The 57,671-nt window shown below is 40.7% G+C and carries 49 protein-coding genes (1 of these 49 running past the window's edge); 17 read left to right on the top strand and 32 right to left on the bottom strand.

Annotated elements, in window-relative coordinates:
• Window positions 1-943: 943 nt before the first annotated feature.
• On the top strand, window positions 944-1,684 hold the full coding sequence (locus BM130_RS09905) for a DUF4469 domain-containing protein (protein WP_010526032.1): 741 nt from the start codon (window positions 944-946) through the stop codon (window positions 1,682-1,684).
• 476 nt (window positions 1,685-2,160) lie between these two features.
• On the opposite strand, the gene BM130_RS09915 is transcribed toward BM130_RS09905, so the two are convergent.
• Window positions 2,161-4,635 (bottom strand): alpha-ketoacid dehydrogenase subunit alpha/beta, encoded by a 2,475-nt coding sequence (locus BM130_RS09915; protein ID WP_044138290.1) that lies wholly within the window; start codon window positions 4,633-4,635, stop codon window positions 2,161-2,163.
• A gap of 991 nt (window positions 4,636-5,626) precedes the next feature.
• Between BM130_RS09915 and BM130_RS15440 the strand changes: the two genes are divergently transcribed.
• On the top strand, window positions 5,627-5,797 hold the full coding sequence (locus BM130_RS15440; protein ID WP_169313092.1) for a hypothetical protein: 171 nt from the start codon (window positions 5,627-5,629) through the stop codon (window positions 5,795-5,797).
• A 59-nt stretch (window positions 5,798-5,856) separates the two neighbouring features.
• On the opposite strand, the gene BM130_RS09925 is transcribed toward BM130_RS15440, so the two are convergent.
• From BM130_RS09925 to BM130_RS09955, 7 genes are all read right to left on the bottom strand, one after another.
• The gene (locus tag BM130_RS09925; protein WP_010526035.1) at window positions 5,857-6,888 is read right to left on the bottom strand and encodes an FAD:protein FMN transferase; all 1,032 of its coding nucleotides are present in this window, start codon (window positions 6,886-6,888) and stop codon (window positions 5,857-5,859) included.
• A gap of 270 nt (window positions 6,889-7,158) precedes the next feature.
• The gene (nqrF, locus tag BM130_RS09930) at window positions 7,159-8,418 is read right to left on the bottom strand and encodes an NADH:ubiquinone reductase (Na(+)-transporting) subunit F (protein WP_010526036.1); all 1,260 of its coding nucleotides are present in this window, start codon (window positions 8,416-8,418) and stop codon (window positions 7,159-7,161) included.
• A 17-nt stretch (window positions 8,419-8,435) separates the two neighbouring features.
• A complete protein-coding gene (gene nqrE / locus BM130_RS09935; RefSeq protein WP_010526037.1) occupies window positions 8,436-9,053 on the bottom strand; it encodes an NADH:ubiquinone reductase (Na(+)-transporting) subunit E in 618 nt (205 codons plus the stop codon).
• Between the two features lie 76 nt (window positions 9,054-9,129).
• Complete coding sequence (locus BM130_RS09940; protein ID WP_010526038.1) at window positions 9,130-9,792, bottom strand: NADH:ubiquinone reductase (Na(+)-transporting) subunit D; 663 nt, start codon at window positions 9,790-9,792, stop codon at window positions 9,130-9,132.
• Between the two features lie 12 nt (window positions 9,793-9,804).
• A complete protein-coding gene (gene nqrC / locus BM130_RS09945; RefSeq protein WP_010526039.1) occupies window positions 9,805-10,509 on the bottom strand; it encodes an NADH:ubiquinone reductase (Na(+)-transporting) subunit C in 705 nt (234 codons plus the stop codon).
• Between the two features lie 11 nt (window positions 10,510-10,520).
• Window positions 10,521-11,681 (bottom strand): NADH:ubiquinone reductase (Na(+)-transporting) subunit B, encoded by a 1,161-nt coding sequence (locus BM130_RS09950; protein ID WP_010526040.1) that lies wholly within the window; start codon window positions 11,679-11,681, stop codon window positions 10,521-10,523.
• A 71-nt stretch (window positions 11,682-11,752) separates the two neighbouring features.
• Window positions 11,753-13,102 (bottom strand): Na(+)-translocating NADH-quinone reductase subunit A, encoded by a 1,350-nt coding sequence (locus tag BM130_RS09955; protein ID WP_010526041.1) that lies wholly within the window; start codon window positions 13,100-13,102, stop codon window positions 11,753-11,755.
• 87 nt (window positions 13,103-13,189) lie between these two features.
• Here BM130_RS09955 and BM130_RS09960 point away from each other — a divergent pair, with 87 nt between their 5' ends.
• Window positions 13,190-14,542, top strand: a complete 1,353-nt coding sequence (locus BM130_RS09960) for a type IX secretion system plug protein (protein WP_010526042.1) — start codon at window positions 13,190-13,192, stop codon at window positions 14,540-14,542.
• Here the strand turns inward: BM130_RS09960 and BM130_RS09965 are convergent.
• Window positions 14,539-16,962 (bottom strand): GumC family protein, encoded by a 2,424-nt coding sequence (locus BM130_RS09965; protein ID WP_010526043.1) that lies wholly within the window; start codon window positions 16,960-16,962, stop codon window positions 14,539-14,541. The two genes, BM130_RS09960 and BM130_RS09965, sit on opposite strands and share 4 nt — an antisense overlap.
• A gap of 32 nt (window positions 16,963-16,994) precedes the next feature.
• Complete coding sequence (locus BM130_RS09970; protein ID WP_010526044.1) at window positions 16,995-17,699, bottom strand: polysaccharide biosynthesis/export family protein; 705 nt, start codon at window positions 17,697-17,699, stop codon at window positions 16,995-16,997.
• Window positions 17,700-18,239: 540 nt separating this feature from the next.
• On the opposite strand from BM130_RS09970, the gene BM130_RS09975 reads away from it, so the two are divergent.
• A complete protein-coding gene (locus BM130_RS09975) occupies window positions 18,240-18,833 on the top strand; it encodes a YqgE/AlgH family protein (protein ID WP_029626430.1) in 594 nt (197 codons plus the stop codon).
• 87 nt (window positions 18,834-18,920) lie between these two features.
• Here the strand turns inward: BM130_RS09975 and BM130_RS09980 are convergent, their stop codons facing one another.
• The 4 genes from BM130_RS09980 to BM130_RS09995 form a co-directional block, all read right to left on the bottom strand.
• On the bottom strand, window positions 18,921-19,790 hold the full coding sequence (locus BM130_RS09980) for an aminotransferase class IV (protein ID WP_010526046.1): 870 nt from the start codon (window positions 19,788-19,790) through the stop codon (window positions 18,921-18,923).
• Window positions 19,791-19,794: 4 nt separating this feature from the next.
• Complete coding sequence (locus BM130_RS09985) at window positions 19,795-20,424, bottom strand: rhomboid family intramembrane serine protease (protein ID WP_010526047.1); 630 nt, start codon at window positions 20,422-20,424, stop codon at window positions 19,795-19,797.
• A gap of 187 nt (window positions 20,425-20,611) precedes the next feature.
• Window positions 20,612-21,640: a DNA polymerase III subunit delta gene (holA, locus tag BM130_RS09990; protein WP_010526048.1), complete on the bottom strand. Its 1,029-nt coding sequence runs from the start codon at window positions 21,638-21,640 to the stop codon at window positions 20,612-20,614.
• A gap of 40 nt (window positions 21,641-21,680) precedes the next feature.
• On the bottom strand, window positions 21,681-22,451 hold the full coding sequence (locus BM130_RS09995; RefSeq protein ID WP_010526049.1) for an AMP nucleosidase: 771 nt from the start codon (window positions 22,449-22,451) through the stop codon (window positions 21,681-21,683).
• Window positions 22,452-22,522: 71 nt separating this feature from the next.
• Between BM130_RS09995 and BM130_RS10000 the strand changes: the two genes are divergently transcribed.
• Window positions 22,523-22,975: a type I restriction enzyme HsdR N-terminal domain-containing protein gene (locus BM130_RS10000; RefSeq protein WP_010526050.1), complete on the top strand. Its 453-nt coding sequence runs from the start codon at window positions 22,523-22,525 to the stop codon at window positions 22,973-22,975.
• 3 nt (window positions 22,976-22,978) lie between these two features.
• On the opposite strand, the gene BM130_RS10005 is transcribed toward BM130_RS10000, so the two are convergent.
• The 5 genes from BM130_RS10005 to recR form a co-directional block, all read right to left on the bottom strand.
• Window positions 22,979-23,506, bottom strand: a complete 528-nt coding sequence (locus BM130_RS10005; protein WP_010526051.1) for a GNAT family N-acetyltransferase — start codon at window positions 23,504-23,506, stop codon at window positions 22,979-22,981.
• 102 nt (window positions 23,507-23,608) lie between these two features.
• Entirely contained in the window at window positions 23,609-25,225 is a 1,617-nt protein-coding gene (locus BM130_RS10010) for a tetratricopeptide repeat protein (protein WP_074964369.1), read from the bottom strand.
• Window positions 25,226-25,827: 602 nt separating this feature from the next.
• Window positions 25,828-26,271 (bottom strand): BT0820 family HAD-type phosphatase, encoded by a 444-nt coding sequence (locus tag BM130_RS10015; RefSeq protein WP_010526053.1) that lies wholly within the window; start codon window positions 26,269-26,271, stop codon window positions 25,828-25,830.
• The gene (locus tag BM130_RS10020) at window positions 26,255-26,755 is read right to left on the bottom strand and encodes a hypothetical protein (protein WP_010526054.1); all 501 of its coding nucleotides are present in this window, start codon (window positions 26,753-26,755) and stop codon (window positions 26,255-26,257) included. Before BM130_RS10020 ends, BM130_RS10015 begins: the two co-directional genes overlap by 17 nt.
• 10 nt (window positions 26,756-26,765) lie before the next feature.
• The gene (recR, locus tag BM130_RS10025) at window positions 26,766-27,389 is read right to left on the bottom strand and encodes a recombination mediator RecR (protein ID WP_010526055.1); all 624 of its coding nucleotides are present in this window, start codon (window positions 27,387-27,389) and stop codon (window positions 26,766-26,768) included.
• Window positions 27,390-27,643: 254 nt separating this feature from the next.
• On the opposite strand from recR, the gene BM130_RS10030 reads away from it, so the two are divergent.
• The 4 genes from BM130_RS10030 to BM130_RS10045 all read left to right on the top strand — a co-directional run bounded on the left by BM130_RS10030 (window position 27,644) and on the right by BM130_RS10045 (window position 31,242).
• Window positions 27,644-29,089 carry a sodium:solute symporter gene (locus BM130_RS10030; RefSeq protein WP_010526056.1) on the top strand — a complete coding sequence of 482 codons (1,446 nt, stop codon included), beginning with the start codon at window positions 27,644-27,646 and terminating at the stop codon, window positions 29,087-29,089.
• Window positions 29,090-29,294: 205 nt separating this feature from the next.
• Entirely contained in the window at window positions 29,295-29,873 is a 579-nt protein-coding gene (locus BM130_RS10035; RefSeq protein WP_010526057.1) for a LemA family protein, read from the top strand.
• Window positions 29,874-29,886: 13 nt separating this feature from the next.
• The gene (locus BM130_RS10040; protein WP_010526058.1) at window positions 29,887-30,318 is read left to right on the top strand and encodes a TPM domain-containing protein; all 432 of its coding nucleotides are present in this window, start codon (window positions 29,887-29,889) and stop codon (window positions 30,316-30,318) included.
• Between the two features lie 117 nt (window positions 30,319-30,435).
• Window positions 30,436-31,242, top strand: coding sequence for a TPM domain-containing protein (locus BM130_RS10045; protein ID WP_010526059.1), 807 nt, complete (start codon window positions 30,436-30,438; stop codon window positions 31,240-31,242).
• Window positions 31,243-31,375: 133 nt separating this feature from the next.
• Here BM130_RS10045 and BM130_RS10050 read toward each other — a convergent pair whose 3' ends face one another.
• From BM130_RS10050 to BM130_RS10065, 4 genes are all read right to left on the bottom strand, one after another.
• Window positions 31,376-32,128 (bottom strand): zinc ribbon domain-containing protein, encoded by a 753-nt coding sequence (locus BM130_RS10050; protein ID WP_010526060.1) that lies wholly within the window; start codon window positions 32,126-32,128, stop codon window positions 31,376-31,378.
• 4 nt (window positions 32,129-32,132) lie between these two features.
• Window positions 32,133-33,230: a Nif3-like dinuclear metal center hexameric protein gene (locus BM130_RS10055; protein ID WP_010526061.1), complete on the bottom strand. Its 1,098-nt coding sequence runs from the start codon at window positions 33,228-33,230 to the stop codon at window positions 32,133-32,135.
• A 13-nt stretch (window positions 33,231-33,243) separates the two neighbouring features.
• Complete coding sequence (locus tag BM130_RS10060) at window positions 33,244-33,579, bottom strand: MerR family transcriptional regulator (RefSeq protein ID WP_010526062.1); 336 nt, start codon at window positions 33,577-33,579, stop codon at window positions 33,244-33,246.
• Between the two features lie 136 nt (window positions 33,580-33,715).
• Entirely contained in the window at window positions 33,716-34,687 is a 972-nt protein-coding gene (locus BM130_RS10065; protein ID WP_010526063.1) for a M23 family metallopeptidase, read from the bottom strand.
• Between the two features lie 283 nt (window positions 34,688-34,970).
• Between BM130_RS10065 and alaS the strand changes: the two genes are divergently transcribed.
• The 3 genes from alaS to BM130_RS10080 all read left to right on the top strand — a co-directional run bounded on the left by alaS (window position 34,971) and on the right by BM130_RS10080 (window position 40,058).
• Entirely contained in the window at window positions 34,971-37,607 is a 2,637-nt protein-coding gene (alaS, locus tag BM130_RS10070; RefSeq protein WP_010526064.1) for an alanine--tRNA ligase, read from the top strand.
• 175 nt (window positions 37,608-37,782) lie between these two features.
• The gene (locus BM130_RS10075) at window positions 37,783-39,603 is read left to right on the top strand and encodes an AMP-dependent synthetase/ligase (RefSeq protein ID WP_010526065.1); all 1,821 of its coding nucleotides are present in this window, start codon (window positions 37,783-37,785) and stop codon (window positions 39,601-39,603) included.
• Between the two features lie 77 nt (window positions 39,604-39,680).
• Window positions 39,681-40,058, top strand: coding sequence for a putative signal transducing protein (locus BM130_RS10080; protein ID WP_010526066.1), 378 nt, complete (start codon window positions 39,681-39,683; stop codon window positions 40,056-40,058).
• 1 nt (window position 40,059) lies between these two features.
• Here the strand turns inward: BM130_RS10080 and BM130_RS10085 are convergent, their stop codons facing one another.
• Window positions 40,060-40,794 (bottom strand): hypothetical protein, encoded by a 735-nt coding sequence (locus BM130_RS10085; protein WP_074964371.1) that lies wholly within the window; start codon window positions 40,792-40,794, stop codon window positions 40,060-40,062.
• A gap of 255 nt (window positions 40,795-41,049) precedes the next feature.
• Here BM130_RS10085 and BM130_RS10090 point away from each other — a divergent pair, with 255 nt between their 5' ends.
• The 3 genes from BM130_RS10090 to BM130_RS10100 all read left to right on the top strand — a co-directional run bounded on the left by BM130_RS10090 (window position 41,050) and on the right by BM130_RS10100 (window position 44,300).
• Entirely contained in the window at window positions 41,050-41,661 is a 612-nt protein-coding gene (locus BM130_RS10090) for a transposase (RefSeq protein WP_010527020.1), read from the top strand.
• 12 nt (window positions 41,662-41,673) lie between these two features.
• Entirely contained in the window at window positions 41,674-41,937 is a 264-nt protein-coding gene (locus tag BM130_RS10095) for a hypothetical protein (RefSeq protein WP_074964373.1), read from the top strand.
• A gap of 221 nt (window positions 41,938-42,158) precedes the next feature.
• Window positions 42,159-44,300 carry an FUSC family membrane protein gene (locus BM130_RS10100; protein WP_010527018.1) on the top strand — a complete coding sequence of 714 codons (2,142 nt, stop codon included), beginning with the start codon at window positions 42,159-42,161 and terminating at the stop codon, window positions 44,298-44,300.
• Here BM130_RS10100 and BM130_RS10105 read toward each other — a convergent pair.
• From BM130_RS10105 to porU, 4 genes are all read right to left on the bottom strand, one after another.
• Window positions 44,273-44,608, bottom strand: coding sequence for a thioredoxin family protein (locus BM130_RS10105; protein ID WP_010527017.1), 336 nt, complete (start codon window positions 44,606-44,608; stop codon window positions 44,273-44,275). The genes BM130_RS10100 and BM130_RS10105 overlap by 28 nt on opposite strands.
• 82 nt (window positions 44,609-44,690) lie before the next feature.
• On the bottom strand, window positions 44,691-45,170 hold the full coding sequence (gene ispF / locus BM130_RS10110) for a 2-C-methyl-D-erythritol 2,4-cyclodiphosphate synthase (protein WP_010527016.1): 480 nt from the start codon (window positions 45,168-45,170) through the stop codon (window positions 44,691-44,693).
• A 142-nt stretch (window positions 45,171-45,312) separates the two neighbouring features.
• The gene (gene porV, locus BM130_RS10115) at window positions 45,313-46,473 is read right to left on the bottom strand and encodes a type IX secretion system outer membrane channel protein PorV (RefSeq protein WP_010527015.1); all 1,161 of its coding nucleotides are present in this window, start codon (window positions 46,471-46,473) and stop codon (window positions 45,313-45,315) included.
• A 161-nt stretch (window positions 46,474-46,634) separates the two neighbouring features.
• Window positions 46,635-50,435: a type IX secretion system sortase PorU gene (gene porU, locus BM130_RS10120; protein WP_010527014.1), complete on the bottom strand. Its 3,801-nt coding sequence runs from the start codon at window positions 50,433-50,435 to the stop codon at window positions 46,635-46,637.
• Window positions 50,436-50,942: 507 nt separating this feature from the next.
• On the opposite strand from porU, the gene BM130_RS10125 reads away from it, so the two are divergent.
• Window positions 50,943-52,433 carry an SUMF1/EgtB/PvdO family nonheme iron enzyme gene (locus BM130_RS10125; RefSeq protein WP_010527013.1) on the top strand — a complete coding sequence of 497 codons (1,491 nt, stop codon included), beginning with the start codon at window positions 50,943-50,945 and terminating at the stop codon, window positions 52,431-52,433.
• 344 nt (window positions 52,434-52,777) lie between these two features.
• On the top strand, window positions 52,778-54,076 hold the full coding sequence (locus BM130_RS10130; protein ID WP_010527012.1) for a UDP-N-acetylmuramoyl-tripeptide--D-alanyl-D-alanine ligase: 1,299 nt from the start codon (window positions 52,778-52,780) through the stop codon (window positions 54,074-54,076).
• Window positions 54,077-54,087: 11 nt separating this feature from the next.
• Here BM130_RS10130 and BM130_RS10135 read toward each other — a convergent pair whose 3' ends face one another.
• The 4 genes from BM130_RS10135 to mtaB all read right to left on the bottom strand — a co-directional run.
• Entirely contained in the window at window positions 54,088-55,116 is a 1,029-nt protein-coding gene (locus BM130_RS10135) for a glycosyltransferase family 2 protein (protein WP_010527011.1), read from the bottom strand.
• A gap of 9 nt (window positions 55,117-55,125) precedes the next feature.
• Window positions 55,126-56,016 carry a lysophospholipid acyltransferase family protein gene (locus BM130_RS10140; RefSeq protein ID WP_010527010.1) on the bottom strand — a complete coding sequence of 297 codons (891 nt, stop codon included), beginning with the start codon at window positions 56,014-56,016 and terminating at the stop codon, window positions 55,126-55,128.
• Window positions 56,017-56,457: 441 nt separating this feature from the next.
• Window positions 56,458-57,261 (bottom strand): inositol monophosphatase family protein, encoded by an 804-nt coding sequence (locus BM130_RS10145; protein ID WP_029626527.1) that lies wholly within the window; start codon window positions 57,259-57,261, stop codon window positions 56,458-56,460.
• 17 nt (window positions 57,262-57,278) lie between these two features.
• Window positions 57,279-57,671, bottom strand: the 3' end of a protein-coding gene (mtaB, locus tag BM130_RS10150) for a tRNA (N(6)-L-threonylcarbamoyladenosine(37)-C(2))-methylthiotransferase MtaB (RefSeq protein ID WP_010527008.1). The gene runs 978 nt beyond the window's last position; the window shows 393 of its 1,371 coding nt (coding positions 979-1,371); its start codon lies off the right edge, out of view — the gene reads right to left on this strand; its stop codon occupies window positions 57,279-57,281.

Genomic DNA, 57,671 nt, shown 5'->3' on the forward strand with positions numbered 1-57,671 from the left:
CTAAAGGGGAAATTTCCCAACCCGCAATCATAAAATCGATAAATCTCACTTCTGCCTTCTGCCTGTGCACTTCTGCCTATATCATTTTATACATGCTCTTTTGTGGCAAAAGCCGCCATGCTCGTTTCATTCGTATATAATTTACTTATATAATTAGTTTAAAGTCCATTATGGCCATCCCTCACCCCTTAATCCCCTAAAGGGGAAATTTCCCAACCCGCAATCATAAAATCGATAAATCTCACTTCTGCCTTCTGCCTGTGCACTTCTGCCTATATCATTTTATACATGTTCTTTTGTGACAAATCTTTTTAGTCATGCTCGTTTTATTTGTATTTAATTTACTTATTTAATTGAATTATTGGTTCTTAAAGTTAGTCATTAGTTCTTTGTGTAACCGGCACTAATGACTATTGACTAATGACTAATCACTAACCACTAATGACTAATCACTAACCACTAAAAACTTCTTCTCCCGGGGCACTTCTGCCTCAACATTACTTTACCATCTCATACAAATCTATTGAATTGTATGACTTTTTGTTATGAAAAATGTCAGGTATTCATATCTCTTTGAATATTTGTTGTTCAAATGTTTTGGCTGCAGGTATGTGGATGAATGGGTGATGGTTTAAATACAATAGTCCGAAGGGGTAATAACTGGCTCATTCTGATGTCTTGTCAATAACTTTTCACTCCTGAAATGGGTGCTTAAGGACTCGATTTGGCACTAAAAATTTTTTGTGTATTTTTTTTGAAAAATATTTGTAAAAATATTAAATTAGGACTCGTAATTAAAGCTCTCCGACAATGGTCCGGAGTCAATCTTTATCTTATGAAATAATGGGTTCTTTTGGTACTAAGTGACGTGTAAGCTGATTGTTTTTTGCTCTTTTTGTTGGGTTAAAAATTAAGTTTTTTAAACCTTTAAAAGAGTTCAGTTATGGCAGATTCTAAAAACAGGGTAATTGTTGAGTTGTATGACTTGGCAATTACCGGGAGAAAAGACGATCGGTTTGGCAGAGTCGTTGTTACCAGGAGACTCAACGAAACCGATCTGGCAAGAATCGCCGAAGAGCGTGGCTCTCCCCTGAGCTCTAATATTTTGCTGACCTCGATGGATATCATGAGGGATGTCGCCAAGGAGCAGATAGGGTATGGTGCCAACGTTACTTTCGGCCTGGGTACTTTCGGACTAAAAGTTAATGGTGTTTTTATTGGCGATAATGCCGGTTGGGATTCTTCCAAGCACTCTCTTTCCGTTGTTGTTTATCCTTCACCCGAATTAAGGGCTTTTGTTAATGATATTGCAGTAGAAGTAAGAGGTATGGCTCCTGCCGCCATGGTAATTAATGCTGTGGTAAATGTCTCTACCAATGAGGAGAATACATCTCTTACTCCGGGTGGAGGTGCTAATGTTTTTGGTAGTGGTATTAAGATTGTCGGCGATGGCGAAGGCGTGGGACTGTCGCTCACCAATGTGCAAACCGGTGATGTGGTTACTATTCCTATGAATTCCATTCTGGTTAATGAACCGTCGCGGGTTTCTTTCATTGTTCCTGCCGATTTGCCATCAGGTGAGTATCAACTGACTATTACTACGCAGTATTCTCCCAGTACTTTATTGAAGGAACCACGTTCCTATACGCTGGAATATGTGCTCACCGTTCAGAATAATGCTTGATGACTAAGTGTTTTAATTGACTTCGGACTATAAAGAGGGCTTAAATATATGGGTTGTCCCGTTTGTTAGCGGGGCAACCTTTTTATTTGTCCTTGTTTTCCGGAACTTTTCTTATCGGGGTGCAAAAAATTTTCTTATCAAGGGAGGGAAAGTTTCCCTCCGAGAGGAGGGAGAGTCTCGCTCCGGGGGGAGGGAATGTCTCACTCCGGGGGGAGGGAAAGTCTCACTCCGAGGGGAGGGAATGTCTCACTCCGAAGGGAGGGAAAGTCTCACTCCGAGGGGAGGGAAAGTCTCACTCCGAGAGGAGGGAATGTCTCACTCCGAAGGGAGGGAAAGTCTCACTCCCTAGCTAGTGAACGTAGCCCTGTAAAAAACAAGGCCTCATTCCCGCCCTTCGGCGGGAATGAGGCCTGTTAATGTTTATATCCGTCCTCTAAATTCCCTGTTTTTTATTTTATATGTTTTGAAAGGTTCTCTTAATATATTGGCAGGAACTTTTGAGGGAAATCCTCGGCCATGAGGTCGTAGATGGTTTCATAGACATCTTCGGCATTGGGGTTGCTGAAGTAGTCTCCATCAGTACCGTAAGCGGGCCGGTGGTCTTTGGCGGTGATGGTCACCGGTCTGTTGGCCAGGTGATAAAATCCTCCTTGTTCTTCTATGACCTTTTGCATCATAAAAGCTGTGGCACCACCGGGAACATCTTCATCGAAGAATACGATACGGTTGGTTTTTTTCAGTGAGTTGAGAATTATTCCCCTAATGTCAAAAGGCAGTAGGGTTTGAACATCAATCAGCTCAACGGAAATACCTGCTTTTTCCAGTTGCTCAACGGCCTCTATGGCTATACGGACACACGATCCGTAGGTAACGAGCGTTACATCGCTACCTTCGCGGATAACTTCGGGTACGCCTAAAGGAATTTTGTACTCACCGAAATTGGCAGGTTGTTTTTCCCGAATACGATATCCGTTAAGAGGTTCGATAACCAGTGCAGGGTCGTCGCCTTCAAGAATGGTATTGTACATTCCTGCTGCACGGGTCATGTCGCGTGGCACACATACATGTACACCACGTATGCTGTTAATGACCATACTCAGAGGTGAGCCGGAGTGCCAGATTCCTTCGAGGCGATGGCCACGTGTACGGACGATGAGCGGCACTTTTTGTCCGCCTTTTGTACGGTAATGGGTTGTGGCCAAATCATCGCTAATCACATGAAGTGCGTAAAGAATGTAGTCGAAATATTGAATTTCGGCGATGGGTCGAAGTCCCCGCAAAGCCAGCCCGATACCTTGCCCTATAATGGTGGCTTCATGAATGCCTGTGTCGCGGACCCGCCACTGTCCGTATTTTTCTTGGAGGCCTTCGAGGGTTCGGTTAACGTCGCCCAGCTTACCGGTATCTTCGCCCAGCGTCAGGATTCGCGGGTTTTTGGCAAACAGGGCATCAAAATTGTCGCGGATAATTTCTCTTCCGGGAACCATTGGCGCATCGTCGGCATACCGGGGCGGTACCGGTTCTACCTTTAGGGGCGAATGGTCTGACTCATCGTACAGGTATTGGTTATATTTTTCTTTCCCCATTCGGAAATAGTCGGCAACCCATTGTTTGAGCCGGTCTTTGAAAGGATCTTGTGAGCTGCACGAAGCACAGGAGTGCCGAAGTATTTTCCTGGCGGCACTGAGAATTTCTTTTCGGTTGAGGGTTACAGCTTTATTCAGGTTATCAATGATAGCCTTTATTTCTTGTTCGCCTTTGGTTCCGCAGTCGCATTTTTTGTTTTGAACCAGTTCTACCAGTTGTCGTCGTTCCTGACGCATGGGGGCCATGTATTCCTTGAAAGCTTCCTTTTGAGCAGAATGAGCTTCGGTGGTAGCCTCTTTTTCGAGCGTGTTGAGGGTTTGGTCATCGGCCAGGTTAGTTTCCAGCAGCCATTGGCGCATTTTAACGATGCAGTCGTTTTCTTTTTCCCATTCCAGCCGCTCTTTGGATTTATATCGCTCATGCGAGCCGGAAGTAGAGTGACCCGTGGGTTGAGTCAATTCTTTAACATGGAACAATACGGGCACATGATTTTGACGACATTGGCTGATACCTTCTTCATACATTTGACAGAGGCCGGCATAATCCCATCCATATCCTTCGAATATGAGGATGCCGTTTTTGTCTTTTTTTTGTTTTTCAAAGCCTCGAAGTGCTTTAGAGATACTGGCCTTAACGGTTTGAAGGTCCACCGGTACCGATATGCCAAATCCGTCATCCCATACCGATACGGCCATGGGAATTTGCAGAACGGCGGCAGCATTCATGGTTTCAAAAAATAAGCCTTCGGAGGTGCTGGAATCACCAATGGTACCAAAAGCCACCTCGTTGCCATTGTTAGAGAATTGCGTAAGATGACTCAGCTCCGGTTGTTGGCGGTAAAGCTTAGAAGCCAGCGCCAACCCCACCAGCCGAGGCATTTGTCCGGCGGTAGGACTGATGTCTGAAGCGGTATTGCCCATGGTTGTTTGTGGGAGCCAGTTACCGTTATCATCAATCAGTCTGGTGCCAAAGTGATTGTTCATGGAACGCCCGCCATTATCGGGGTTAAGGTGTGTCCGGGTTTCGCCATAGAGCATGGCAAAGAACTTTTTAGGGGTAGTCATGCCTGTGGCCAACATAAAGGTTTGATCGCGGTAGTAGCCCGATCGCCAATCTCCTTTTCTGAATTGTTTGGCCATGGCTATTTGAGCAATTTCTTTGCCATCACCAAAGATGCCAAATTTGGCTTTTCCGGTAAGTACTTCCCGTCGAGCGATGAAGCTCATTTGTCGACTGAGAAAAGCCAGTTTGTAGTCGTTAAGCACTTCCTGCCTGAACTCTTCAAACTTAAGAGCTTTGTTTTCTTGGTTGTTGTGGGCAGGATGTTTGATCGGTTTTCTTTCCTTTGATTTTGTTGTGATCATTTCTTTTTTGTTGTGTTGGTTTGGCTCTCCATAAGCAATCCAACATGGCAAAGGTAATTGTTTGATTCGATAATTTAATGGTTTTAACACGGATACTGCTCCCTTTTTGGCAGGCCAAAACAGCATTTGGTTTATTAACAAGGAAGTAAGTGCCAATTCTAAATTTTTGGTGCCTGGTGTTTCGTTCTTAGCGCTTAGTTTTCGCAGGCCTCTGTAAGCATTGCATGGGTGTGAATGTGTCTACAACTAAGGGCTAAGGGTTAATTTGTCTCTTTTGCTTATATCGCTATATGTGTTCTTTTTAAGGCAAACATTTTGGATTGAGCTTCTACTTATTTTTCTTCCAAATGCTGATTCCGAAGTGTTATTTCGGACGTTTTGGGTCTATTCCGTAAAGGTGTAACAGCTGTTTGTTGCGAAACAACCTTTTTATTCGGTTTATGGCAATTTAAAAACAATGTTAATGGGTCTTTGTTGCGTTTTCGAGTTATTACTCAAACAGTATTTGGGTGAAAAATGTTTAATCCCTATCTTTTTTTGTAGCTTTGTCATTAAAATAAGTGATTGCAGATGGTTTCGAAAATTTTTCTTTTAGTGCTGCTAAGCGTGATCTTGCTTGGTGTTATTTTTATTCTTTTTGCGGTACGCATACTATTAAAAAAGAACGGGAAGTTTCCGCATACACATATCGGAGGGAATAAGGAGATGGCTCGTCGTGGCATATACTGTGCCTCCACCGTTGATAAGATGGAGCAGAAGGACCGCCGTCATTTGTTAAAGGAGATTAGGTAGATCAGAGGAAAATTTTCCGGGGTAATGCATTAACGACAAGGTAAGGGTGAGGCAGGGGCCAGGCTTCCCAATCTCATCAATCCCCTCAATCTCATTAATCCTAAAAGAGACATTTGTGTCCGGAATAAAAAATGATTACCTTTGTTGTATAGTAACCAGGTAGCTATTAATCATTAAAAAAGGAAAGAGGAGGATGGTTATGAGTACCATATTAATAATGCTAGTAATAAGTATAGTGTTGGTAGGATTGGCAGTAGCTGGTCTGGCCATCAAAAGTTTTTTTAAGAAAGATGCAACTTTGACCACCTGTAGCGGTGGTTCCTGCAGTTGTGCTTCCGGCGTTGAAAGTTGTGAATTAGAAAGCAAATAAAAACATTTATTGCCGGAAGCCCTTTTCGCCACAAATCATATTCATCGGTTGGTGCCGGATTAATTATCTGCCAGGTATTTTTCAAATCCCGGCGTGTGGATGGTTTTCATACCTTGGGGAGTGTCATAGATAAAATAACCTTCCAATTCGGGGTGTTGAGAAAATAGTTCCATGCTTTTTTCCAATCCCATGACCATACAAGCGGTGGCATAGGCGTCGGCCGTCATGCAGTCGTTGGCGATGACCGATGCACTCAGGAGAGAATGATTAACCGGATTACCGGTTCTCGGGTCGATGGTATGGGCATATTTGATACCTGTATTTTCGTCGATATAGAACTGCCGGTAATTACCACTAGTAGCCAAGGCTTTTCCGGAAAGATTGACGACGGTTTGAATTTGGCGGTTTGAGGCTGCCGGGTCGTCAATGGGCTTGTCGATACCTACTCTCCAAGGCTTGCTTTGAGGATTGTGGCCTTTAGAATAAACCTCACCTCCAATTTCCACCAGATAATTGGCACATCCATTTATTTCCAGAACTTTAGCGGCAATGTCGACACCGTATCCTTTTGCGATGGCCGATGCATCGATCATTAAACCGGGTTTTAGCTTAATCAGCGAGTCGCCCCGTAACAGAACCTTTTGCATTCCTACCAAAGAGGTTAAGGAATCGAGAAGGTGGGGCGTAATGGTTTGTTTTTTTGAGAAACCAAATCCCCAGGCATTTACCAGTGGGGCAACAGTCATGTCGAAAGCGCCATCGGTGGCTTTGGTAATGGCCTGAGCTGCTTCAACCACGGTTTTAAAATGGTGGTTGGTAACAGCGATGCCCTTATCCGATTGATTAAAACGGGAGATTACAGATGCAGAATCATAGGTTGAAAGGGCGTGGTTGACAGAATCCAATGCCTGGAGGACGGCTGCCTGCAGGTCTTTACCGCCGGGGCTTTCATACACCAGGTGGTAGTAGGTGCCGAATACGGCTCCCTGGTTTTTTATCCATTTTTCTTTTGGAGCACATGATACAACCATCAAAAGTATGAAGGTGGAGGAAACAATAACCCGGGTGAGTGAAAAAGGATGCTTTTTCATTTTGTAGGAAATTAAGAGGTTTTAATGGGTCTATGACCTTTGGATTGTATTGCCCTGATGAGTCAGGTTAAAAGGCCGCAAAAGGCTAAAAAAGATGTCGCTTCATGGAAATATTAATGGCTGCATCAGCTATCCTGTATGACAAAAATAAGAGACAGGATAGGGGAAGATTGGCTTAATAAGCGCCTTAAAGCTTCTATGAAGCGACGAGAAAAAAACCCACGAACCATTTAATAAATGAAGCAGGTTCATGGGTTTATCAGTGCTGTTTTAGGATCCAAAGTCGTCAAACATAATCATTTCATCGGGAACCCCTAAATCGTAAAGCATTTTCTGAACGGCAGCAATCATCATTGGCGGCCCGCAAAGATAATATTCTATTTCTTCGGGTTCTTCATGTTTGCTGAGGTACTCCTCGAAGATAACCGAGTGAATGAATCCTGTGGGTCCGTCCCAGTTATCTTCGGGCAGTGGTTCAGAAAGGGCAATGGTGAACTTAAAGTTGTCGAAATTCTTTTCGATGTTGTGGAAATCATCATAGTAGAAGATTTCTCTTTTAGAGCGTGCACCATACCAGAAAGAGACCTTACGGTCGGTTTTAAGGGTATGGAACAGGTGGAATATGTGTGAGCGCATGGGTGCCATACCTGCACCACCGCCAATAAACATCATTTCACGGTTGGTGTCTTTCAGGAAGAATTCGCCGTAAGGTCCGGAAATGGTTACCTTGTCACCGGGTTTGCGGGAGAAGATATAAGAAGAGCAAACACCCGGGTTAACCTTTTGGAATCCACCGTTAACGCGGTCGAAGGGCGGGGTAGCTATCCGCACATTGAGCATGATGATGTTATTCTCGGCGGGATGGTTGGCCATAGAATAAGCCCTAAAAGTGGGTTCCGGATTATGCATCTTGAGGTCAAACATTTTGTATTTTTCCCAGTCGCCACGGAACTCTTCTTCCACTTCGATATCTTTGAAATCAACATCGATTTTAGGAACATCAATCTGGATATAACCTCCCGATTTGAAATCGAGCGTTTCGTTTTCGGGGAGCTGTACCACAAACTCTTTAATAAAGGTTGCCACATTTTTATTGGAGAGAACAGTACATTCCCATTTCTTGATACCCAGTATTTCCTGCGGGATTTCCATTTTAATGTTGTCTCTCACCTTAACCTGACAGGCCAGGCGCCAGTCCTGCATCTGTTCTTTGCGGGTAAAGTGTCCTGTTTCGGTAGGCAGTATAGAGCCGGCCCCTTCGTGGACCTGACAACGACACATGGCGCATGTACCCCCACCGCCGCAGGCTGAGGGCAAGAAAATTTTATTATTACCTAAAGCAGTAAGCAAGGTTTGTCCACTATCTACTTCCAGCGTCTTTTCTCCATTGTTAATGTCGATGGTTACTTTCCCCTGCGGGGTAAGTTTTTTCTTGGCAAACAGAAGAATCGAAACCAACAATATGATCACCGTCAGAAAGACAACAGCACTGGTTACGATTACTTGTGTGGAAATAACTAATATATTCATTTTAGAGTGCTCTTTTTTTAAAGTTGAATACCCATGAAACTCATAAATGCTATACCCATCAATCCGGTAATGATGAAGGTAATGCCGAGGCCGCGCAACGGAGCCGGTACATCGGAATACCTGATTTTTTCACGTATGGCGGCAATACCAACGATGGCCAAAAGCCAGCCTACACCCGAACCGAATCCAAAGACGGCAGCTTCGCCAATGTTGGCATAAGCCCGCTCTTGCATGAAGAGTGATCCACCAAGGATGGCGCAGTTAACGGCTATCAATGGGAGGAAAATTCCCAATGAAGTATAAAGGGCCGGCGCAAACTTTTCAACAATCATTTCCACCAGCTGCACCATAGAGGCGATGACGGCAATAAACATGATAAAGCTTAAGAAGCTGAGGTTGATATCTTCAAACCCTTCGCCCAGCCAGCTCAACGCTCCTTCTTTCAAGATGTAATTCTCTAACAGGTAGTTGACGGGTACGGTGATGCTTAATACAAATACAACGGCAATACCAAGACCAAATGAGGTCTTCACGGTTTTGGATACTGCCAGATAGGAACACATGCCTAAGAAGTAGGCAAAAATCATGTTCTCTATGAAAATGGACTTTACAAATATATTTAGCAGATTTTCCATTGCTCTTATTAATTATACATGATTTTACTATTTTTTTAACGATATATTATCCTATGGGATAGAGGTCTTAAGCAGGTTAACTGGCATCAATTAAATCCTTATTTCGACTTCTTTGCACCCAGATGATAATACCTACCGTTATCAATGCCATTGGCGGCAGGATCATTAATCCGTTATTAACATATCCGGCGTTATAGAGCGCATCGGGAATAATCTGTATTTCACCAATGCCGGGGAGGGTAAGATTACCTGTTCCCAGTAATTCGCGGAAGAAAGCAACAATCACCAGAATAAGTCCATAGCCGGCACCGTTACCTAAACCATCGAGAACCGAAGGCCAGGGTTTGTTGCCCAATGCAAAAGCTTCGAGCCTACCCATGATGATACAGTTGGTAATTATCAATCCCACGAAAACCGATAACTGTTTGCTTACTTCATAGGCAAAAGCTTTCAGTACCTGGTCGACTAATATAACCAATGAAGCAACAATGGTCAGCTGAACAATGATACGAATACGCGACGGGATGGTATTTCGTAACAGAGATATAATAAGGTTTGAAAAGATCAGGACAAAGATCACTGAAAGCGACATGACGATAGCCGGTTCCAGTTTGGCTGTGACCGCCAGAGCCGAACAGATTCCCAACACCTGAACGGTAATGGGGTTTTGGCTTCCCAGCGGATTGGTTAACAATTTAAGGTTCTTCGATGAGAACAAAGGTTCTTTTTCACTACTCATAGTTCTCCTGTTTTATTTTTTTAAAAATGCTTCGTAACCTTTAAAATAATCTTTCAGCATGTTTTCCACACCACGGCTGGTAATGGTACCTCCCGAGATAGCATCGACCTGGTGTGGTGCCTCATCGGGTGCTCCCCCTTTGACCACAGCCACAGAAACCAGATTTCCGCTTTCATCGAAAATGGTTTTTCCTTTGAACTGTTGCTGAAACGCTTCGGTAGCAATTTCGGCACCCAATCCGGGTGTTTCACCTTTGTGAGAAAAGGTTGTACCGAAAATGGTGTTTTTATCGGCATTAAGGGCAATATACCCCCAAATGGGTCCCCAGAGACCGGTACCTCTGACGGGCAGGATGTATTTGACATCGCCGTTGTCGAGGTGGCATTCGTAAACCGGGTATTGACGTTCGGTCAGTGGTTTTCGGATTTCTACACTAAGGTCTACATCGAAAGCCGTTTTAGCATCGGCTTCTTGTCGTTGACCGTCGTACGAAACGATAAAAACATTGTCACCTATATATTTCTGATATTTTTCGGCCACATCGGCTGTTGTGGTTTGGATGTTTACCGATCTGAGAATATCAGCCATTTTAGACTCTTCTTCATTTTTTTTCTGGATGGGTCGTAGTGCTTCCGATACAAAAGCCAGCAATGTAGCCACCACTATTACCATCACTGAAGCATAGAGAAAAGTATATTTATTTCCTTGTCTGTCCATTGTTTCAAATGTTATGCGGTTATACTTGCTCTTTTCAGACGACGTCTGATGTTGCTTTCAACAATAAAATGGTCAATCAGTGGTGCAAAAGTGTTCATCAGGAGGATGGCCAACATCACCCCTTCGGGATAAGCAGGGTTGAACACCCTGATCATGATACTTAACACACCGATAAGAAAGCCATAAATGTATTTCCCTTTATTGGTTCGGGTAGCCGAAACGGGATCGGTAGCCATGAAAACGGCACCAAAGGCGAAACCGCCGAGTACCAGATGATGCCATGCGGGGATTTGCATCAGCGGTGTAGAACCTATGGCATTAAAGCCTAAGGCCATCAGGAAACCTCCCACAAAGACCGAGAGCATAATGCGCCAGCTACCAACACCTGTATAAATAAGGATAGCAGCACCAATGAGTATTGCCAACGTTGAGGTTTCACCAATAGAACCGGGAATGAAACCCAGGAAACTATCGATGAACGAGTATTTGTCGATATCACCGGTAGTAACGGCAGCACCTAAAGCGGTGGCACCGGAAAACCCGTCGACAATACCTTCACCTTGGGATAGTCCGCTAATCCAGATGGTATCTCCCGACATATAGGCGGGATAAGCAAAAAATAAAAAAGCCCTGGCTAATAGGGCGGGATTCCAGATATTCATACCGGTACCACCGAATACTTCTTTGCCAATAATAACGGCAAAAGCGGTAGCTACGAAAACCATCCACAGCGGGATATCTACCGGCAGTACCAGAGGTATAAGCATCCCGGTAACCAGAAAACCTTCGTTAACTTCGTGACCGCGAATTTGTGCGAAGATAAATTCAATGGTCAGTCCGGTGACGTAGGATACAACTAAAATCGGGAAGACTTTCAAAAAGCCGTGGCCAACCATGGGCCAGAAGTCGGGTTGCTGTCCTGTGGCCAGAAAGTGCTGGTATCCGGCGTTCCAGATGCCGAAAAGTAAGGCCGGTATCAGGGCAATAACAACCGTAGCCATGGTACGTTTCATGTCCATGGCATCACGCACATGCACTCCGTTCTTATTGGTTGTATTCGGGACAAATAGGAGCGTCTCGAATGCTTCGAATGTGGATTGCAGTTTTTCATATTTCCCCCCTTTTTCGAAGTGGGGTTTAATCTTATCGATATAATTTCGTAATGCCTTCATTCGAAAGTATTTGTTTGTTTTTTTATCGAGCTAATATTAAAAATTAAAACCTATAAAAAAGATTAAACAACTTACCCCAGCTCTTTAATCATTAAGTCAATGCCTTTGCGAAGTATCTTTTGCAAGTTCATTTTCGAGGGGCAAACAAATTCGCAAAGGGCAACATCTTCTTCCGCAAGCTCATAAATGCCCAGTTGTTCCATTTTGTCAATATCCTCGACCAGAATGGATTTAAACAACTGTTCGGGCAGAATGTCCATGGGGAGTACTTTTTCGTAGACACCAGATACCACGAAAGGTCGTACACCACCCATCATATTGGCATTAAGTCGGTACTCTTTATTAGGCGCGAGCCAGCTGAAGTAGGACCGTGAAATACTAAATTTACCGAATCCGGGTTTAGCCCACCCCATGAATTCGAACTCATCACCTTCGGGGATGGCTGTAATTTGGGAATGGTAAAATCCGAGAAAACCGTCGTCGTTGATTTGGGTTCCTGTGAGTACATTACCGCTGATTATGCGTACATGCTCTTCAGTATTAAGGTTGTCGTTAAGATAGGGCTTAACGCATGCACCAAGAATGGTTTTGTAATAAGCGGGTTTTTTGATTTCGGAACCGGCAACCACAATAGTACGAGAGAAATCATGCTTACCGGTGGTAAAAAGTTTACCAATGGTAGCCACCTCCTGTGGTTGAATGGTCCATACCACCTCTCCTTTGTTGATAGGCATAACATGATGAATTTGTACACCCACATTACCGGCGGGATGGGGTCCGTTGAACCGGTGGATCTTAACCCCTTTTGTATTGACAAAAAGCTTTGAAGCAGCCTGGGCATTGATACCGATGTGTATGTTATCACAAAGCGTTTTAAGCACATCAATACCAGCCTGAAATTCTTTTTCCTTACCGGTCATTATGAAATCATAATCCGGTGCAAGAGGAGCACTGTCGAAAGCGGAGATGAAAATAGCTTTGGGCGCATCATCTTTTTTAGCCAGGATATTATATGGTCTTCTCAGTAAATAAGGCCATGCACCTGCTTCCTGTAACTTTGCCACCACCGCATCCCTGCTCAAAGTAGATAAGTCTTCTGCCCCGAAGTCGATAGTGTCGTTTGTTCCGTCCGATTGAATGACCACTTCCAGAATTTTTCTGCGTTCACCGCGGATCACACTCTTGAGTTGGCCGCTAACGGGCGAAACAAATTTCACATCGGGCTGGTTCTTGTCGAAAAACAATACCGAGCCAGCTTTTACTTTCTCCCCTTCTTTGACCACCATCTTAGGCACCACGCCGTGAAAATCGGTGGGCTTAATGGCAAACAAATCGGGTAATTGGGCCTGTCCAAAGACTTTGTCAGACTTGCCTTTGAGCGGGATATCCAATCCTTTTTTTATTTTGATTACCTCAGACATGTTTTATAAACGGTTTTGAATTTGCCTGCAAAAATAGTTAAATTTATCACTTTAGAGTATTAAATGGGAAAATGAAACCACTTAAAAATGAGCATTTATAACTTTTTCACATTGCCCAAACAAATTGTAGGGGACTTTGGTTCTCTATATTTGCGTAAAAATTTCTTTAATTTTTGGGTGGTTATTTTTTTGTTGGGACCTACATTGGTGACAGCTCGTACATTAAAGGATATTTCCGACCCTGAAAAAACTGATGAAAATATAAAAACGGTACTATTCCACCGGACAGGTTGGCCCATGTCATATCCATTTATTGAGTTAAATTCTGGTCAATCTTTAACGCTTTCTTTTGATGAGTTGGGTACGGAGATAAAAAATTACTATTATACCGTTGAACTTTGCGATGCCGACTGGCAGCCATCTGTATTGATGCGGACGGAATATTTCCGGGGGAATGATATGGTTCCTGTAGAAATATTTCGACGTTCGTTTAATACAACCTTTGATTATGTGCATTATGAACTGGAATTTCCCAATGAAGAAATCCGGCTGCTTGTGTCAGGCAATTATTTAGTAAAAGTATTCGAAAACGGGAATCGAGAAGAACCGGTGATTATTCGGCGCTTTTGGGTTACTGAACAAGCTGTTAGTATTAATGCCGAAGTTAAATATACCATGTTTTCATCGGACCGTTCCAATTATCAGGAAATAGATTTTGAGGTACAACATCCTGGCATAAATATCATGGATCCGGCCAACGAAGTAAATGTAACGATAATTCAAAACGGTAGAGTTGATAATGCCATACGCGGTTTACGGCCTCTGTTTTATGGTAACGGCGTGATGGATTTTAATTATAACCGGGAAGTGGTGTTTGAAGGTGGAAATGAGTTCCGATGGGTAGACTTAAGGAGTTTTCGTTTTCAGTCGGACCATGTGAAAGATATTGTTTATTCTGACCCTTTTTATCATATTCAGGTCTTTCCAGACCAACCACGCAGTAAGAAGCCGTATTATTACCATGAAGATTTTAATGGTCGATATTATATTGATGTGCAAGAGGAAGAAGATGCAGAGGTATCGGCCGATTATGCCTTCGTTCATTTTTCGTTTAAGTGGGAGCCCCCCTTAAACCAAACCGAAGTATATATGACCGGTGGCTTGACCAACTGGAAACTCGACCAGCGGGCAAAAATGATATATGACTATGATGACCATTTGTATCATTTAACATTGTTGTTGAAACAAGGTTATTATAACTATCAGTATGTAGTTAAAAAAGGAATGTCTGAGGGAAAGACAACGGTAATACCTTCGGAAGGTAGTTTTGGTCGTGCCGAAAATGATTATTTGATATTGGTCTATTATCGTCCTGTTGGTCAGAGATATGATCGTTTGATAGGTTTGCAGATAGTTAATTCGGTCAATAAATCCGGTTAGCCATAGTATCCACTTTTTTTGAAGCGACTATAGCCGTAACCATAACCATATTGAGAAAGAGAGTTGTAACCCTTCGGCGTTGTTATATCATTCATTAAAATACCTGTTTTATTGAGCCGTCCTGCTTCAACCAGATGATTGAGGAAATTAATGGCATGTTTTCGTGAAAATTTTTGTCGGACCACAAAAATGGTCAGTTCAGCCATTCTTGTGATAAGCAAGGTATCGGACACGAGAGCCAGCGGCGGCGTGTCGAGAATAATTACATCGAATTGTTCTTTAGCGGTTTTTATGAAATTGTCCATCTTATCGGACTGTATAAGTTCTGCCGGGTTTGGCGGGATAGGCCCGGAAGGGACAACACTAAGGCCTTTAATGTCCGACTCTTTAACCACCTGTTCGAAGGAAGAGGTGCCCAGTAAATAGTTGCTAAGGCCGTTAATGTTTTCAATCATAAATTCTTTGTGGGTACGCGGTTTTCTGAGGTCCAGTCCCACGACAAGCACTTTTTTGCCGGTAATGGCTATAATAGCCCCCAGGTTAGCCGCGCAAAAAGACTTTCCTTCGCCCGATACGGAAGAGGTGACGGCAATAACGGGGGAGGGGATGTTTTTCCCTATCATAAAATCAATATTGGTTCTAAGCGCTCTGAACGATTCGGCCAAAGGCGAAGAAGGATGTTGTATAACGGGGATTTTTTCGTCGTATCGATTGTGTTCAATATATCCCAATAAGGGAATTGAAGTATGCTCTTCAACAACATAGTTACTGTTGATACGGGTATTAAGATTGTCGCCAATAATTAAACCTAAAGCGGGAATGATAAGCCCCAGGAATGCGGCGATAATAAGGTTGGCCGTTGGCTTTGGCGTTGTTTGATAGGTATTGCGCACAAAGGCGGGATCAATAATTTTGTGGTCCGGAATATTGGATGCCAGGGCAATTCCGGCTTCGGCACGTTTTTGTAATAAGAAAGTGTAAATGTTATCGTTGAGTTGGAAGTCCCGCTGAATATTAATGTATTTTCTTTCGGTTCCCGGAAGTTTTTGAATTTGTTGGTTTACCTCTTCAATTTGTTGATTGATTTGTTCCATTTCAATTTCAGAGGTGTTAATAATATTGCGGACATTTTCGATAAGCGAATGGCGAATGGATTCAATTTCGCTGTTGATTTGGCGTACCTGCGGACTGGTTTCGCGGGTGGTCATTAACAGTCGGTTACGTGTGGCGTATGCTTCGGCCAGGTTAGTTACCAGACGATTAAGCGACTGGTCTGAGATGCCCATTGTAGAAGGAACTATGATATCGTTAAATTCGGTTTTGGTTTGGATATAATCGTAGAGATACTCAAAATATTTGAGCATTCGCTGCAAGTTACTTTTTTCGGTAACGAGAGCTTCGAGTTTTTCCATGGCAAAATTGCCTTCGGTGCTGATGTTGATGAGTTTGTTTTGGGAGCGGAATTTCTGAAAGTCCGACTCAGCTGCTTGCAAAGAATCGGAAATGCCACTGATTTGGTTATCGATAAATTGTATAGTGGCGTTGGCAATGCGGTTTTTTTCTTCCAACCCACTTTCGATGAATGAACGTGTATGTTGATTAAGGAAGTCGGCAACCAATTTGGGGTGGGTGTCCTCTAAGCTTAATTCCAGAATTGAGGCATCATCAAAGTAAAAGTTCACTTTCAGTTTTTGAGCGTATTGAGCGGCTAACTTTTCGATGTCAAGAAAAATAAAACTGAAATCATTCTTAATTAAACTTGATTTGTTTGCCTGAAATTGCCGGTTTGCTTCATCCCGCCAATGAATCGAAAAAGAGAAATAAGGGTTGTTAATGATTTGTCCAAATTGTAATGTGTCGATTTCTGAAAATTCTATATCGTTAATGGTGGTTTTGACTTCGAGAACATATTTGTCTTGAGAAAGAATATGGACAAAAAAAGGAATATCTTTAAGTATTCGGTTTCCGGAGAAGTTTTTTACCACGATAGGTGAATCTTGATAAATATTACGCGCCAGGGCATTTATGCGCCATTTGCCCAGCATGCGTGGCATTTTAAAGTAACTGACTTTTAAGTCGAGGGTTTCTAATGTACGTTTAGCCAGGGAGTATGATTTTAGGATGCCAATTTGATTCCGGATATTATCGCGAGTGTCGAAGGATAGGTCTTGAATTAAGGCTTGCGCACCAATGGGTTTGGTTTGTTCAGAACGAATCAGGAGTGTAGTACTGCCTTTGTAAAGCGGGTGAGAAAAATGGTTAATAACGACTGCAATGGCGATAAAGAAAAGCAAATTAAAGAGAAATAAATACCACTTTCCGGAAAATCGGGCAATCAGTTTGGAAAAGTCCTGAGAATGTTTTCCGGAAAAGGAATCGGTTTCCGTGCTGACAGTTTTTATAGATTGGTTTTGTTTCATAACTATCATGTGGTTTTAAGGGCTTCTGTAGGTTATTGATTTTCGAAATATTGTAACAAAACAATAACGGTTGTAAGTGAAGAGAGGAAAATACTCATTATTGGCAGGTTGATGCGGAACGCTTTACTGCCGGATGGCTTCACATATATTACGTCATTGGGTTTAACGAAAAAGGCGGGAGAAGTGAGGAGTTCTTTTTTAGTTAAATCCACCTGATAAGTAACTTGGCCTTCGGGTACGGACCGTATGACCATAACATTTCGTTTATCACCCAGGTCGGTAATATCTCCGGCTTTACCAATGGCCTGTAGGATGGTCATTTGGTCGTTATAGTGGCTGTACACCCCGGGTTGAGCCACTTCACCCAAAACGGTAACTTTGTAATTCAACAATCTGACAATAACAGTTGCATCTATAAGATATTGGTCGGCAAGTTGCTGAATTCTTTTTTCGGCATCAAACAGGGTGAGACCTTCCACCGAAACCGTTCCTAAAACGGGTAGTCTGATTTTTCCTTCTTTATCTACCGTAAAACCATTAATGTATTGGTCGGCTTCTGAACTCATGGAAATACTGAACCCCGATGCAGGGACGTTGTTATAAAGAGCAGATATTTCAGGATTTCCGGTAAGGATGCGTACATAAAGCACATCATTGACGGCGATGTTGTAATCTTTATGAGGCTGTTGAAAAATCTGCGTTGAGTCTTTTTTTGCGGCCTTTCTCAGGTAAACCATTTTTCTTGGGCTTTGACATCCTGACATAAGCATCAATACGATGAGAAAGGATAGCCCTGATTTAATAAATGAAGATTTGAATATCATGGTATTGTTGAAAATTTGACAGGTTAATAGCATCAGAGTTGCATAAAATAACGACCCCCGTTGAATGCAAATCTATGTAATTTAACATCGATTATCTACCTTTTGGTTTTGAGTGCGGTCCCATTTTTGATAAATGAATGTTTTTAGGCGGCAAACTTTTGGCTTGGGAATGTTTTTTCCTTAATTTAGATAACGGAAGGAAGAATTGGTTCGTTAAAAATTAGGTGGGAAATAATATAATTTGTTGTTTTACACAGTTCCCCCGAGAAAATAAATAGAGTAAAAAGAGACCAGTTCTGATAGCTTCAACATGAATGGCAGCAATTATTTTGAAATTATTGCATGACCATTGCTCTTAATAATAGATTAAAGTTCCTTTGCGATGATAAAAAACCACAATTATTGGTTAAGGTTTGATACAAAAGGAAAAAGAAGTCAAAAAAATGTATGACCATGAAGAATTTAGATTTCAATATTTTCCAGCCGACCCGAACCAATTTAGAACCGGCAGTTGGGCGCGTACTTATTGCCGAACCTTTTTTACCCGGGCCTTACTTTGGGCGTTCCATTGTGTTGCTTACCGAGCATAATGAACACGGAACGGTAGGGTTTGTGCTCAATAAACCCACCGAACTTTACCCGGATGAGATAGTGGATGATATATTGAGCTTTGAAGGTGAGTTGTTTGTGGGCGGCCCTGTTTCATCCAATACATTAAGCTTTTTGCATACCTTGGGGGAGCAATTACCCGGCGCCACAAAGATTACTTCCACCGTTTATTGGGGCGGAGATTTTGAATGTCTAAAGAAAATGATAAATCGAGGCGAGGCTTCCAGCCAATCGGTCAAGTTTTTTATGGGCTATTCGGGGTGGGCACCCGGTCAGCTGGATGATGAGATTGCTGAAAATAGTTGGGTGGTATCCACTTTGCGCGATGAGCTTATTATGACACGGGATGTTAAAAATATTTGGGAGACAGCCATGCATGAGCTGGGGGATATATATAAGACGTGGACTAATTTTCCGCGAAATCCTTCATTTAATTAGTGAAAGAGAGTATGTAAAGCACTTTGGTTAAAAGCAAATTTGTGTAGTGTTGGGGATGAGGTGTATGTTTAGTGGCTAAAAAAGATTTTAGCTGGTAATTTTTGATATTTCTTCATTAAGCCATTGGGTAATAACCTTAGGTAACCGGTTATAATAACGTTTGTTTTCAAAAGCTACTACCCATTGTATTCCTTGAATAGCATTACTTAGAAATAATTCATCAGCATTTAGCAATTCTTCTTTTGTCGCCCCGGTGGTTTCTTTAGCAGGGATGTTGTTTAAGGCAGCAAATCTCAATACCTGTTTGCGCATGATACCGTCGACACACCCTGCAGCAACAGAGGGGGTATAGAGAACCTGGTCTTTTGTCCAAAAGAGATTGGAACTGATGGTTTCAATCCATTTTTTGTTTTGGTTCAGAATAAGGCAGTCGTCAAGGTGGTTTTCCTTTTTGTAAATTCCTGCGAGGATGTAGGGCGTAGCCGAGAGTGTTTTGAAAGGGGCTGTTAGGCTCCAGGCTTTAGGGAAGCCATCGAAAGTTCCAATTTTAAGTCCTCTATCGTTTAAAAGAAAACCTTTATTTGGGAGCGGGGTTGCTTCAATAAGCCATGCAGGGCGGTTATTTTCGGGGGTATACAATCCACCACTGCGACGAAACACCGAAATGCGAACTCTGGCATCGTAAAAAATGCGATTGCGGACAATTAGTCGTTCGATGTATGATTTAAACATATCCGGACCGGGTAAATCGGCTACGGATAATTTTAAGATAGCCATTCCTCGTATCAATCGGTCGTAGTGTTGGTCGAAAAACAAAGGAATGGTTTTATGGCACCGTATGGTTTCAAACAAACCATCGCCGTACCTGAAAGCCCTGTTTTCGTGCGTGAAGAGAGCTTTGCCACATTCATACTGATGCCCGTTAAGAATCAGGTGTTTCTTATTGGAAGGTGGCATAGTGTCAGAAATTAAAGCTTAATAATTGGTTAATAAAATGAATGGCAAGCTTGGGTTCATAGAGAATAGGGAAAATAAGACCATAAAGAGCACCGTAATAATGAGCATCATGTCCGATGTTGTCAATGTTTTTCCCTGCCATGTACTTGGAATAGACCAGATACAGTATTCCAAAAATAATTCCCGGAACAGGAATGATTCCAAAAAATAGTATGGGGTTGTATGGTGCAAAGAGGATGGAAGCAAACACTACTGCCGATACAGCACCCGAAGCACCAACGGCATTGTAGTTTGGATTATCTTTTTCTTTTTTTAGAGTTACAAGGGTGGATACTACCAGGGCACTAACGAAAAGAATCAGGTAACGAATGGCAGAGCCGGTAATATAAGCCGCTTTGAAGTAATAAAGAACTGCCTCACCAAACGAGTATAATACAAACATGTTGATTAATAGGTGCATCCAGTTGCCATGAACAAACCCATACGAAAGAATCCGGTAATATTCTTTGCGGTGAATAATTTGCCAGGCATTGAACTGTAGGCGATAGACGATTATGGGCCGGCCAAATCCTATGATGCTGACAACTGATATGGCAATTATAATAATCAGGTTAATGCTTAAGCTTAAGTTCATGTTATGTCCTTTTTTATTGTCGCTATTTTTTACTGGTGGTCATCGTATCAACTTTGCCGTTATTAGGGGATGATTACTGTTATCGCATCTAAAATACAAACTGCTTAAAACGAGCCTTTAATCCTCATATTTAAAATCTAAATATCTTAAATCTAAAAATCTATATTTCTGATTGTCTTGTATTAAATTAATGCATGATTTTAAAAATCATTTCCTGTAACAGTTCGCCATCAGAGGCAGAATTGTTGTTAACCCCTTTTGATCGCAAATCATATTCCCGTAAAAGAGAAATAACACGCCGAGTTTTTGCCCAGTTGAATCGCCGAGCGGCATTATGGTAGTCTTTAACAAAAAAGGGATTGACCTTCAGAACCGATGCAAGGTTATGTTGGCTTTTGTCTTTTGTGACGTGAAAAGTCAGTAATTTCCGGAAAAATGCAAATAAGGTGGCGATTGTGAAGGTCAAAGGATATTTTTGCGGGTTTTTACCAAATATCCGGGCAATTTGGTAGGCCTTAACCACATTGCCGTTTATGATGGCTTTTTGGAGCTCAAAGTTGTTAAAGTCTTTGCTTATGCCAATATATTTGTCGACATGTTCAGGGGTAATATTTTTAATTTGGGGGCCAATGGCAATTTTAAGTTTATCTAAGGCATTAACAATTTTGCTGAGATCGGTTCCCAGGTGGTCAACCAGAATTTGTGTGGCACTTGCCTCAATGGTTAACCCCATGCTTTTTAGATAGTCGTTAATCCAATCGCCTATCTGGCTGTCATATAGTTTTTTAGTTTCAAGGGTGACGAAGTTTTCGTTTTTCTTCTGAGTTAATTCTTTGTAAAAAGCCTTCTTGTCTTTTGGTCGTTTATCGAAATTATCGCGATAATTTATTACCAGAATTGTAGCAGGGGCAGGGGCCTTTAAATAAGACACTAAAGGCTCAAAATTTTTCAAATGCTGAGCTTCTTTAATGATTACCACTTGCCGTGGGGCCATCATAGGATAGCGTCGGGCGGCATGAACAATATCCATGGGGTTGGTGTCACGGCCATATAAAATGGTTTGGTTAAAAGCTTTTTCTTCTTCTTTTAACGCATGTGTGGCAATGTAATCGGTTATGAAATCGGCAAACCAGGGCTCTTCGCCTGATAAAAAATAGACCTGGGCAAAGACCTTCTTTTTTAGGTTATCAACTATTTTTTTAAAGTTGTTGGACATAATCGGTAATTCATTAAAGAGGCAAAGTTAGCACTAACGGTTAAAATTTAAGGTGTTTTACCGATTTTCCGTTGTTAATGATTTCTTTAAGCGAGTCGATACCGATTTTAAGGTGCTCATGAACAAATTCCCGGGTCACGCGTTGGTCGCTTTTTTCGGTTTTAATACCGGTAGAAATCATGGGTTGGTCAGATACGAGCAAAAGTGCGCCGGAAGGAATTGAGTTGGCGAACCCGACGGTGAAGATGGTTGCCGATTCCATGTCGATAGCCATGGCTCTTGTTTTGGCCAGATATTTTTTAAACCGGTCATCATATTCCCACACTCGTTTATTGGTAGTGAATACTGTGCCGGTATAATAGTCTCTTCCGTAATCCCGGATAGTTGTGGAAACGGCTCTTTGAAGGCTAAAAGCGGGTAGGGCCGGCACTTCTGGTGGCAGATAATCATTGGAGGTACCATCGCTACGAATGGCTGCAATAGGAAGGATTAAGTCGCCGAGGGTGTTTTTTTTCTTTAAACCACCGCATTTACCCAGAAATAATACGGCCTTGGGTTTTATGGCACTGAGCAGGTCCATTATAGTTGCCGCATTGGGACTTCCCATTCCAAAATTGATAATGGTAATCCCATCGGCACTACAATTGGGCATGTTATGATTTTCGCCAACGATGGGGACATTATTCCATTTAGAAAATAAATCAATATAATATTGGAAATTGGTTAGCAGAATGTACTGCGTGAAATCACTTAAAGGACGGCCGGTATAGCGCGGCAACCAGTTCTCTACGATTTCTTGTTTGGTTTTCATAAATGTTTTGTTTTTTACGAATATAATTGAATTTTTTATTGCACACGAAGTATTGTTCTTAATTTTACCACATGGAACCACTGAATTTACCCCATTATAATTTTCGATATAAGGAAATAGGCGGCAAAATGTTCATCTTTGATGAGGTACGCCAAAAGTTTGTAAGTCTGACACCTGAGGAGTGGGTTCGCCAGCATTTTTTGCAATTTATGAAAAGGAACTTAAACTACCCTTCCAATCTAACGGGAGTAGAAAGAAAGGTAAATGTCAACGGCCTGACTCAACGATGCGACATTATTTTATACAACCGAAAGGGGCAGCCGGTTATGATTGTTGAATGTAAAGCCCCTTCGGTAAATATTGATGAAACTACGTTGGCCCAGGCTGCCAGGTATAATACGACCTTGGGTGTTCCATATTTAGTATTGACCAATGGTTTAAAGCATTACTGCATTCGTATCGAGAATGATAAGGGGAGATATTCTCTTGAGCGTCAATTTCCTACATTTGATTCGTTGCAATAAGGTTTAGTTCCCTGCAATTTTTTGGTACATAAGTTCATCTTTGTAACCATCGGGTGTTTTGCGCCAATCTTTTTTTCGGCCGACGAATTTAAACCCCAAACTTTCGAATAGTTTTATGCTGGGCAGATTATCTTCGGAAATATCACAGAAAACCTGATGAAGGCCCAAATGAGAAAATGCATAGTCGGTAAAGAGCGCAATAGCTTCTTTGGCATATCCTTTCCCTCGTTCCGGTTTGTAAATCATAATACCAATACCTCCACGACTATGGTAGGGGTCGAAGTCGAAGAGGTCAATCATACCGATGGTTTTGTGTTTTTCTTTTCCGGGGATATCAATCATCAGTCGCAATTGCTTGGTTTGGTATATGTCAAGGGAAGTTTGGTTGATGTAAGTAATAATTTTATGTCGGCTAAAGGGGGTTAAGGTATTACTCACCGGCCAGAGGTCCATCTGGTTTTCCCAATGATAAAGTAAATCGGCATCAGATGGTTCAAGGGCCCGTAGGATGATTTTGTCGTTTTTTATCATATCCTGCTTTTTAGCCGGCAAAAATAGTTGATGCCGGATATAAGAACAAAAGATTGGTTCGGGTAATTTTAGGTAAAAAGTAATTTGCTTTATGACCGGATATTAGTTGTTTATATTATTGTTGTCTTGTGTGTTGTCTAATTTCGGTTTAAGAGTAATTGCCGGAAGATAGATGGCTCTGTTTTTCGATTTATAATCGTCTTTCATTCCCAGTTTAAAATTTTGTGAATAGGGTTGGTGACCTTCGCACTCGATAAGCAATTTATATTCTTGGAAAGAAGGGATTATGGTTACAAGTTTACCGGTTGTAGGATTTACTTTGTATGCCCCGAGTCGTTCATTGGTTTTGCTGTTTATGATGTAAATGACAGCCTTTTCGGCAGGTTGATTTTGGCTGTTAAAGATGTGAGTTGAAACCACTGCCATTGAGCGTTCGTTGTCTTCAGGGAAATGAAGCAAAAAGAGGTCGGATTGACCGATAGTTCCTTCTTTTCTGGAAGAGAAGTAAACACGTTGCCCATTAGGAGTAGGGACGTAAAAAACATCATCAGACGGGGAGTTTATGGGATAACCGATATTTTCTGCTTTAGACCATCCCTTTTCGGTTTTGGTGCTCTTAAAGATATCGTATCCACCCATAGAATTGTGACCGGTAGAGGAGAAATAAAGGGTTTTATTGTCAGGATGGATGAAGGGTCCCTCTTCATCCATTTCGGTATTGATATTTTCACCGGCATTGATAGGTTTACCCCATGTACCATCGGGCAGGCGATGAGAATAGTAAATATCTTTTCCACCAAATCCACCAGGTCGTTCGCTGGAAAAATAAATGGTATTACCATCCGGGGAGAAGGATGCATGCGTTTCATTATATCCAGAGTTTACCGGTTGGGGCAGAGGTTCTGGTTCTCCCCATCCGTCAAATGTTTTTCTGGAGATAAAGAGCGCACCGTTTAACCCGTCGTTTTGAAAAAAGATGAGCCCTTGTCCGTCAGGAGTTAAGCCTACAGTGGCCCGGTTAACATTTTTATAGCCTGGTATTTTCAGAACTTTTGGTTTGGTCCAACCATTATTACGCCAATGACTGACAAAAATGTTCTCGAAATAAGCTCCTTCGTTGTCATCTTCATTTATAGGTCTGGTAGAAGTAAAATAAATAGTAGATTCATCGTACAAGGTAATTGGACTATGGTCTTCGTATTTGCTATTGAGCACTTCTCCCAGATGTTCAATCCTAATAGAAACGGGATGAGCCATAAGCTCTTTCATGTTAAGACAGTATTGAATTTCCTGTTCAATGTCTGCTTTTAATTGTTTATCAACAACAACTTGCTTAAGTTTTTCAAACTCTTTTAATGCTTTATCGGGGTTTTCATTGAGGCGATATGCTTGTCCAAGATAAAAATGGGCTTCAATCGCGGCAACGTTTTTCCCATTTTCTAAAGGATAATTAGGCATTGTTTTTTCCAGTACCGAAATAGCCTGGTCCATTTTTTCCTGGGCCATTAGAGCAAAACCTTTAAGCAGTAAAGCTTCCGGATGTTCTTTTTGAATAAGAGGAGTAAGCTTTTCTATGGCTTCGTCATATAATTCCAGATTTATAAGTTCGTTAGCCTCGCGAATTAATTTACGAGGTGACTGTGCATTAACCATGGGCAAAAACAATAGGAAACACCCTAAAAGTATTGTTGAAACTACTGTTTTTTTTATTAGTATCATCATAGAAAATTTTATCTAATTAATAGATTAAAGCTTTGTTATGATTGGCGAATAAACCAATATAATCCTTTAGGGAAATGACTTGCCTTCCGGCAATTAACAAATTAATTATATGCCTGTCCGTTTTAACTTTTTAAGCATGTTTTTGCGATTGATAAAGCCGCTATGTTTGGCTTTTCACGGTTATAGTACACGTATAACACAAAAAGTATGTGTTTTTGGATGTACCAATTGTAAAGGGTTTAGTTAAGATGTAACAGTAAAAAACTAAAATATACCACCTTAATAATGTAACTGGTTGTAGGATACAAAGTACAAAAAAATAGTTGGAGGGTTGTATGAAAGTAGTACGGAGTTTTTTTAACGGCTGTTTTTTTGTGATGAATAGAGGTTTTTCCTTGATTTCTGAATCAAATTGGCTGTATTCAATCGTGGGGAAAAGAATAGTATAAGATTATAAAGATATATTTATGGAGTGAATAAGAGGAGCAAAATGAGTTAACTATCTCAAGGATAATTTCAATTCTATATTTCAGTAATAACCTATTATTAAATTTCAGAGATTTGAGAATCAGAAGAATCAATTAAAGAATAAAGCGTAATTAGGGATAATTTTTACAAAATAGAGATTTAATAAATCCACAGAAAGTTTTTCTTTCAGCTTTTCTAAACCGAGAAAGGAATATTTCACGTTCATTTTGAGGTACATCCTGACAGAGCATATGGTAAATTTCGCCCCATCCCGGGAAACCCCCAATATTTTTATCATCTATGAAAACATCGGCATTGATTTTTCGGCTAACGGTTGCTTCATCAAATTTTTCTTCAGGAAAGTTTTTGTTAACGGCATAAAATTCAACTCCGTGTTTTGCGCAAAATTCAACGGCCTCTTCTAATTTCTTCCCGGTTCTGAAAGTCCACAAAATCAAAAGGTGCCCTTGCTTTTGCAGAGCTTTTAAAGTTTCAAACGCAAACAACTTTTCTTTTCCTATTTCCGGATATCGATGCTCTACTATGGTACCATCAAAATCAACGGCTATAATCATCGGAGTCGTTTTTATCAGGTTTTTCGCCATATTTTTCATTCAATGTTTCAGGCCTAATTTCTTTTTCTATACTATAGCGAGTTGGCCGATTAATAAGATAAGCCAAAAATAATAAGCCAAAAACATAAATAAAAGTGAAGTCGGCGGTAAGCATGTATCCAATTAACCCCAAGAGGGCTAAAGCTTCGAGGGTAACTATTTTAATAAAAAAACTGCGTTTAAATTGTTGCAGTTGATTAACGAAAGGTAGGTCCTGGTCTATATGTTTAACTTTTTTTGAATGAAAGATATAGCTGGCAGGGATTCCACCCAATGAGAGAAGAAGGATAACAGCTTTAAAGTTTTCCTTAAATGTTAAGTTCCATTCTACTACCGGGCCTATTTTATTTACTACAACTAAGGCTACCAGAAGCATTATCAGTAAGGCTACCAAAATGCTCCAGAAAAGAAACTTGATTTGTTTAAATACGGTATTGGCTTCCATCTATGTTTTTTTATTGTACATTTTTTTCAAAGGGTTGTCTGTCGACAAGAGAGCGCCCAAGAGTGACTTCATCAGCATATTCCAATTCATCACCTATGGCTACACCTCTGGCAATGGTGGTGAATTTTACCGGGTAATTTTGAAATTTTCTATAAAGATAAAAATTGGTGGTATCTCCTTCCATCGTTGTGCTCAGTGCAAAAATAATTTCTTTGATTTCCCCTTTTTTAAGTTTCTCTTCCAATGGGGCAATGGTTAAATCATCAGGCCCGGTACCATCCATGGGCGATATTAATCCACCTAATACATGATAAATACCATTATATTGATGCGTGTTTTCAATAGCCATTACATCTCTGACATTTTCGACCACGCACACCAGGCTATGGTCTCGCCGGGGGTTGGAACAAATAGAGCAAATGTCGCTGTCGGAAATATTAAAACAGTTTTGGCAATATTTAATTTCATCGATAAGGGTGGTAATGGCTTCTGCAAAACGATAAACCGATTCCTTATCCTGTTTCAGGATATGTAAAGAAAGTCTTAAGGCACTTTTTTTCCCTATTCCCGGTAGCCTTGAGAATTCGTTAACGGCATTTTCCAGTATTTTGGAAGGAAATTCTATGTCGGACATTGGTTATGCTTTTGGGTTTCAAAGTTAATAAAAAAATGGAGGGATAAATGAGCTTGTTTTCGGTACTCGATTAATCGCCTTAAAATATGGTTATGATTGATTTAAATTGTTTTTTTGTAGAGCAAAAAGAGGGGGGGATGAAAATTCTGGAGTCTGTTGAAAATATTAAGTGGGGCCCTTTTGTTAACAGTGTTTTAACGAGTAAAAGTGAACTTTTATCAGGGCATCTTCAGAAGTAATTTAAATTAATATTCATGAATTCTGTATTAGTTTTATCTCTGTTAGGGGTTTATTTTGTGGTGCTTATATCCATATCTGTAATTACCGGACGGCGTGCGGATAACGAGAGTTTTTTTCTAGGGAACCGGCGTTCACCGTGGGCAGTTGTTGCTATTGGAATGGTTGGCGCTTCCTTGTCGGGTGTTACTTTTGTTTCGGTGCCGGGCTATGTTACTTCGGTAGGATTTACGTATATGCAAATGGTAGCCGGATTTTTTGTGGGCTACATTGTTATTGCACATGTTTTACTGCCGCTTTATTACAAGATGCGGTTAACATCCATTTATACGTATTTGGAAGAGCGTTTCGGCCAGAGCTCTTATCGTTCGGGAGCCATACTATTTCAGGCCAGTAAGGTTGTTGGTGCTTCTGCACGTTTGTATTTGATGACGGTGGTTTTGCAAATAGCGCTTTTTAATGAGTTGAGAGTCTCTTTTGAGGTTACTGCCATGGTTCTTGTGTTACTGATTTGGCTTTATACATTTCGGGGAGGAATTAAAACCATTATATGGACCGATGCGTTGCAAACCATTCTGTTTTTAGTTGCTGTGGTTGTAACCATTTATCATATAGGCCATCAATTAGGTGCTGATGGTAAGACGCTGGTTCGCTACGTTACGGAAAGTGAGTTTTTTAAAATTTTTGAGTTTAAAGATTGGCGGTCGCCGCAGCATTTTGTTAAACAGTTTTTGTCGGGGATATTTATCACAATTGTAATGACCGGTCTGGACCAGGATATGATGCAGAAAAATCTGAGCTGCCGGTCACTTAAAGAAGCCAAAAGAAATATGTTGTCATATGGTTTTGCTTTTATTCCTGTAAATCTTTTGTTTTTAACCCTTGGAACGCTTTTGGTGATATTTATGCGTCATCAGGGAATAGCCATGCCTGACAGGGCCGATGATATTTATCCTGTTATTGCGACGGGAGGATATTTACCCTTGTCGGTTGGGGTATTATTTATTCTGGGATTGATGAGTGCTGCCATGTCGAGTGCCGATTCTGCACTAACGTCGCTTACCACTTCTTTTACGGTAGATATATTAAGGATTGATGGATTTAATACGTCTCGCGCGAAAAAGATAAGAATGATTATTCATTTGGGTTTTGCCTTACTTGTAGGTTTGGTCATTATTATTTTTGGGGCAATAGGTCAGGACAGTATTATTGATACGGTTTATACTTTAGCGGGCTATACTTATGGCCCATTATTGGGCTTATATGCCTTTGGATTGTTTACTCGTCGAAAAGTACGGGATGGTATAGTACCCTGGCTGGCTATATTAGCCCCGGTAATAACAGGGATAATTGATTTTAATTCACAGGAATGGCTGGGATTTGTGTTGGGATATGAGAAATTGATGCTTAACGGGGCAATTGTTTTTGCCGGTCTGTGGATGTTTTCTACCGCCGAATCGTGACAGGATGGCATCAATGCCTGTGTTGGTGTTATTTTTGATATTAACGGAATTGTCCATAAATTAGAGACTGATTATAAATGAATGGAGTTTGAAATTATCTGGTACGACAGGCTCATAACTTTTGGATTATATCTATTAAAACAACCTATTGCGAAACATATTCTCAAATAGTGAAATTTAGTGTAAACAAATAGAAGAAAAGCGTATGCGGTATTTAAAGTTAATTGTTTTAGCGGTTATAACATTTCCTCTGCTTACGAGTTGCGGATATAACCGTATGGTGGAATTAGAAGAAAGTATTGATGCCCAGTGGTCTCAGGTAGAAAATGTATATCAAAGGCGGGCTGATCTAATACCTAATCTGGTAAATACTGTTAAGGGGTATGCCAGTCATGAACAGGAAACACTACAAGCTGTCATAGAGGCTCGTTCGAAAGCTACAAGCATCAATTTATCTGCCGGTGAGTTGAATGAACAGACCTTAAAAAACTTTCAACAGGCACAGGAAGGATTATCGTCAGCTATTTCGCGGTTAATGGTGGTTGTAGAGCGCTATCCTGACCTGAAGGCGAATCAGAACTTTTTGGATTTACAGGCACAGCTGGAAGGGACTGAAAACCGGATAGCCGTGGAGCGAAGAAAGTTTAACGAAGCCACGCGAGCCTATAATACCTATATTCGCAAGTTTCCCAAAAATATAATTGCTGGGATATTCAATTTTGAGCCACGACCTTATTTCGAAGCCGATGAAGGAGCCAGTAAAGCACCTGAGGTCCAGTTTTAAAAAAAAGGAATTTATGGCTGTAAATATTTTTACTGAAGCGGAGAAGCAAGAGATTACCAATGCCATTAAAGAGGCGGAGTTAAATACTTCAGGAGAGATACGCGTTCATATCGAAAAAAGCTGTCCCGGCGATGTATTGGACCGGGCAGCCTTTATCTTTGAAAAACTGAAGATGCATAAAACGAAGCTTCGAAATGGTGTTTTGTTTTATTTGGCGGTAAAAGACCGTAAGTTTGCCATTTTGGGTGATGCCGGAATTAATGCCAGGGTACCTGAAGGATTTTGGGATGAGGTAAAAGAGCTCATGGTTGCTCATTTTAAAAACGGAGAACTTGCCAAAGGACTGGAAGAAGGTATTAAAATGGCAGGGGAACAGTTAAAAACTTATTTCCCCTGGCAAAAGGATGATGTTAATGAACTTTCGGATGAGATTTCATTCGAGTAAAATTTTATTAGTTATTGGCCGAATATAACTATCTGGTTTAAGGTTTAGTATAACTTCTATATAAACCGAAAAATCTTACCATTTAACCTTAAAATAAACAATATAATTTGCTGATAGATGATACGACTATACTCTATATTATTGGTTGTGTTGTTTCTGGGGCCTGTTGCATCATCAGGACAGGATTTTCCGGAGCGACCTCAGCCGCCAAGACTCATAAATGATTTTGCCGATGTTCTGGATAGCAGAGCAGAAAATTTGTTGGAACAGGAGTTGGTAGCATTTGCCCGTCAAACCAGCACTCAAATAGCAGTGGTTACTATTTCTGACCTGGAAGGATATGATAAAGCAGACTATGCTTTTCAATTGGCGGAAAAATGGGGTATAGGACAAAAAGGTAAGGACAACGGCGTTCTAATATTGGTTCAACCTAAAATTGGGAATAAACGGGGACAAGCCTTTATTGCTACAGGATATGGATTGGAAGGTGTCGTACCTGATGCGGTAGCCCGTAGGATTGTGGATAATGAAATGATACCACGATTTAAGAGGAATGATTATGCGGGAGGTATTGCTGCAGGGGTGTCGGTATTAATGGAGTTAACCAGAGGGGAATATACTGCTGAGGGATATTTGAAAAAAACAGGTAGTTCGGGTTCAATGTTAGGGGGGATTGGAATAATAGTTTTCTTTTTTATAATTCTGCTAACATCTTTGGGCCGACAGCGAGCCCGTCATAGTTCTATTGGTCACGACTTGCCATTTTGGGTATTATTGTCCATGTTAGGTTCCGGCAGTAGAAGTCAAACCGGTAGTTGGGGCAGTTTTTCTTCAGGGAGTGGTCCATTTGGCGGTTCCGGTGGCGGCTTTGGCGGTTTTGGGGGTGGTAGTTTTGGCGGTGGTGGTGCCGGTGGTAGCTGGTAAACATTAATGCCAGTCTTATTTGAAATACTGTTATGAAATTAGATACAAAAAAACGGGTTTTAAACCCGTTTTTTTGTATATCAAAATTATCCTGGTTCCAGTCCAACAATCAATTGTATATTAAAAATCAATATTATAATTCACTATCGACCAGAATTCTTCCGCAATATTCACAGACAATAATTTTTTTACGAGATTGAATGTCGAGATGTCGCTGGGGCGGAATTTTATTAAAGCAACCGCCGCATGCATCTCTTTCAATGGTTACAACAGCGAGTCCGTTACGGGCATTTTTTCTGATTCTTTTGAAAGCAGAGAGTAAACGCTCGTCGATGTCTTTTTCTATTTCTTTTGCTTTTTTTCTTAATTTATCTTCGTCCTCTTTGGTGTCGTTAACGATGCTATCCAGTTCGTTTTTTTTGTTTTCGAGGTCAATTTTTCGTTCCTCGAGGAGCGTTTCGGATTTGGCCAAAGTTTCCTGTTTGGCTTTCATCTCTGCCTCGAATTCTCGAATCCTTTTTTTACAGAGTTCTTTTTCGAGATTTTGATATTCAATTTCCTTATTAAGAGATTCAAATTCTCTGTTGTTGCGCACACCTGCCTGCTGCGATTCATATTTTTTGATTAACAGGTCTGCTTCTTTAATACCATTTTTCTTTTCTTGAATAGCGGTATTGAGATTTTTAATCTCTGTATTAAGGTTACTGATACGGGTTTCCAGTCCTTCTATTTCATCTTCCAGGTCCTGAACTTCCAGAGGCAATTCACCCCGCAGGGTTTTTATTTTATCAATCTCGCTCATCACCTTCTGAAGGTTGAACAGAGCGCGAAGTTTATCTTCAACGCTTTTCTCACTGCTAGTTTTCTTTGTTCCAGTTTTTGCCATGCTGCTAAAAATATTTTACGGGATTGGTAGTAACGTTCGTCAAACGGACTGCAAAATTAGGGAATTTTTTTGTAAGTAACTCAAAAAAAACTTCTTTAGTCAACTGTTCACTTTCGTAATGCCCAATATCGGCGATTACGATTTTATTGTCTGCTTCTTGAAACTGGTGATATTTGAAGTCTGAACTAACAAAAACATCCGCACCTTCCTGAATGGCCTTATTCAAGAGGAAACTGCCTGAACCACCACATACAGCCACTTTTTTTACCGGTTTATTTAAAAGGTTTGTATGCCGAATACATTCAGCACCTGTCACCTCTTTGATTCTTTTTAAAACTTCATTTTCGGAAAGGGGATTTTTCAATTCTCCAATTGCACCGAAGCCAACTTTATTCCAAACATTCTCCAAAGGGTACAGGTCGTATGCCACTTCTTCGTAAGGATGAACGTCAAAAAGTGCTTTCAGAACCTGCTTAGTTAAATGCTTGGGTATTACTGTTTCGATGCGCTCTTCCTTTTCGAAATGGATGTTGCCTTGCTCGCCAACAAAAGGATTAGTTCCTTCACCTGCCCGAAAAGTGCCTATTCCTTCGAGGTTATAACTGCAGCAGTCGTAATTTCCTATTACGCCTGCACCTGCCTCGAAGATTGCAGTGCGCACCTTCTCAGCATATCGGGTTGGGACAAAAGTGACCAGTTTCAGTAATAAATTGGAACGTGGTGATAAAACTCTGATGTTGTTAAGTTCTAATTTTTTCGCCAGAATACCACTAACGCCATTTTCAACACTGTCAATACTGGTGTGTGAAGAATAAATGGCGATATTTTTTTTTATGGCTTTAATTAAAATCCGTTCCGGCGGTGTTTGTCCAGTTAATTTTTTTACTCCTTTAAGTGTTATTGGATGGTGAGAAACAATCAGATTTTCACCATTTTTTGATGCGTCGTCAATAACTTCTTCTGTTACGTCCAATGTAATCAAAACACCCTTGATTTCCATATCGGGAGTGCCGGTTTGCAGTCCGGTGTTATCGTAATCTTCCTGAAAGGCCGGCGGGGCAAATTTTTCAATTTCTGCAATAATATGCTTTAGCAATACCATAAATGCAAGCAATCTAGATATTCTCTTTTATTTCTATCAGTGTTTGTCGGATTTCCTGTAGGCGTTTTACTACTTCAAAATTGTTTTCAGTTTCTTCTTTATTCTCTTTGAGTTTTTTTTTGGCCCCTTTAAGGGTCATTCCACGTTCTTTTACCAGGTGGTAGATTAGATGAAAGTTGTCAATGTCTTTTTGGGTAAATAATCGGTTTCCTTTTTTGTTTTTGTGAGGTTTTATAATGTCAAATTCCTTTTCCCAAAAGCGAATAAGAGAAGTGTTAACATTAAAAATTTTGGCCACTTCTCCGATAGAGTAATATAATTTTTCGATTTTAGGTTCTTTGTACGGCATTATTAATCAAAGCGTTTTAATAAGAGGTTCCCGGAAACAATAATTGCTGCCTGAAAGAAAACAGGCAGCTAATGCAATAATAATTCTTTTTTTTGTGGAGTGCAAATTTAGGTTAATATGCAGTGAGGATGTGAAATTAATCAAAGGTTTGGTGACTGTTACTGGCTATTTGTATCATTTTTTCAAATTGATCTGGTGTTAGATCCTGGAAATAATAATGAGCGGGATTAACCGGTCTGCCTTTAACCCTTACCTCGTAATGGAGATGGGGTCCGGTAGATTTTCCCGTGTTTCCAACAAAACCAATGACATCACCACGTTTAACTTTCTGGCCTTTTTTTACATTAAAACGGTCGAGGTGGGCATACAAAGTAGTATATCCAAACCCATGATCTATTTCAATGTGGTTACCATATCCTCCAAAAGATTTGACGACTCTTTTAACGACTCCTTCCCCGGTGGCATAAACTTCGGTCCCTATTGGTGCCGAGAAATCCATACCTTCATGAAACTTTTTGACTTTATAAATGGGGTCAATTCTCCATCCGTAACCAGAGGCGGTTCTGCGCAAATCTTTATTGGACACCGGCTGAATAGCAGGAATGCATCGTAACATTTCTTCTTTGCGTAACGTAAGATCGATGATCTCATCGAAAGATTTACTCTGAACGTAGAGCTGTTTCATGATGATGTCCAATTTCCTGGCGGTATTGATAACCAAATCTGCATTGTCGAGATTTTCCAAATGCTTGTAACGGTTCATACCTCCAAAACCTGCCCGCCTGATAGAATTAGGGATTGAATCGGCCTGATAAATAACCCGGTAAATTTTTTCATCCCGCTGTTGTATGTCATCTAGAGCAATTTGAATTTGCTGAAGTTTTTTATCCATTATTTCGTATTGCGAAAGAAGGCGGGAATTTTCTCTGGCAAGTCGTTTTTCTTTAGGACTGTCAAAAATATAAGAGAAGCCCAAAAAGTAAAAAATACCTAAAATAGCAGAAGAAGAGGCAAACTGAAAGAATCGTTTTACTTTGTAACGAATTCCTTGTTCTATTGGTTCATATGTTAATGTTTCAGTATTGTATCGGTATTTTACTTTTGACATACGGAAATGTTTTGCTGTCCAAAAATAGAAAAAAATGTTTTCAATAACTATTTGTTAGATGTTTAACCTATTTTTGTGGCTCAGGGAAACAAATTTTTATTATTGTTACCCCTTATTGTGTTGATGGTTTAGTGGTTGATTGATAAAAGTTTATATTTGTTTTGCCTGACGAAAAGCAGATCATAATGCCAGAGTTGTTTTACGGGATAATGGGAAAAAGGTTATCATTTTTTGGCAAAAAGTAATTTATGTAGGAGTTAACAATTAGAGGATTATATAGACTATGAGAGCGAAAGAAGTTCGACAAAAATTTTTTGATTTTTTTAGAGCCAATCAACATGTAATAGTACCCTCCGCCCCGATGGTTTTAAAAAACGATCCTACGCTAATGTTCACCAATGCCGGGATGAATCAGTTTAAGGATATCTTCCTTGGGAATCATAAGCCGGAACATCTCAGAGTTGCAAATGCACAAAAGTGTTTGAGGGTTTCAGGTAAACATAATGACCTGGAAGAAGTTGGGCGTGACAGTTATCACCATACCATGTTTGAAATGCTCGGGAACTGGTCGTTTGGTGATTACTTTAAAGAGAAGGCTATTGATTTGGCCTGGACTTTTTTAACCCGGGAATTGGGGATTGATAAAAGCAGACTTTATGCCACCATTTTTGAGGGAGATGACACCGATAAGCTTGCTCGGGATGATGAGGCGGCGACCGCCTGGGCGAAATATCTTCCTGAAAAACATATTATTAATGGCAGTAAGAAGGATAATTTTTGGGAAATGGGAGATACCGGTCCTTGCGGTCCTTGTTCCGAAATACATATAGATTTAAGAGATGAGTATCAACGAAAAAGTCAACCCGGATATGAATTGGTAAACAAAGACCATCCCGAAGTTATTGAAATTTGGAATTTGGTATTTATCCAATACAATCGTAAAGCAGATGGTACTCTAATACCATTGCCTCAAAAGCATATCGATACCGGCATGGGTTTTGAACGCTTGTGTCGTGTGCTTCAGGGGAAAAAATCCAATTACGATACCGATATCTTTCAGCCCGTCATCAGGCAAATATCTTCAATTTCGGGTGTTGAGTACGGAGCTTCCGATGAAACGGATATTGCCATGCGGGTTATTGCTGACCATATTCGAACCATAGCCTTTTCAATTACCGATGGTCAGCTGCCTTCCAATAATAAAGCCGGATATGTCATTCGTCGTATTCTTCGGAGAGCTGTTCGGTATGGGTATACTTTTTTAAATATGAACCGCCCATTTATGAGTGGTTTGTTGCCGGCTTTAATCGAGACCATGGGCGAGGCTTATCCGGAGCTTAAGGCTCAGCAAGAGCTCATAGATAAGGTGATTTATGAGGAGGAGGAGTCTTTTCTGAAAACTCTGGAAACAGGGATTACTCTTCTGAACCGGATTATCGAGGATATGCTCGGTAAGAATTATAAAGTGGTAAGTGGGAAGGTTGCCTTTGAGCTATATGATACCTATGGTTTCCCGTTGGATTTAACTGAATTAATCCTTTCAGAAAAAGGTTTGGTGGTAAACCGTCAGGAATTTGAAAAGGAGATGAATGCACAGAAAGCACGTGCCCGAAACGCAGCTTCTGTTGAGACGGGTGACTGGATTCAGCTAAAGGAAGATGACCAGGAAGAATTTGTGGGGTATGACTATTTTGAAACCGATGTGTATATTACCCGCTATCGCCAAATACAAGCCAAAAATAAAACTCAATATCAATTAGTTTTTAATATCACACCATTTTATGCCGAGAGTGGAGGACAAGTTGGTGACACCGGTGTCCTGAAAAATGAAAAAGAAACTATTCCTATTCTGGATACCAAAAAGGAAAATGACCTTATTGTTCATATCACCAATAAATTGCCTTCTGATTTGGGTAGTACATTTCGGGCTGTGGTAGATGTAAGTAAACGGAAAAATGCTGCCCGTAATCATACTGCCACCCACCTTTTGCATAAAGCTTTGAGAAAAGTGTTGGGACCTCATGTGGAACAGCGTGGTTCTTTGGTTCATCCAGATTATTTGAGGTTTGATTTTTCACATTTCCAAAAGGTTTCGCCTGATGAGCTGCGGCAAATTGAAAAACTCGTTAATGCCGATATTCGTGCAAATATTAAAAGGGAAGAACATCGGGAAGTGCCGATAGATAAAGCTCGTGAAATGGGCGCCATAGCTCTTTTTGGTGAAAAATATGGTGATGTGGTACGTACCATAGGTTTTGGCGATTCCATTGAATTGTGCGGGGGGACGCATGTAGATGCTACCGGAGAAATAGGTTTTTTCAGAATTGTTGGTGAAACAGCTGTCTCGGCAGGTGTCCGGCGAATAGAAGCGGTTTCGGGCGAGAAAGCTGAAGAGTTGTCATATATTCAATCCGACCTTATAAACGAATTAGGAACATTGGTTAAGAGTAAAGGACAACTTCGCAAAAGCATCGAAAATTTGTTGCAACAAAATGCCCAACTGTCCAAACAGCTGGATGGCATGATGCAAAATTTCCTGAAAATTGAAAAACAATCACTTATTGATTCGGCAAGTGATGAAAAAGGGGTTAAAATTATTGCCTCTATTGTAAAACCTCAACTGAGTGGGAATCTGAAGGATTTGGCTTTTCAATTAAGAAATGAATTATCTGGTGATATGATTGCTGTGTTGGGTGGCGAAGTAAAAGGAAAACCTCAAATAGCTGTTATCCTGTCTGACTCATTAGTAAAATCCGGTAAGCTGAATGCCGTAAATCTGGTTCGTGAAATAGCAGTTGATATTCAAGGAGGAGGTGGCGGCCAACCATTTTTTGCCAGTGCCGGCGGAAAAAATCTTCAGGGTTTAGCTTCTGCTGTTGATAAAGCCCGAAAAATTATTGTAGAGAAATTAGAGGCCTAACCTATAATTTGTAAACAAATTTTGGGAAGGTGTTAATCCTAAGCATGCATTTAGGGGAGATAATTTTACTTTTTAATTATTAAACCTTCATAGCTTTAAAATATTCATCTTTCCGCTATGGCCTATACCCTGTCCTCTTTTTGTTTTAAGAAGATTTACAATCGACTAAGTGAACATGAGAATAACCAGAACATTTGATTTACTGGAGAATCTCAGGCAAAATCACAACAAGTCTGATATTCTGGCAACCAAACGTGACGGCAACTGGATTAAATTCAGTGCCGATGATTATTCCCGAAATGCCAAAAACTTTGCTTATGGTTTGTTGGCGCTGGGATTTAAAAAAGGAGATAAGATAGCCACCATTTCCAATAACCGTCCTGAGTGGAACTTTGTGGATATGGGAATGGCCATGGCTGGCGTAGTGCACGTTCCTGTTTATCCCACCCTTGGCGAAGATGACTTTAAACACATCCTTTCCCATTCAGATGCCAAAATGCTTATCGTGGCTGATTTGGGTACTTACAGGCGGCTTCAGCCAATAGCGCGGAAAATTAGTAAGCTTAAAAAAGTTTATACTTTTAACTATTATGAGGGTATTCCGCACTGGAGTGAGATTTCAAAAGAGGGCGAGGACGCCAAAATGAAATATAAAGAAAAGCTCCAAAAGATCTCCGAATCCATTAAGCCGGATGATTTGCTAACCATCATTTATACATCTGGCACTACCGGACTACCCAAGGGAGTAATGCTTTCTCACCGCAATATCCTGAGTAATGTTGAAGGGGTTTTCAATCTCTATCCTTTGGGACCTGACGACCGTATTTTAAGTTTCCTGCCGCTGTGTCATGTCTACGAACGCATGGTTAACTATCTTTTTCAGTGGAAGGGATGCGGTATTTATTATGCCGAAAATTTGGGTACTATTGCACAAAACCTTGCGGAGGTGCGGGCATCGGCTTTCGTAACTGTCCCCCGGGTTATGGAGCGTATCTATGACCGCATAGTTTCGAAGGGTGAGGATTTGAGGGGTATAAAACGACGCATCTTTTTTATGGCTCTGAAAATAGGAGAGAGGTACAGAGTCAACGGGAAACATGGTCCCTGGTATGGTCTTCGTCTGTGGATTGCCCGAAAACTGGTCTTTGCCAAATGGCAGCAAACATTTGGCGGTAAGCTGAAATTTGTTATCTCCGGCGGTGCCGCCTTGCAACCAAGGCTAAGTCGTCTTTTTTTCGCTGCAGGCATCCCACTTATGGAAGGATATGGCATGACTGAAACCTCACCTGTTATCGCTGCTAATCATCTTAGCGAGCCCAACAGTTTGTTGATTGGCACTGTCGGGCCTGTTCTCAAAAACATTCAGGTGAAGATCGACGACGACGGAGAAATATTGGTAAAAGGGCCGAGTGTGATGATGGGGTATTACAAGGACAAGAAAAATACCGCCGAAGTATTAGATAAAGATGGTTGGTTACATACCGGCGATATCGGAACTTTTGAAAAGGGTAAATTTCTGAAGATCACCGATCGTAAGAAAGAGATGTTTAAAACATCCAGCGGAAAGTATATTGCACCTCAGGCCATTGAGAATATACTTAAGGAATCTTTTTTTATCGAACAGGCCATGGTGGTGGGTGAGAACGAAAAATTTGCCAGTGCTTTGATCTCTCCCAATTTTGAATACTTGCACGTCTGGGCCAACGATCGTCATATTCATTTTCGTGATAATCAGGAATTGATACGTCATCCTGATGTTCTAAAGGTCTTTCAGAAAGAGGTTGAAAAGTACAACAAACAGCTGGGGCGCACCGAACAGATTAAAAGATTCCGACTGGTGCATGAAGAGTGGTCGCCCGCTACCGGTGAATTGTCGCCAACCCTTAAGCTGAGACGGCGTGTGATCTATAACAAATATGCCAATCTGCTAAGGGAAATATATAATTATGCCCCCGGTGAGGAAAACCGTGGATCCATTAAGTTTAACGATCTTTGATTTTTAGGCGTTCCGGCTTGTTGTGTATCTGGTGATTTTGAGGTAACTTCGGGGTAAATCAGATTAACTTTTGTATTATGGAAGAAGATCAACTGGTTACCATTGCCACATTTAGCTTTGCCCCTCAAATGGGGCTGGTACGCAGCAAGCTGGAGTCGGAAGGGATCGAATGCTTTGTTAAAGATGAACTTGTTTCGCAAACCTACATCTATAATGCCGTGGGGGGAATAAAGCTTCAGGTAAAGGCGAGTGATGCTCAACGAGCCACCTCCATTGTAGAAGAGATGGGTATCTTCGATATACCCGACCCCAAGCCTTCCCGCATGGTAAGATTCGACAGGATGACCCGTCGGCTCCCATTGTTCGGAAAGCTTGATTTGGGCATCCGTTTCTTCGCTTTCCTGGTCCTTTTGGCCGTGGTGCTTGTGTTTGTTTATATCTTGCTGATAGTATAATTCATTTTGTCGGTAATATTTGTCGTCTTTCCTCTGAATCTCCCGATAATAGTTTTGTTAAGTGCTTAGGAACCAATTTTCCTGAGCACTCCCTCTTTCTGTAAAGGGAAAGCGTTTCCCCCGATAAAGGGAAAGTGTTTCCCCCGGAAAAGGGAAAGCGTTTCCCCCGATAAAGGGAAAGCGTTTCCCCCGGTAAAGGGAAAGCGTTTCCCCCGATAAAGGGAAAGTGTTTCCCCCGGAAAAGGGAAAGCGTTTCCCCCGATAAAGGGAAAGCGTTTCCCTCGGTAAAGGGAAAGTGTTTCCCTCGATAAAGGGAAAGCGTTTCCCCCGGTAAAGGGAAAGTGTTTCCCCCGATAAAGGGAAAGCGTTTCCCCCGATAAAGGGAAAGTGTTTCCCCCGATAAAGGGAAAGCGTTTCCCCCGGTAAAGGGAAAGTGTTTCCCCCGATAAAGGGAAAGCGTTTCCCCCGATAAAGGGAAAGTGTTTCCCCCGATAAAGGGAAAGCGTTTCCCCCGGTAAAGGGAAAGTGTTTCCCCCGATAAAGGGAAAGCGTTTCCCCCGATAAAGGGAAAGTGTTTCCCCCGATAAAGGGAAAGCGTTTCCCCCGGTAAAGGGAAAGCGTTTCCCCCGATAAAGGGAAAGCGTTTCCCCCGATAAAGGGAAAGTGTTTCCCCCGATAAAGGGAAAGCGTTTCCCTCGATAAAGGGAAAGTGTTTCCCCCGGTAAAGGTTAGTCATTTACATTTTACAAAGAGTTGGAAATTTGTTTTTACCGGTATTTGTCAGAATTCCACCCTGTGGTAGTGTTTAAACCCGCATTATGCATTTAGAATTTTGGTTTCAAAAAAAGAAAAATGTCTGTTTTAGAGTTGTCCTATAAAGGGTAAGTCTACACATATTTTCTAAATAATTATAAATTCAACAAATAAATAATTGAAGGAGAAACCCCACAATCATTAGGGTGTGCATGGAGTCTCAACAACCATAAGAAAAATGGAAAAATACAAAAACAAATACCGTATTGCCTCTGCCCGCGCCCCCTTTGGGGATTACAGATGGAATGCCGCCTGTTTTGTTACCATTTGCACCAAAAACCGGATTTGTTGGTTTGGAAAAATTTCTAACGGGGTGATGAAATTATCTGCCATTGGGGAAATTGTTAATGCCGAATGGTTGAAAACATTCAAAATACGCCCTGATATGAATTTATTCATGGGCGAATATGTTGTAATGCCCAACCATTTTCACGCCATTATTGGCATCGGGGAAAATCAATACAATACGCAACGGGAAATGCAACGGGGGGCCCAATGGTGGGCCCAACGTAGGGACGCAATGCATTGCGTCCCTACCGATAAAACCGACAAAACCAACGATAACAATCATCCCATGAACCAATTTGGGCCCCAATCCAAAAATTTGGCATCCATCATTCGTGGTTTCAAATCTGCCATCACCCAAAAGGCCCGTCAAATTTATCCCGATTTTGCGTGGCAACCCAGATATTACGACCATATTATTAGAAACAAACAATCATTTCAAAAAATAACAACCTATATTAAAAACAACCCTGCCAAATGGAAAAATGATAAATTTCACAGATAAAATCAGAAAACATTGAACAGACGCAATGCATTGCAACGCTGCAGCGAGGTTTCGGCGACTCCCGAAGGCCATTGCAACGCTGCAGGAAGGTTTCGGCAACTCCCGAAGGCCATTACATCGCTGCAGGAAGGTTTCGGCAACTCCCGAAGGCCATTACAACTCTGCAGGAAGGTTTCGGGAACTCCCGAAGGTCATTGCAACGCTGCAGGAAGGTTTCAAATCACTCTGGAAGCCATTGCAACGCTGCAGCGAGGTTTCAAAGAAAATATTCACTGAGCTGTGTTCCCGGTAAAATAATTAGTATAACGTCATGGCAAAATCATAGTTCAACTTCTCTGGTTTTGAGAAAAAATTAATCAGGACACAGTTAGATGAACACTACCTCAAGCGGGTTATTATGCAATTGTTATGATGATTTAACGATGTCGGTCGTTGTTAAAAGTCAGAAAGGGGTTAAATTTAGCCTGGATTTGTTGAATGGTTAATTTGTTGAATAGATGATGATTCGCCGGAAAGAATCTGTATGGAGGAAGATAAATTTACGCGGCAGGTGGCTGCGGGTCTTTTTGATGCATCCCGATTGGTTGATGGCCGCCAAGGCAACGGCAGTGATGGGCGTTGTAATACTTCCGCTGGAAATATTGGGTTATTCGTTTTTTGCAGTGACAACCGCCTTAGGGGTTCTTGCCGGCGCATTGTCGGAGACGGATGACCATCCGCGGGGTCGGGTCAAATCGTTGGCCTTAAAGGTGGTGAGTTTTGGGGTGTCCAGTCTGTCGGTGGAGCTGTTGCGACCCTGGCCGGTTTTGCTGGGTGGAGGTCTGGGCTTATCAACCATCGTGTTTATTTTGGCGGGCGGCATGGGCGAACGATACCGGGGTGTCACTTTCGGAGCAATATTGGTGGGGATATATGCCATGATAGGTTCCGGAATCAGCCCTGCCTGGTATTGGCAACCCATATTATTGCCTGGTGGTGCATTGTTTTACGGTCTTATATCGTTGGGTATTCTTTATCTTCATCCATACCGGTTACTGGACGAACATCTCGGGCGCGGCTATATGGCGCTGTCGCGTTACCTGGATGAAAAATCGCATCTGTTCCCAAGTGATAGGGATAATCAGCGGGAGGTGAGGGCAAGGCTGGCATTACTCAACGTTGAAATGGTTAATACTCTCGATAGGATTAAAGAGGTGTTGAACAGCTATCGCGATGCAATGGACGATGAGTCGGATTTGGCACCATGGTTTCATTATTTCATGGTTTTACAGGCGTTGCATGAGCGGGCGGCCTCTTCGCACGAGCGTTACGACCTGTTGAGTAACGATCCTCGTAGCCGAGAGATGATGGAAATGATTGGTCATACCCTGCATGAACTGGCGCATGCTTCACGTAAGTTTGCCGATGCTCTGTTGACTGGTAGCGATTATCAGCCGCCGGCATCTGTGGGGTGGATCATTCAGTCCCTTTTTAATAAAATAGAGACCTTTGGTCTGGAGAAGAATCATCCGTTGCGCCTTCTGGCAGCCAATCTGGAACAAGCCAATGCATCCTTTTCGAGGCTGGCATCGGTCCCCCGGGTCCCTGTTTTGCCCCGACTGTTGCGCGATGATCGTCCGTTGTGGAAGAAGTTTCAGGATCAGCTAAGCTGGAGACATCCCAGATTACGTTATGCCATTCGACTTGCCATCTGTTTCTGGATAGGATTTTTGATCAGTGAGGTGGCGGACATTGAAAAGGGAGAATGGATCATTCTGACGGTTTTGTTTGTGTTACAGCCCAGCTACAGTGCCACCCGACGACGTTTGTTCCAGCGGGTAATCGGCACCCTTTCGGGTGTGATTTCAGGTATTCTTATCGTTAAATTACTGACGTTACCGGGACAGGTATTGCTAATGCTGACCTCTGCCTTTTTATTCTTTGTATGGCTAAAACGTCAATATTCAGTTTCTGTGGTGTTTATCACCATTTTTGTTTTGTGCGCTTTTAATCTGATATCCAATATGGGGGTTGCCGTAATGTGGCCTCGACTGGCTGATACGCTGATAGGAGCTTTTCTGGCCATGGCGAGTGTTCGTTTATTCTGGCACCAGTGGCAATACAAAAAACTGCCGCAGTTATTGTCCGATGCGTTGGAGAAAAACAGAGCCTATTTTAAGGCGATACTTGCCGAATATGAACATCCAAATACAACAGATGACCTGGCATACCGTATAGCCAGGCGAAAAGCGCATCAGGCGGATAATGCCCTGGCAATGGCATGGCAGGATATTCAAACCGAGCCTAAGAAATATCGGCAGTTTCATCAAAGGGCATTTAAGATGACTTACCTGAATCACGCCTTGCTATCCTTTATCTCAGCTTTTGGTGCTCATCGAGGAAGTGTCATTGATAATACGGGTGAAATCATTATTCCCGGCAAAAAAATCCTTGATTTACTGGGGAATAAATCTCTGTCACCCCAAGAAAGACATGCCCACATGCGTGATGTGGTCAATGAGTTGCAGGAACGGTTGAAACACCATCCTTCAAAAACCTTTCAGCAACAGCAAATTCTTCTGTATAATATTGCAGATATCGGTCGCCGGTTAGCAGAAGAGACTGCGGATGACTACTCTTCTTCAAACATCATAGAATAGGGGCGCTCAATGGCCTGTGCCAGCTCCTCAACCCCCATGTTGCGACTGAAACGAAAAGTTTCTCTGCCCTCAAAGAAGACCAGCACGGTGGGAACGGCAAAGATGCGGTTCTGTGCCGCCACTTCAGGTTGCTCCACTGTGTTGCAGTAATACATGCTCATGGAGGGATAATTCTCCTTTAGCATTTTCTCTACTTTTGGTTTCAATACCTTGCATACACCACATTGTTCATGAGAGAAATAGACCAGAACGGCCGGTTCAGAAGATACTACTTGATTAAAGTGTTCGGGTGATTGTATGTTGTTCATCGAAGTATCTGGTTTAAAGTTAATGGTAGTTATCGGTTGAATGTTGACGAGTAATGCCAAGGGTTAGACAGCTAAGGGTGGTTTATAATTTAACCACCAAAACAGAGGCGTAGGCGGCAATACCTTTGCCTTCACCCACAAAACCCATTTTTTCGGTGGTAGTGGCCTTTATCGAAATTTGAGAGGGGTGAACCGCCATTACCCGTGCAAGAGTTTCCTGCATTTTAGGAATGTGAGGGTTCAATTTCGGGGACTGGAGGCAGATAGTAGAATCCAAATTTCCCAAATCATAGCCTTTTTCACGAATGAAGTGCATTGTTTTTTGCAATAATATTTTGCTGTCAATACCCTTTAGAGCCGGGTCATTATCCGGAAAGTGATAGCCTATATCTCTCAAGGCTAATGCCCCCAGGAGGGCATCACATATGGCATGAATTAATACATCTCCATCTGAATGGCCTACCGACCCTTTGTCAGAAGATATTTTGATACCGCCAATCCACAAGTCGTGCCCGGCAGCCAGTTGATGAACGTCATAGCCCATTCCGATACGTACAGACATGATGTTTTAGATTAATAGATGTTAGATGATAGATTAACAGATATGTTAGATTAAAGATAATAGATTAATGGATGTTAGATGATATTTTTAAAATAAGGGAAGGGTCAGGATTTTGGGATGGATATTATAAGTGATTTAAATCTCATCTATTGGCGAGCATTTGGTCCAGGTCAAACCCCAGAGTGAATCGTACTGTGTTGGCAAGCGGATTGTCCTGAACTACCGGGATAATATAAGATGCATCAATATTTAACATGTTAAATTTAATGCCAACGCCGGCTGTGAAAAACTTGCGGTTACCCTTGTTTTCATGTTCGTGAAAATAACCTGTTCGCAAGGCAAATTGCTTAGCGTAAAGATATTCCACTCCAACGCTTATATTGATTTCTTCCAATTCTTCTTCCAGCCCACGTGGCGCATCACTAAAAGATTTAAAAATGCCGCTAACAACTGAAACGTCAGAAGTAACAAAACCGGCGGAATCGTTAGGCGTAGGAACCAATAGTTTATTCAGATCCAAAGAAAATGCTATTTGGTTGTAATCATCTATTTGGGTTGTAACAGATGTCCCAATACGTAAGTTGGTTGGAATAAAATATTCTTCATCATTTCCATAAGAAAGCTTAGTTCCTATATTTGAGATATTTATTCCGGCTGCGAGGTTGCTTTCTTTTCCACTTATTTCTATGTCATTTTGATAAAAAAATGCCAGATCAGCAGCAAAAGAGTTTCCCGCTTTATAGGTTTCACTACCTGAAAATGCTCCAAGACTTAATTGGAGGTCGGATCGTATATATCGAAAAGCAACAGCACCGGAAAAATGTTCTGAAAGAAGGCGGCTATAGGCAATGTCGATGGCAAATTCGTTAGGATTGGCATTGCCAATATATTCACCATAGCTGTCATTAAATGTAATATCACCTAAAGAAAAATACCTTAAGGAAGCACTCACTGCCTGAAGATTGTCTAAACGTTTAAATCCGGCCAAATAATATAGATTGATGTCGTTAACTAATTTTCGTAACCAGGGAGTATAAGATAAGGAAGCACCCATTTCTTTTTCAATGAAAACATATTTTGCAGGATTCCAATGCTGAGAATTAACATCGGGGGAAGTGGCGACACCTGTATTTCCCATTCCTCCTCCTCTTGATTCAGGAGCAATATCTAAAAAGGGTACGGCAGTACTAATAATGTTGACCTGACCTCCCAAGGTAATATCGTCGTCTTGAGCATAAGCTGAACTCAGCCAAATTAATAAAGTAAATAGAGTAAAAATCGTTTTGAATACTTTATTTTCCATTTATATCAAATTTATAAGGACCTAAAATTATTAAAATTAGTTGTTTGCCAATCATTTTTTTGTTGGTATTAGGGATTAGTAGGCGGAATTAGTCTTAATCACTTTTCATACATGTTCTTATTGTGATTAAAAAAAGTATCTTAGTCGTTTTGTTTTCAAATTTAGAAATAAGGTAAAAGTTTTACCGTAAATTGTTCTTTGCTTTCGGTCTGTGACTCTAATATAATTCTTACAAAACAAACACCATTATAATTCCATCCTGATTGTTCAATAGGTAATTTATATGGTCCAACAGTATTGCCGTCAGTTATAAGTTCATCTTTTGCTGTGCCGGTAATTTGTCCGGCCGCATTAAAAAATTGAATTGTGACAGACAGCAAATCATTGGGAATATCGGTGGTTAAGGTAACGTAAACATCATCTCCGGGCTTTACCGGATTTGGATAAAGTTTAATGTTATGACCATTAATACCATGATTTTTCGAAACCTTAAATTGTAACGTACTTGACGATGAATTATTATAATTATCCCATACTTTAAGGGTTAGGGTGTGGACACCTTCATCCAGTTCTGGCACCTGGTAATCTATCATGCCACTTTTATAATCATCGATATCTGCGGTAAAATAATCATTTAAAATTACAGGGTTATTTATATCCTCATCAATAACCAGTGTGACATCATGTCCTATGCCTATTCCGGAAGTGTTAATTCCTGACTCGTCAAACAACCGGGCATAAAGCATGGGGCGATCGGTCGTTTGGTCTCCATCCTTGAATTGCGAATGGTTAAGATACATTTGTATTTCGGGACCGGTAGTATCGGTGTCAATATTTTCACTGATGCCTCCTACCACAATATCACTAAAGGCACCAAAGGCTTCTCTGTTATCATCCGCCAGGGCATAGTAGCTTATCCTTCCCTGGTCGAAATTATAACGGATATCTTGAGGCACCACAAATGAAATTTGAAATAGGCCATTTTTGACAGTAGCTCTACCACTGAAAAGGATGTTGGCATATTCGCTGAATTCGAAGGGCGTATTACCGTCATTGCCTAATGTTTGGCGGGTTATTTCCTTGTCATAAACGGTGATAAAAGCAGTTCCGTTAAAATCGGTTATGACATTACCCTTTGAATCAGTAATCTGAGCAACGAGTGTATTGTGCGATAGTGCTTTTATTGTATCTGTTTGATCGGCAACAGGAGTGTTGTTAATTTCAACGGTGGTGATATGATATGGTGGGAAGATTAATTGGAGTGCAGGGTCACCCAAAAGGGTGAAATTTAATTTGTTAGTATTTGACCCTGATTCCAGTTTGGTTCGTCGCATCATTTCCCCAAGCCGAAGGGGTTCACCTGTTTCGTCATATTCAAATGCATGATTGTAAAAAGCATTGTTCAGCGTATAGTTGAGGCTTGCATAGACAATCCGTGTGGTTGACAGAAGAGCAATAGCCCCCCCATTGGGAGAAAGAAATACTTTTTCTCCGGCCGAAGTATATTCATGATTGTCGAATCGGCTAAATTCGCAAGTTGCCGTCACAAAAAGAGGTAATCTGTTTTTATTGGTCCATGTTTCGATGTCGGCCATGGTGATAATTTTCTCATGAGCTAAAGCCGATTCACTACCATGTCCTGAAAAATTCCAGATTAATGTTCCTTCGGTAATTGCTTCCTGAGCGTCAATTTTTGCATTTGGGAATTCGCGTCCCGTAGCACTTGTATAAGCCTGATAATTATCCAGGTAAATTTTGTTGAGGTCAAATTCGGGGTGTGTTTGAGCAATTTTTTGTGCAAGTTTATCTGCGTCTTGCATATGAATATTGTTATCACCATCATCACCCACAAAAGTTAGCCGGGTTTTCCATCTTCCCATTTCCTGATTCAGGAGATAGGCTTCAGTTTTATCGACAGCAATTTTAGCTTCATCAACAGAATTGACGGGGAAACGACCAATCCCAATATCCAGTCGGTCACTTTGAAGATTATCACCTTCTTCATCATCCAGAAAACCAAAAAAATCATCGGTAACGAAAGAAGCTGTTTGGTAGAATGAGGATTCAGACTGATAGGTGGGTAAGGGTGCTGCCGGTTGGTTGTCAATATGTCGGTTATCATAGCTACCGTCACCGAAAAGAAGGAGTAGTTTGGGTGCCTTATCCATATCATCTCCGGCGCGGTCATAAAGCATTTTAAGAAATGCTCTGATAGCACCCGGATCAGGGTGTCCCCATGAAAATTCATTGTATATCTGGTCTCTTTGGGCTACTAATACCGACAAACCGGAATAGGTAGCATGAAGATTGGCAAGGCGTACGGCTTGTTCTGAAAATTCTTCCGGGGTTACAATAATCAAATCTGCAGAAGTAGAAGCATGCAGGTTTTGATTGGTAACAGCTTCAATAAATTCAGGTACAGGGATGTCCATATCCGGGGAAAAGGCAACATATTCTTTAAGGATGTTGGAACTATCTTTAAAAGTTATAGTATTAGTATTGTCGTTCGTTATTGTTGTCATCTGCCTAATAAGAAGCGGATTGGTAACATCCCAAATAACTGCGTTGGATGGGGCATCGGTTAACCGGTATTCAGTAATTCTATCAGAGGCTACTGAATTGTGGTCACGAAAAACCAAAGGCCCGTTTTGTAAGGTTAGAAGATTTCTGGCTTGTAAAATAAAGAAATCGAGCCAGCCAACTGATGATGTTGAAGAAGGCACATATTGATAAGATAAACTAATTGATGAAGCAGCGGAAAATGAGACTTTTCCTTCGGCTGTTCTGGCGTAATATCCTAAATAGTCGCTCAAAGAAACTGTGGATAGTGTGAGGGTTTGAACAATGGCGTCATTAATGCTGATATTGAAGTAATGGGAGGAATTAGACCTTCCGGCGACCCGGGAGTATAATATAACTTCAGAATCGGGGACAAAATTGGGGATATCAAAAGTGAAAGTTCTTTCTAAAGTTCCTGACGGACTAAATTTTTCACCCAACCATTGAGAGCCTGAGTTGAGCAGGTTTTCTTTTTCATTCTCATGGAAAACAATATAATCGTATGTTGTGGATTGGTAATTAGCTTCAGAATCAATAGGCTCTTGTATTTGAGGCGATAAAAGGTTGTCGGCTTCGGATAAAAAATAAAATGCCGATGGCGAATAGGGATGTTGAGAATACTCAAACATGTTTCGTTCTTCATTCCATTTCCATTGCCATGGGCCATTACTGAAAAAAAACAATGCGTCGTTTTGATGCCAACAGGGGACAGGTGGTAAGTCGTCGGGTCGCTCTTCACTATTTTTCATTGGAACCATCATTCCCCCATAACCATATACCTGAATTTTTTCAGGGTTATTAAATCCCCAATTCCGGAGGGTGGTATAAGGGATTTTATGAATGCCTCTTTGGGTAGTTCCTATTTTAACCCAATTTCCGGAAGATAGCATTGAGGTAAAAGTATATTTTTGCTCAGCGCTTTTAAGCGATATGGCAGAAGTACTATCTGTGGCTTGAATTGAAACGGAATATTTTAGTAATCTTTGCCATAAATTTGGTTCAGTATTACTTTTCCTAAACGGAATAATTTCTAGTTCGATGTAAGGAACTTTCCGAATAAAAATAATTTTATGGTTGAAAATATGAGGGTTTTCTTTAACCGAAGTATCGTTTAAAAATGAGTAATCATCTTCTATGTTTTGCCATTCCAATGCCCGGGGAGCAATAACAGCTTGTTGATAATTAAGAGACGAAGGAAAAGGGATAAGAACAACCAGTACCGGCCATTGGTTATTGTTCGTATAATACCCTTGTCCTTTAAATGGAAGTTCAGGATAATTAGCACTTTGCCATTCAATATTTTTAAGTATTTGTACAGAGGCTTTTTCGCCAGCACAAATGGTAATATTCAAACCGAACAGGGAAATAAGAATGGCTGCTATGAAACCTCTTGTGTTGGGCATATTGTCTAAAAGTGATGTCTTTATAAAAACTGATTTTAAAAGAAAAGGTTTAGTGGACAAAAATAAGTAAAAAATAGTCAGTTTTTTATTTCATAGGTGTAACAAGGATTTAATTGTGTCATGGTGTTGGCCAAATTGACACAATCAACCAATAGAATAAATAATTAAATGCTAACATCTTTTATATGTGGGTGATTCTGTTTTGTAAGTTATTGTTTTATAGGGAAATTAATGGCTTTGGTTTATGTTTAATGAGAAAAATAGCGTCAAAAAAGCAATTAAAGTTGCTTTAAGGGTATAACCTTTTTCTATTTTTGTAGTATAAAAACAATGAATTCATATAGCTTTCGTTCTATATAAAAGCAATATTGTCAACAAATTGGATTTATTTTGTTGAAATATAGTGTTTTAGTATTAATGGCTGAGATTGCTTAAAGAAAAATAAGTAGTCGAAAGTTATTGTGTTATTAAAGGAGTAAAAGTAAAAGAATTACAAGAAAATAAGTTATGAGATTGAATTCCAGACTTTTTGTTCCCAGTATGATTTTGGGATTAATGGTTTTAGCCTCATGTGGTGGTGGTGCCAGAAAAAGTGTTTCATCGACCACTGGGTGGGCGTATAATGACCCCGAGACCGGCGGATTTGAATATAAGGCTGATTTTGAACAGGAAACAGGACCCGGCCTTGTTTTTATTGAAGGTGGAACATTTATTATGGGGAGTGTGGAAGAAGATGTGATGAAAAATTGGAATAATCCACCTCGCAGGGTAACTGTTAGGTCGTTTTATATGGATGAAACGGAAGTAAGGAATGTGGATTATCGGGAGTATTTGTATTGGATTAACAGAGTGTTTGTTGATATGCCTGAAGTTTATAGAAATGCACTCCCTGATACGTTGGTCTGGCGCCGTTCTTTGGCATATAATGAACCTTTAGTAGAGAATTACTTTCGACATCCGGCGTACAGTGAATATCCCGTTGTTGGAGTTAATTGGCTGCAAGCCAATGATTATGCTGCCTGGCGTACCGACCGCGTGAATGAAATGATATTGGTGGAAAGAGGTATTCTGGAATTGGATCTGCAGCAGTCGGGACAGAACAATTTTGATACAGAAGCATACTTATTAGGAAAGTACGAGGGCGTGGCAGGTAAGAATCCCTTAAAGGATTTAGATCCCAACAAAGATACAAGACGAGTTAGGCCTAGTGACGGAATCTTATTACCTCGCTACCGTCTCCCAACTGAAGCAGAGTGGGAATATGCAGCCTACGGATTGGTTGGTAATTCATATGAAGAAAGACTTACCGATAGAAGAATTTATCCATGGGATGGACATTATTTAAGAAATCCTTCCAAAAATGAAAGAGGTCGGTTTATGGCCAACTTTGTACGAAGCAGAGGTGATTATATGGGGATGGCAGGTGACTTGAATGACGGAGGTGATATTACCGTACCGGTACATTCATATTATCCCAACGATTTTGGGCTATATTGTATGGCTGGAAATGTGAATGAGTGGGTTGCGGATGTTTATAGACCTTTGTCGCATGAAGATGTGGATGAGTTCAGTCCTTTTAGGGGCAATGTTTTTAAAACAAAAGTTCTGGATGAAGAAGGATATGTAGTTGAACCAGATGAATATGGTAATATTCAATATCGCCTTGAGACCGCGGAGGATATACAAGATCGTAGTAACTATCGTACTGCCGATAACCGGAACTATCTGGACGGTGATGCCAGGTCTAATATTTCAACGGGTGGTAATTGGTCTGCCAGTGAATTGACTACTGAAGATATGTATAGTGCCAGCCCCGGAAATTTAAGTAGTACCATCTCTGACCGTGCTAGAGTGTATAAAGGCGGTTCGTGGCGAGATCGTGCTTATTGGTTAAGCCCTGGAACCCGACGTTTCCTGGATGAACGTGAAGCCAGGGATGATATTGGTTTTCGCTGTGCCATGACACGGGTAGGGTTGCCATATAAGAGCAAAAAGTAATTCGGAATTCTATCAATAGTGAGGGTAAAGGCTGTTCCTGAAAATGGGAACAGCCTTTTTTGTGGCTAATGATAACACTTTTCTAAAAAGTATTACAAAATCAAGAGTGTAAAGGTATTGTCTTAAAAAAATTGTTTCGATAGTTTCATCATAAATGCCCATATTTGTTTTATAAAAGTATTTTTGTGATTGAGATAGATCAACTGGCTTGCCAAATTTGGTAATAGACAGGGCAAATGACACAAGTAGGACTCCAAAAGTTTGTTGTTATAAGCAATGACTTTAATCCAGCTTTAGGATATGCAAGTTCGGGCAGGCCAATGAATTAGATAAACTTTAAACAGATGAGCAATATTCATGATTTGTATGAAGCCTACTTAGCAAGCGGAAAAGTTATCACCGATACACGTAAGCTGGAACCTGAAAGTATTTATTTTGCATTAAAAGGCCAACATTTTGATGGCAATAATTTTGCCAAGGAAGCTTTATCCTCTGGATGTAGGCTGGCTGTAGTGGATGATGAACGGTTGAAGAATGAAAAAGGTTGTTTTTGGGTTCCGAATGCCTTAAAAATGCTACAAAACCTGGCGAGATACCATCGTGAAAAATTAAGTATTCCGGTTATAGGTATTACCGGAAGCAATGGAAAAACCACCACTAAAGAATTAATTGCAGCTGTTCTAAAGAAGAAATATAATGTTTGGTATACACAAGGTAATTTAAATAATCACATAGGAGTTCCTCTCACAATATTATCCATGCCACCCCAAACTCAGGTTGCCATAATAGAAATGGGTGCAAACCATATTGGTGAAATTGCAGGCTTGTGCCAGATAGCAAAACCTAATCATGGCTTGATTACCAATATTGGTAAAGCACATCTCGAGGGGTTTGGTTCTTTTAATGGGGTAAAAAAGGGTAAAGGAGAACTGTATGATTTCTTGAAAAAAACGGGAGGAGAAATATTTGTAAATGTTGATAATCCGGATTTGCTGGAAATGTTAGGTGACTATCCCTGGATTGGATACGGTTCTGGCTCTAAGGCTGTGGTTAGAGCAGAGGAAATTTCAGCATCTCCCATGCTTTCCTTCAATCTGACGACCAGCCGGGTTTCAGGGCTTAGAATCAATACTCATTTGATAGGGAAATATAATAAAGACAATGTATTAGCGGCAGCCAGTGTAGCCCATTATTTTGGTGTGGAAGAGTCTTTGGTTAAAGCAGCTCTAGAGGAGTATGTTCCGAAAAATAATCGGTCTCAATTTCTTAATACCGGACGAAATCATGTTATATTGGATGCCTACAATGCCAACCCCAGCAGCATGCAAGTGGCATTAAGCAATTTTAAAGAGATGGAGCATCCTTTTAAGGTAATTATTTTGGGGAGTATGAAGGAATTAGGTGAGGATAGTAAAAAAGAACATTATGCTTTATTAACTGATTTAGAGAAATTGGATGTAGAGGTTTGTTTTCTTATTGGGGAAGAATTTAAGGGAATTATTCCTGCAAATAATAGATTTAAGTGGTATAAGGATACAAAAGACTTACAAGAGGCTTTAAAAGCAGCATCATTAAACAATGCATTGGTGTTGGTGAAAGGAAGTAGGGCCAACGAACTTGAGACTGTTGTTGACTTTCTTTAACGCTGGGAAATTTACCAGGAAAGCTCAGAAAAATACCGCCTTTTCCTTAAGAAGAAATCCAATACAATACTTTTTCGGTAAATTTCTGGATGTTGGTGGCAGGTTACTTTCTTCATTAATCGGTTTCTTTCCTTTTTTAAATGAGGTATGTTTCTAAAAAAATGTTGATGAGCTTTCCATATTGCCAGAAAATTACGGAATTGGCCATTGAGAAGGAATTTTATGGCTGCAAAAGCATCCATAAATAATCGTATGAGTATGGTTTTTTTAAGTTTATCTTCAGGTAAATTGCGATAAAGCATGTACAAATTATTTCTGAAATTGAGGTATGTTTTTTTTGAAGACATGCTGTTAAGTGTTCCGCCACCCAAATGGAAAATCTCACTTTGAGGACAATATCTGATTTTAAAGCCTTGATTTTTCATTCTCCAACACCAGTCTATCTCTTCCATATGTGCAAAAAATGAATCTTCAAGCCCACCGGATTGGTTGAACAATTTGGTTCGAACCATCAAAGCTGCGCCACTGCCCCAAAAGATTTCATCCGATTTATTGTATTGCCCGTTATCTTTTTCAATGGTATCAAATATTCGTCCTCTGCAAAACGGGTATCCCCACTTATCAATGAAACCACCTGCTGCACCTGCGTATTCAAAATGGTCAGGTTCGTTTAGTGCTTTAATTTTGGGGACGCAAGCAGCAGTGTTAGGATTTTGTTCCATGCAAGTGATAAGGGGTTCTATCCAGTTGAAAGCGGGGATTACATCAGAATTCAGTAAAACGACATAGGGAGTTTTTAATTGTTTTATTACACGGTTATAACCTCCTGCATATCCGTAATTCTTGTTGAGGGTAATTAACTCAACTTCAGGAAAATGATTTTTTATTAATTCAGCTGAACCGTCGGTAGAGCCGTTATCCGCTACAACAATCGTTGTTTGTGGATGACTGGTTTTCCGGATAACTTCCGGTAGAAATCGTTCCAAAAGATGACGCGTATTCCAATTGAGAATAACAACAGCAACTAAAGGTTCATCCATGATAGATTTTTAATTTAATGTTTGTTCTTTATAACGGTTCTGGTATTTCCAGCGTTTATGCGACCACAACCATAACTCTGGTCTTTCTTGTATACTTTGTTCCAACAACCGTACATGCCATTCTGTAATTTCGTGCTCATTAGCGGTTTGTGGGTTCCCTTTCCAGGGAATAACTTCAACATGGTAATAGCCACGTCGGGGTTTAGTAACTTTAAAGTAAACAACCTGGCCGTTAATCATTTTGGCCATTTTTTCCGGTCCTAATAATACCGGTGTGGGTTGGGTTAAAAAATTGGTCCAATATTGAATTTCGCTTCTGGCCGGACTTTGATCAGCAATAAGGCCCAAAACAAAACGCTGGTTTTGCTTCTTTAACCCCGCTACCAGGCGAAGAGTTTTTTTCATGGGCACATTTTTTGATCCAAATCTGGACCTTAATTCTAACATATATTGGTCAAACAGCCTATTTTTTAAGGGGCGATATACACTGTATCCATTAGCTGAAATATGCATGTTTATAGCTGGTACCCATTCCCAGTTTCCATAATGGCCAAGAACGGCAATAACATCTTTTCCGTTTTCTGTGGCCCGATTAATTACATCCAGATTAGAAAAGGTTATTCTTTTGAATATTTCTTTGTCAGAGATATGTTGCAATTTCATAGTTTCAACAAAAAGGTCACAAAAATGGCGATAAAACTTATGAAGTAATTTTTTTCGCCACTTGTCCGATTTGTCAGGAAAGGCTTTTTTAAGGTTTTTGAGAATTACTTTTTTCCGGTATCCTACAATTGATATAAAGCAGTAAAGGATGTTAGATAGCTTATATAAAATCGATATTGGTAACCATGAAATAAGCCAGGTCAATGGATACCAGATATAATATAAAACCTTATTCATTCGTATAAAATTTGCTTACTTTGTTGATTTATTGCTTCTTAAAAGTAGTCATTAGTCACTAGTCTATTAGCACTAATGACTGTTGACTAATGAGTATTGACTTCTTCTGCCTTCTTCCTGTGCACTTCTGCCTCTTTGTTTTTATACATGCTCTTTTGTGGCAAAAGCCGCCATGCTCGTTTCATTCGTATAAAATTTACTTATTTTATTGAACTATTGGTTCTTAAAATTAGTCATTAGTGGTTAGGCGTTAGTCATTAGTTAATCAACCCTAATCGCTAATGACTGTTGACTAATGACTAATAACTTCTTCTTCCTGTGCACTTCTGCCTTAGTTTTTATATAAGTTTTTGTTGTGACAACCTTTTTGGTAAAATTCGTTTGGGTATTTTCAATTGAGATTTGGAAGAGAAACCTCAATGGTTAAAAGATCATAAAATCCTAAAGCTTTTCCTTTTTCATAAATTTCTCTATGGTTTGCTGCATTTCTTCAAACATAAGAGCATTGCCAGATACAAGCTCTCTTCCAAAAAGATAATTATTCCCCCCTTTAAAATCACTAACTTTTCCACCTGCCTGTTGGACAAGAAAAGCTCCTGCTGCCACATCCCATGCTTTTAAATTATATTCATAAAAAGCATCAAAGCGGCCACAAGCAACGTATGCCAGGTCAACGGCAGCTGAACCCAGCCGTCGCAGTCCATGACTGTTTTTCATGAAAAAAGTAAGTGTTTCCATGAAATTTTGGATTAGTTGGTAGTTTGAATAAGGAAAACCCGTTGCAATTAAGCTGTCGGCCACGGTTGGAGTTTTAGATACATGAATTTCTTCCCCATTTAAAAAGGCAGGGGCATCTTTCCATGAGTAGAAACATTCATCCAGTCCCATTTCGTAAACTACACCCAAAACAATCTGGTCATCTTCTTGTAGAGCTATACTAATGGCATATGGGAATAGTCCATGTATAAAGTTAGTTGTGCCATCGATGGGGTCTATAATCCAGTTGAATTTTTTGCCAACCTTATCAGACGTTTTTTCTTCTGCGATAAATCCTGCTTCTGGGAGCAAATTTCCCAAAGCTTCTACTAATTTTTGTTCCGAGGCTTTGTCTATTTGGGTTACAAAATCATTTTTCCCCTTAGTTTCTACGTTAGGGGTGTTATTTAGACGGAAGTTTTTAACGAAACTACCTGTTTCTCGGGCTATTTTAACGGTTTTTTCACAGAGCTTCTGATAATTCACCATGGCTATATTTTTAAGGTTCAAAAATCAAATTTTTCAGAAATATTTTGAAATTCATTATCGTGAAGAGAATATTCAGGCAGATGTATAGTCATATTCCCGGATTGAGGTGATATTGTCATTAATTTAACCTCAATAATTTGATTTATTAAAGCCGGGTCAAATGGACATTCTACGCGTAAATAATTTTCGGTGAATCCATGCATTTTGCCATTTGATAAATGTTCTTCAAACAAAACTTTCGCTTTGGTGTTTTCAAATCGTTTATAAAATTTTCGCAATTTATGTGCCGACAGTTCATGTAAAAGAGCGCTTCTACGCTTTTTTTCTTCGGGTAAAACAGTATGTTGTATTTTTAGTGCCTGGGTGTTAGGTCTTTCAGAATAAGTAAAGACGTGCAGCTGAGAGATATC

It is taken from the genome of Thermophagus xiamenensis, assembly GCF_900112795.1.
Taxonomy (GTDB): domain Bacteria; phylum Bacteroidota; class Bacteroidia; order Bacteroidales; family Marinilabiliaceae; genus Thermophagus; species Thermophagus xiamenensis.

What these genes read in the sequence shown, in the direction of transcription:
- BM130_RS10125 (WP_010527013.1), top strand. Translation starts at nt 50,943, where the DNA reads ATGAGATTGAATTCCAGACTTTTTGTTCCCAGTATGATTTTGGGATTA.
- BM130_RS10085 (WP_074964371.1), bottom strand. Translation starts at nt 40,794, where the DNA reads ATGACTAACCTTTACCGGGGGAAACACTTTCCCTTTATCGAGGGAAAC.
- BM130_RS10090 (WP_010527020.1), top strand. Translation starts at nt 41,050, where the DNA reads ATGGAAAAATACAAAAACAAATACCGTATTGCCTCTGCCCGCGCCCCC.
- BM130_RS10080 (WP_010526066.1), top strand. Translation starts at nt 39,681, where the DNA reads ATGGAAGAAGATCAACTGGTTACCATTGCCACATTTAGCTTTGCCCCT.
- BM130_RS10130 (WP_010527012.1), top strand. Translation starts at nt 52,778, where the DNA reads ATGAGCAATATTCATGATTTGTATGAAGCCTACTTAGCAAGCGGAAAA.
- BM130_RS09915 (WP_044138290.1), bottom strand. Translation starts at nt 4,635, where the DNA reads ATGATCACAACAAAATCAAAGGAAAGAAAACCGATCAAACATCCTGCC.
- recR (WP_010526055.1), bottom strand. Translation starts at nt 27,389, where the DNA reads ATGTCCGACATAGAATTTCCTTCCAAAATACTGGAAAATGCCGTTAAC.
- BM130_RS10045 (WP_010526059.1), top strand. Translation starts at nt 30,436, where the DNA reads ATGATACGACTATACTCTATATTATTGGTTGTGTTGTTTCTGGGGCCT.
- alaS (WP_010526064.1), top strand. Translation starts at nt 34,971, where the DNA reads ATGAGAGCGAAAGAAGTTCGACAAAAATTTTTTGATTTTTTTAGAGCC.
- BM130_RS09995 (WP_010526049.1), bottom strand. Translation starts at nt 22,451, where the DNA reads ATGAAAACCAAACAAGAAATCGTAGAGAACTGGTTGCCGCGCTATACC.
- porU (WP_010527014.1), bottom strand. Translation starts at nt 50,435, where the DNA reads ATGCCCAACACAAGAGGTTTCATAGCAGCCATTCTTATTTCCCTGTTC.
- BM130_RS10135 (WP_010527011.1), bottom strand. Translation starts at nt 55,116, where the DNA reads ATGGATGAACCTTTAGTTGCTGTTGTTATTCTCAATTGGAATACGCGT.
- BM130_RS10065 (WP_010526063.1), bottom strand. Translation starts at nt 34,687, where the DNA reads ATGTCAAAAGTAAAATACCGATACAATACTGAAACATTAACATATGAA.
- BM130_RS09980 (WP_010526046.1), bottom strand. Translation starts at nt 19,790, where the DNA reads ATGCCACCTTCCAATAAGAAACACCTGATTCTTAACGGGCATCAGTAT.
- nqrC (WP_010526039.1), bottom strand. Translation starts at nt 10,509, where the DNA reads ATGGACAGACAAGGAAATAAATATACTTTTCTCTATGCTTCAGTGATG.
- ispF (WP_010527016.1), bottom strand. Translation starts at nt 45,170, where the DNA reads ATGTCTGTACGTATCGGAATGGGCTATGACGTTCATCAACTGGCTGCC.
- BM130_RS09955 (WP_010526041.1), bottom strand. Translation starts at nt 13,102, where the DNA reads ATGTCTGAGGTAATCAAAATAAAAAAAGGATTGGATATCCCGCTCAAA.
- BM130_RS10050 (WP_010526060.1), bottom strand. Translation starts at nt 32,128, where the DNA reads ATGGCAAAAACTGGAACAAAGAAAACTAGCAGTGAGAAAAGCGTTGAA.
- BM130_RS10020 (WP_010526054.1), bottom strand. Translation starts at nt 26,755, where the DNA reads ATGGAAGCCAATACCGTATTTAAACAAATCAAGTTTCTTTTCTGGAGC.
- BM130_RS09970 (WP_010526044.1), bottom strand. Translation starts at nt 17,699, where the DNA reads ATGGTTTACCTGAGAAAGGCCGCAAAAAAAGACTCAACGCAGATTTTT.
- nqrF (WP_010526036.1), bottom strand. Translation starts at nt 8,418, where the DNA reads ATGAATATATTAGTTATTTCCACACAAGTAATCGTAACCAGTGCTGTT.
- holA (WP_010526048.1), bottom strand. Translation starts at nt 21,640, where the DNA reads ATGTCCAACAACTTTAAAAAAATAGTTGATAACCTAAAAAAGAAGGTC.
- BM130_RS09950 (WP_010526040.1), bottom strand. Translation starts at nt 11,681, where the DNA reads ATGAAGGCATTACGAAATTATATCGATAAGATTAAACCCCACTTCGAA.
- BM130_RS10100 (WP_010527018.1), top strand. Translation starts at nt 42,159, where the DNA reads ATGATGATTCGCCGGAAAGAATCTGTATGGAGGAAGATAAATTTACGC.
- BM130_RS10055 (WP_010526061.1), bottom strand. Translation starts at nt 33,230, where the DNA reads ATGGTATTGCTAAAGCATATTATTGCAGAAATTGAAAAATTTGCCCCG.
- BM130_RS09905 (WP_010526032.1), top strand. Translation starts at nt 944, where the DNA reads ATGGCAGATTCTAAAAACAGGGTAATTGTTGAGTTGTATGACTTGGCA.
- BM130_RS09965 (WP_010526043.1), bottom strand. Translation starts at nt 16,962, where the DNA reads ATGAAACAAAACCAATCTATAAAAACTGTCAGCACGGAAACCGATTCC.
- BM130_RS09960 (WP_010526042.1), top strand. Translation starts at nt 13,190, where the DNA reads ATGAGCATTTATAACTTTTTCACATTGCCCAAACAAATTGTAGGGGAC.
- nqrE (WP_010526037.1), bottom strand. Translation starts at nt 9,053, where the DNA reads ATGGAAAATCTGCTAAATATATTTGTAAAGTCCATTTTCATAGAGAAC.
- BM130_RS10005 (WP_010526051.1), bottom strand. Translation starts at nt 23,506, where the DNA reads ATGATAAAAAACGACAAAATCATCCTACGGGCCCTTGAACCATCTGAT.
- BM130_RS10060 (WP_010526062.1), bottom strand. Translation starts at nt 33,579, where the DNA reads ATGCCGTACAAAGAACCTAAAATCGAAAAATTATATTACTCTATCGGA.
- BM130_RS09925 (WP_010526035.1), bottom strand. Translation starts at nt 6,888, where the DNA reads ATGAAAAAGCATCCTTTTTCACTCACCCGGGTTATTGTTTCCTCCACC.
- BM130_RS10015 (WP_010526053.1), bottom strand. Translation starts at nt 26,271, where the DNA reads ATGATTATAGCCGTTGATTTTGATGGTACCATAGTAGAGCATCGATAT.
- BM130_RS09975 (WP_029626430.1), top strand. Translation starts at nt 18,240, where the DNA reads ATGAAGAATTTAGATTTCAATATTTTCCAGCCGACCCGAACCAATTTA.
- BM130_RS09940 (WP_010526038.1), bottom strand. Translation starts at nt 9,792, where the DNA reads ATGAGTAGTGAAAAAGAACCTTTGTTCTCATCGAAGAACCTTAAATTG.
- BM130_RS10000 (WP_010526050.1), top strand. Translation starts at nt 22,523, where the DNA reads ATGGAACCACTGAATTTACCCCATTATAATTTTCGATATAAGGAAATA.
- BM130_RS10105 (WP_010527017.1), bottom strand. Translation starts at nt 44,608, where the DNA reads ATGAACAACATACAATCACCCGAACACTTTAATCAAGTAGTATCTTCT.
- BM130_RS10010 (WP_074964369.1), bottom strand. Translation starts at nt 25,225, where the DNA reads ATGATACTAATAAAAAAAACAGTAGTTTCAACAATACTTTTAGGGTGT.
- BM130_RS09985 (WP_010526047.1), bottom strand. Translation starts at nt 20,424, where the DNA reads ATGAACTTAAGCTTAAGCATTAACCTGATTATTATAATTGCCATATCA.
- BM130_RS10040 (WP_010526058.1), top strand. Translation starts at nt 29,887, where the DNA reads ATGGCTGTAAATATTTTTACTGAAGCGGAGAAGCAAGAGATTACCAAT.
- BM130_RS10030 (WP_010526056.1), top strand. Translation starts at nt 27,644, where the DNA reads ATGAATTCTGTATTAGTTTTATCTCTGTTAGGGGTTTATTTTGTGGTG.
- BM130_RS10140 (WP_010527010.1), bottom strand. Translation starts at nt 56,016, where the DNA reads ATGAATAAGGTTTTATATTATATCTGGTATCCATTGACCTGGCTTATT.
- porV (WP_010527015.1), bottom strand. Translation starts at nt 46,473, where the DNA reads ATGGAAAATAAAGTATTCAAAACGATTTTTACTCTATTTACTTTATTA.
- BM130_RS15440 (WP_169313092.1), top strand. Translation starts at nt 5,627, where the DNA reads ATGAGTACCATATTAATAATGCTAGTAATAAGTATAGTGTTGGTAGGA.
- BM130_RS10145 (WP_029626527.1), bottom strand. Translation starts at nt 57,261, where the DNA reads ATGGTGAATTATCAGAAGCTCTGTGAAAAAACCGTTAAAATAGCCCGA.
- BM130_RS10075 (WP_010526065.1), top strand. Translation starts at nt 37,783, where the DNA reads ATGAGAATAACCAGAACATTTGATTTACTGGAGAATCTCAGGCAAAAT.
- BM130_RS10035 (WP_010526057.1), top strand. Translation starts at nt 29,295, where the DNA reads ATGCGGTATTTAAAGTTAATTGTTTTAGCGGTTATAACATTTCCTCTG.